The 57,671-nt window shown below is 64.4% G+C and carries 50 protein-coding genes, 1 tRNA gene and 1 pseudogene (2 of these 52 cut by a window edge); 27 read left to right on the top strand and 25 right to left on the bottom strand.

The window, feature by feature from the left end; genetic code table 11:
- Positions 1-209 carry the 3' portion of a hypothetical protein gene (locus tag D578_RS0105050; RefSeq protein ID WP_018948882.1) on the top strand. Its footprint begins 52 nt before the window's first position, so 209 of the gene's 261 nt are visible here — the last part of the coding sequence; its start codon lies off the left edge, out of view; its stop codon occupies positions 207-209.
- 99 nt (positions 210-308) lie between these two features.
- Here the strand turns inward: D578_RS0105050 and D578_RS0105045 are convergent, their stop codons facing one another.
- From D578_RS0105045 to ispB, 7 genes are all read right to left on the bottom strand, one after another.
- A complete protein-coding gene (locus D578_RS0105045; RefSeq protein WP_018948881.1) occupies positions 309-971 on the bottom strand; it encodes an O-methyltransferase in 663 nt (220 codons plus the stop codon).
- 1 nt (position 972) lies between these two features.
- Complete coding sequence (locus D578_RS0105040) at positions 973-2,049, bottom strand: SO_0444 family Cu/Zn efflux transporter (protein WP_018948880.1); 1,077 nt, start codon at positions 2,047-2,049, stop codon at positions 973-975.
- 69 nt (positions 2,050-2,118) lie between these two features.
- Positions 2,119-4,293, bottom strand: coding sequence for a bifunctional (p)ppGpp synthetase/guanosine-3',5'-bis(diphosphate) 3'-pyrophosphohydrolase (locus tag D578_RS0105035; RefSeq protein WP_018948879.1), 2,175 nt, complete (start codon positions 4,291-4,293; stop codon positions 2,119-2,121).
- Positions 4,294-4,305: 12 nt separating this feature from the next.
- A complete protein-coding gene (rpoZ, locus tag D578_RS0105030) occupies positions 4,306-4,581 on the bottom strand; it encodes a DNA-directed RNA polymerase subunit omega (protein ID WP_018948878.1) in 276 nt (91 codons plus the stop codon).
- 37 nt (positions 4,582-4,618) lie between these two features.
- On the bottom strand, positions 4,619-5,269 hold the full coding sequence (gene gmk, locus D578_RS0105025) for a guanylate kinase (RefSeq protein ID WP_018948877.1): 651 nt from the start codon (positions 5,267-5,269) through the stop codon (positions 4,619-4,621).
- Positions 5,270-5,372: 103 nt separating this feature from the next.
- Positions 5,373-5,449, bottom strand: a tRNA-Pro gene (locus tag D578_RS0105020).
- 107 nt (positions 5,450-5,556) lie between these two features.
- Positions 5,557-6,525 (bottom strand): octaprenyl diphosphate synthase, encoded by a 969-nt coding sequence (gene ispB, locus D578_RS0105015; protein ID WP_018948876.1) that lies wholly within the window; start codon positions 6,523-6,525, stop codon positions 5,557-5,559.
- A gap of 297 nt (positions 6,526-6,822) precedes the next feature.
- On the opposite strand from ispB, the gene rplU reads away from it, so the two are divergent.
- From rplU to proB, 4 genes are all read left to right on the top strand, one after another.
- Positions 6,823-7,134, top strand: coding sequence for a 50S ribosomal protein L21 (gene rplU, locus D578_RS0105010; protein WP_018146302.1), 312 nt, complete (start codon positions 6,823-6,825; stop codon positions 7,132-7,134).
- A gap of 29 nt (positions 7,135-7,163) precedes the next feature.
- Positions 7,164-7,424, top strand: coding sequence for a 50S ribosomal protein L27 (gene rpmA, locus D578_RS0105005; RefSeq protein ID WP_017941884.1), 261 nt, complete (start codon positions 7,164-7,166; stop codon positions 7,422-7,424).
- 78 nt (positions 7,425-7,502) lie between these two features.
- Positions 7,503-8,585, top strand: a complete 1,083-nt coding sequence (cgtA, locus tag D578_RS0105000; RefSeq protein ID WP_018948875.1) for an Obg family GTPase CgtA — start codon at positions 7,503-7,505, stop codon at positions 8,583-8,585.
- Entirely contained in the window at positions 8,582-9,715 is a 1,134-nt protein-coding gene (gene proB, locus D578_RS0104995; RefSeq protein WP_018948874.1) for a glutamate 5-kinase, read from the top strand. Before cgtA ends, proB begins: the two co-directional genes overlap by 4 nt.
- Positions 9,716-10,076: 361 nt before the next feature.
- Here the strand turns inward: proB and xseA are convergent, their stop codons facing one another.
- Positions 10,077-11,486: an exodeoxyribonuclease VII large subunit gene (gene xseA, locus D578_RS0104990; protein WP_018948873.1), complete on the bottom strand. Its 1,410-nt coding sequence runs from the start codon at positions 11,484-11,486 to the stop codon at positions 10,077-10,079.
- Between the two features lie 14 nt (positions 11,487-11,500).
- Entirely contained in the window at positions 11,501-12,274 is a 774-nt protein-coding gene (locus D578_RS0104985) for a DUF4197 domain-containing protein (protein ID WP_018948872.1), read from the bottom strand.
- A 190-nt stretch (positions 12,275-12,464) separates the two neighbouring features.
- Between D578_RS0104985 and guaB the strand changes: the two genes are divergently transcribed.
- From guaB to D578_RS0104930, 10 genes and pseudogenes are all read left to right on the top strand, one after another.
- Positions 12,465-13,925, top strand: coding sequence for an IMP dehydrogenase (guaB, locus tag D578_RS0104980; RefSeq protein WP_018948871.1), 1,461 nt, complete (start codon positions 12,465-12,467; stop codon positions 13,923-13,925).
- A gap of 70 nt (positions 13,926-13,995) precedes the next feature.
- Positions 13,996-15,573, top strand: a complete 1,578-nt coding sequence (guaA, locus tag D578_RS0104975; RefSeq protein WP_018948870.1) for a glutamine-hydrolyzing GMP synthase — start codon at positions 13,996-13,998, stop codon at positions 15,571-15,573.
- A 210-nt stretch (positions 15,574-15,783) separates the two neighbouring features.
- Positions 15,784-17,082 carry a ferric reductase-like transmembrane domain-containing protein gene (locus tag D578_RS0104970; protein ID WP_018948869.1) on the top strand — a complete coding sequence of 433 codons (1,299 nt, stop codon included), beginning with the start codon at positions 15,784-15,786 and terminating at the stop codon, positions 17,080-17,082.
- On the top strand, positions 17,079-17,888 hold the full coding sequence (locus D578_RS0104965) for a cytochrome b5-like heme/steroid binding domain-containing protein (RefSeq protein WP_018948868.1): 810 nt from the start codon (positions 17,079-17,081) through the stop codon (positions 17,886-17,888). Before D578_RS0104970 ends, D578_RS0104965 begins: the two co-directional genes overlap by 4 nt.
- Positions 17,889-17,934: 46 nt before the next feature.
- Positions 17,935-18,341 (top strand): annotated as a pseudogene (locus tag D578_RS0104960) (GMP synthase (glutamine-hydrolyzing)); the annotation flags it as partial.
- 196 nt (positions 18,342-18,537) lie between these two features.
- Positions 18,538-21,876, top strand: coding sequence for a PAS domain S-box protein (locus tag D578_RS0104950; protein ID WP_255349547.1), 3,339 nt, complete (start codon positions 18,538-18,540; stop codon positions 21,874-21,876).
- Positions 21,876-25,106: a PAS domain S-box protein gene (locus tag D578_RS0104945; protein WP_018948865.1), complete on the top strand. Its 3,231-nt coding sequence runs from the start codon at positions 21,876-21,878 to the stop codon at positions 25,104-25,106. The genes D578_RS0104950 and D578_RS0104945 overlap by 1 nt, the downstream gene beginning before the upstream one ends.
- 58 nt (positions 25,107-25,164) lie before the next feature.
- On the top strand, positions 25,165-25,548 hold the full coding sequence (locus D578_RS0104940; RefSeq protein ID WP_018650426.1) for a response regulator: 384 nt from the start codon (positions 25,165-25,167) through the stop codon (positions 25,546-25,548).
- Complete coding sequence (locus D578_RS0104935; protein WP_018948864.1) at positions 25,545-27,245, top strand: diguanylate cyclase; 1,701 nt, start codon at positions 25,545-25,547, stop codon at positions 27,243-27,245. Before D578_RS0104940 ends, D578_RS0104935 begins: the two co-directional genes overlap by 4 nt.
- A gap of 661 nt (positions 27,246-27,906) precedes the next feature.
- Positions 27,907-28,191, top strand: a complete 285-nt coding sequence (locus D578_RS0104930; protein WP_018948863.1) for a YqjD family protein — start codon at positions 27,907-27,909, stop codon at positions 28,189-28,191.
- Positions 28,192-28,473: 282 nt separating this feature from the next.
- On the opposite strand, the gene D578_RS0104920 is transcribed toward D578_RS0104930, so the two are convergent.
- The 9 genes from D578_RS0104920 to D578_RS0104880 all read right to left on the bottom strand — a co-directional run bounded on the left by D578_RS0104920 (position 28,474) and on the right by D578_RS0104880 (position 37,194).
- Positions 28,474-28,923: a phage holin family protein gene (locus D578_RS0104920; RefSeq protein ID WP_018948861.1), complete on the bottom strand. Its 450-nt coding sequence runs from the start codon at positions 28,921-28,923 to the stop codon at positions 28,474-28,476.
- Positions 28,920-30,101, bottom strand: a complete 1,182-nt coding sequence (locus tag D578_RS0104915) for an AI-2E family transporter (RefSeq protein ID WP_018948860.1) — start codon at positions 30,099-30,101, stop codon at positions 28,920-28,922. The genes D578_RS0104920 and D578_RS0104915 overlap by 4 nt, the downstream gene beginning before the upstream one ends.
- Positions 30,102-30,115: 14 nt before the next feature.
- Positions 30,116-30,349, bottom strand: coding sequence for a DUF3185 family protein (locus D578_RS0104910; protein ID WP_018948859.1), 234 nt, complete (start codon positions 30,347-30,349; stop codon positions 30,116-30,118).
- Positions 30,350-30,504: 155 nt separating this feature from the next.
- A complete protein-coding gene (locus D578_RS0104905; RefSeq protein WP_018948858.1) occupies positions 30,505-30,912 on the bottom strand; it encodes a PRC-barrel domain-containing protein in 408 nt (135 codons plus the stop codon).
- Positions 30,909-31,088, bottom strand: coding sequence for a CsbD family protein (locus tag D578_RS0104900; protein WP_018948857.1), 180 nt, complete (start codon positions 31,086-31,088; stop codon positions 30,909-30,911). Before D578_RS0104900 ends, D578_RS0104905 begins: the two co-directional genes overlap by 4 nt.
- A gap of 295 nt (positions 31,089-31,383) precedes the next feature.
- Positions 31,384-32,676: a phosphatidylserine/phosphatidylglycerophosphate/cardiolipin synthase family protein gene (locus D578_RS0104895; RefSeq protein ID WP_231364068.1), complete on the bottom strand. Its 1,293-nt coding sequence runs from the start codon at positions 32,674-32,676 to the stop codon at positions 31,384-31,386.
- Positions 32,677-33,042: 366 nt separating this feature from the next.
- Entirely contained in the window at positions 33,043-34,374 is a 1,332-nt protein-coding gene (locus D578_RS0104890) for a GGDEF domain-containing protein (protein ID WP_018948855.1), read from the bottom strand.
- A 221-nt stretch (positions 34,375-34,595) separates the two neighbouring features.
- The gene (locus tag D578_RS0104885; RefSeq protein ID WP_018948854.1) at positions 34,596-35,807 is read right to left on the bottom strand and encodes an FAD-binding oxidoreductase; all 1,212 of its coding nucleotides are present in this window, start codon (positions 35,805-35,807) and stop codon (positions 34,596-34,598) included.
- A 118-nt stretch (positions 35,808-35,925) separates the two neighbouring features.
- Positions 35,926-37,194: a DUF2254 family protein gene (locus tag D578_RS0104880; RefSeq protein WP_026289179.1), complete on the bottom strand. Its 1,269-nt coding sequence runs from the start codon at positions 37,192-37,194 to the stop codon at positions 35,926-35,928.
- Positions 37,195-37,510: 316 nt separating this feature from the next.
- On the opposite strand from D578_RS0104880, the gene D578_RS0104875 reads away from it, so the two are divergent.
- The 9 genes from D578_RS0104875 to D578_RS0104835 all read left to right on the top strand — a co-directional run bounded on the left by D578_RS0104875 (position 37,511) and on the right by D578_RS0104835 (position 46,797).
- Positions 37,511-38,665 (top strand): hypothetical protein, encoded by a 1,155-nt coding sequence (locus tag D578_RS0104875; RefSeq protein ID WP_018948852.1) that lies wholly within the window; start codon positions 37,511-37,513, stop codon positions 38,663-38,665.
- A 10-nt stretch (positions 38,666-38,675) separates the two neighbouring features.
- Positions 38,676-38,993, top strand: a complete 318-nt coding sequence (locus D578_RS0104870; protein ID WP_018167959.1) for an HPF/RaiA family ribosome-associated protein — start codon at positions 38,676-38,678, stop codon at positions 38,991-38,993.
- Between the two features lie 54 nt (positions 38,994-39,047).
- A complete protein-coding gene (gene gntA / locus D578_RS0104865; RefSeq protein WP_018948851.1) occupies positions 39,048-39,764 on the top strand; it encodes a guanitoxin biosynthesis heme-dependent pre-guanitoxin N-hydroxylase GntA in 717 nt (238 codons plus the stop codon).
- Positions 39,761-40,387, top strand: a complete 627-nt coding sequence (locus D578_RS0104860; protein ID WP_018948850.1) for a DUF1989 domain-containing protein — start codon at positions 39,761-39,763, stop codon at positions 40,385-40,387. The genes gntA and D578_RS0104860 overlap by 4 nt, the downstream gene beginning before the upstream one ends.
- Positions 40,372-40,824, top strand: coding sequence for an MgtC/SapB family protein (locus tag D578_RS0104855; RefSeq protein WP_018948849.1), 453 nt, complete (start codon positions 40,372-40,374; stop codon positions 40,822-40,824). The genes D578_RS0104860 and D578_RS0104855 overlap by 16 nt, the downstream gene beginning before the upstream one ends.
- A 92-nt stretch (positions 40,825-40,916) precedes the next feature.
- Positions 40,917-42,203, top strand: a complete 1,287-nt coding sequence (locus D578_RS0104850) for a mechanosensitive ion channel family protein (RefSeq protein ID WP_026289177.1) — start codon at positions 40,917-40,919, stop codon at positions 42,201-42,203.
- A 129-nt stretch (positions 42,204-42,332) separates the two neighbouring features.
- The gene (locus D578_RS0104845; RefSeq protein ID WP_231364061.1) at positions 42,333-44,720 is read left to right on the top strand and encodes a catalase; all 2,388 of its coding nucleotides are present in this window, start codon (positions 42,333-42,335) and stop codon (positions 44,718-44,720) included.
- A gap of 30 nt (positions 44,721-44,750) precedes the next feature.
- Complete coding sequence (locus D578_RS0104840) at positions 44,751-45,287, top strand: DUF421 domain-containing protein (RefSeq protein ID WP_018948846.1); 537 nt, start codon at positions 44,751-44,753, stop codon at positions 45,285-45,287.
- 235 nt (positions 45,288-45,522) lie between these two features.
- Positions 45,523-46,797 (top strand): DUF2254 domain-containing protein, encoded by a 1,275-nt coding sequence (locus tag D578_RS0104835; RefSeq protein ID WP_018948845.1) that lies wholly within the window; start codon positions 45,523-45,525, stop codon positions 46,795-46,797.
- A gap of 254 nt (positions 46,798-47,051) precedes the next feature.
- On the opposite strand, the gene D578_RS0104830 is transcribed toward D578_RS0104835, so the two are convergent.
- The 4 genes from D578_RS0104830 to D578_RS0104815 all read right to left on the bottom strand — a co-directional run bounded on the left by D578_RS0104830 (position 47,052) and on the right by D578_RS0104815 (position 50,666).
- Complete coding sequence (locus D578_RS0104830; protein WP_018948844.1) at positions 47,052-47,621, bottom strand: PRC-barrel domain-containing protein; 570 nt, start codon at positions 47,619-47,621, stop codon at positions 47,052-47,054.
- A 536-nt stretch (positions 47,622-48,157) separates the two neighbouring features.
- Positions 48,158-48,727: a PRC-barrel domain-containing protein gene (locus D578_RS0104825; RefSeq protein ID WP_018948843.1), complete on the bottom strand. Its 570-nt coding sequence runs from the start codon at positions 48,725-48,727 to the stop codon at positions 48,158-48,160.
- 436 nt (positions 48,728-49,163) lie between these two features.
- Positions 49,164-49,745 (bottom strand): BLUF domain-containing protein, encoded by a 582-nt coding sequence (locus D578_RS0104820; protein ID WP_018948842.1) that lies wholly within the window; start codon positions 49,743-49,745, stop codon positions 49,164-49,166.
- Between the two features lie 69 nt (positions 49,746-49,814).
- Positions 49,815-50,666 (bottom strand): HDOD domain-containing protein, encoded by an 852-nt coding sequence (locus D578_RS0104815; protein ID WP_018948841.1) that lies wholly within the window; start codon positions 50,664-50,666, stop codon positions 49,815-49,817.
- Positions 50,667-50,797: 131 nt separating this feature from the next.
- Between D578_RS0104815 and D578_RS0104810 the strand changes: the two genes are divergently transcribed.
- Complete coding sequence (locus D578_RS0104810) at positions 50,798-51,394, top strand: RNA ligase partner protein (protein WP_018948840.1); 597 nt, start codon at positions 50,798-50,800, stop codon at positions 51,392-51,394.
- Positions 51,395-51,409: 15 nt separating this feature from the next.
- On the opposite strand, the gene D578_RS0104805 is transcribed toward D578_RS0104810, so the two are convergent.
- The 3 genes from D578_RS0104805 to D578_RS0104795 are packed head-to-tail and all read right to left on the bottom strand — an operon-like array spanning position 51,410 to position 55,587.
- Complete coding sequence (locus D578_RS0104805; RefSeq protein ID WP_018948839.1) at positions 51,410-52,510, bottom strand: RNA ligase; 1,101 nt, start codon at positions 52,508-52,510, stop codon at positions 51,410-51,412.
- Positions 52,507-54,177, bottom strand: a complete 1,671-nt coding sequence (locus tag D578_RS0104800) for a Na/Pi cotransporter family protein (RefSeq protein WP_018948838.1) — start codon at positions 54,175-54,177, stop codon at positions 52,507-52,509. The genes D578_RS0104805 and D578_RS0104800 overlap by 4 nt, the downstream gene beginning before the upstream one ends.
- A gap of 9 nt (positions 54,178-54,186) precedes the next feature.
- Positions 54,187-55,587, bottom strand: a complete 1,401-nt coding sequence (locus D578_RS0104795; protein WP_018948837.1) for an MBL fold metallo-hydrolase RNA specificity domain-containing protein — start codon at positions 55,585-55,587, stop codon at positions 54,187-54,189.
- 151 nt (positions 55,588-55,738) lie between these two features.
- Here D578_RS0104795 and D578_RS0104790 point away from each other — a divergent pair, with 151 nt between their 5' ends.
- Both D578_RS0104790 and D578_RS0104785 read left to right on the top strand, forming a co-directional pair.
- The gene (locus D578_RS0104790; protein ID WP_018948836.1) at positions 55,739-56,203 is read left to right on the top strand and encodes a YbhB/YbcL family Raf kinase inhibitor-like protein; all 465 of its coding nucleotides are present in this window, start codon (positions 55,739-55,741) and stop codon (positions 56,201-56,203) included.
- 36 nt (positions 56,204-56,239) lie between these two features.
- Positions 56,240-57,671, top strand: the 5' portion of a protein-coding gene (locus D578_RS0104785; RefSeq protein ID WP_018948835.1) for a BCCT family transporter. It continues 113 nt past the right edge of the window; only the first 1,432 of its 1,545 coding nucleotides appear in the window; the start codon lies at positions 56,240-56,242; its stop codon lies beyond the right edge, outside the window.

The following is a 57,671-nucleotide window of genomic DNA, read 5'->3' as shown; positions in this document are numbered from 1 at the left end:
GCCTGGCGGTCGACTACGCCGGGCTGGAGATCGACCAGCCGCGTCCGGAGCGCGCTGAGGTTCGCCTGACCGGGTTGCGTGACGATGCCGTCAGCGCCTACGAGTTCCGCCTGGAGCTGGACGAGGTCGAGGCGGGCTGGGTGGTGCAGTCGGTGGAGCGCCGTGCCATCTGCCGCCGCGGCCTCGGTGACAGCGGTCTTTGCCTGTGAAGCTTCATGGTCGATTAACAGGCCATGGATTTCTCTGCCTTCACAGCTTTTCTCCGAGTGGTCTGTGGCCTTTGTGGTGAATGCGGGGGAGCGAGCGGTTCAGCGGCGGCGGGCGAGGGTCAGGCCGTCGCCGATGGGGACCAGCGAGAGGTCGATGCGCTCGTCGTGGTGCAGGGCGTCGTTGAAGGCGCGGATCGCACAAGTATCGTCGCGGGCGTCGTCCGGGTCGGCGACGGTGCCGTGCCACAGGGTGTTGTCGACCAGGATCAGGCCGCCCGGGCGTACCAGCCGCAGGCAGTGTTCGAAGTAGTCGTGGTAGCCGGTCTTGTCGGCGTCGATGAATGCCAGATCGAACGTGTCCATCTCGCCGGTGGCTTCCAACGCCCGCAGGGAGTCGCGCGCCTCGCCCAGCTCGAGCCGGATGCGTCCATCGACCCCCGCGCGCTCCCAGTAGCTCTGGGCCGTGGCGGTCCATTCCGCGCTCTGGTCCAGGGTGACGATCTCGCCGTCCTCCGGCAGGGCGAGGGCGATGGCCAGCGCGCTGTAGCCGGTGAAGGTGCCGATCTCCAGGTAGCGCTTGGCGCCCATCAGGCGGGCCAGCAGCGCCATGAACTGCCCCTGCTCCGGGGCGATCTGCATGTTCGCCTCGGGCAGAACCGCGGTCTCCGCGCGTAGTTCGGCGAGCAGATCCGGCTCGCGCAGCGAGTGGTCCAGCAGGTAACGATAAAGGGGTTCGTCGAGTCCGATCGAACGGTTGGACATGTCAGTCTCTCCCGGGTGTCGGGCGTGTGATCAGCTGCGCCAGCGGATTGCGCAGGATGGGTGTGGCCAGCACGACTAGAACGATCAAGGTCGTCCACTCGAGCCAGGCGGGCAGCAGCTCGCCGGCCGCGCCCATCTGGGTGGTGACGTCCACCCCGGTGCGCGCCAGCCCGGCATCCAGGGCCAGGCCCAGCGCGATGGTGGTGACGCCGATGCCGGCCAGATAGAGGCTTAGCGCCGGGGTGCCGAGTTCACGGCGGAATACGCCCAGGGTCGCCAGGCTGGTGATCGGCGCGGCTAGAAGGAAGACCAGCACGGTGCCGGGCGAGACCCCGGTCGCGATCAGGCCCACGGCGATGGGCGTGGCGGCAGTTGCGCAGAGATACATCGGGATGCCGATGACGGTCATCACGAGCATTGCGGGCAGGCCCGAGCCCCAGGCCGCCAGGGTGGCCGGCGGGACCAGGGCGAGCAGGGCGCCGGCGACCAGCAGGCCGATCACCAGCCACAGGCGGATATCGTCGAGGACGTCGCGAAAGGCGTAGCGCTGTCCGGCGGCCAGGCGTGCGGCGAGGTGGTCCGGTGCCGGGGGCGCGGCGCAGCTGTCGCCGGTCCCGCAGCAACGATCGCAACTGTCCGTCTCGTCTTCGATAGTGTCGTTGGCGTCGGTCCGGGCGCGCGTGCGCCCGACCAGCAGACCCGTGGTAATGGCGGTAACGATAGCGCCCAGCGCGCGGGCCACGGCCATCAGGGGGCCCAGCAAGGCATAACTGATGGCGAGCGAGTCCACGCCCACGCCAGGGGTGCCGATCAGGAAAGCGGTGGTGGGCCCGCGTCCGGCGCCGCCGCGGTGCAGGGCCAGCGCGGTGGGAATGGCGCCGCAGGAGCAAAGCGGCAACGGCGCACCCACCACGGCGGCGCGCGCGGTGGCGGCCAGGCCGGAACCGCCCAGCCAGCGCTGTAGGGCGGCCTCCGGGATCAGGGCCTTGACCGCGCCGGCGGCGAGCAGGCCCAGCAACAGCCAGGGCGCCGCCGTGAGCGCAACGCCCAGCGTTTGCTTGAGGATGTCGAGGATCATGCCCCGATCATCCGTTGCGCGCGGGGGGCCTGCAAGAAGGCCGCGCGCGAGGGCGGGTCGGCCCGGGCGTCAGCCGCGCTGGCGCGAGATGCGCAGGACGTCGGACTGGCGGCGCAGGCCGCGCATGATCTGCGCGAGGTGCTGGCGGTCACGTACGGTCAGCAGGAAGGTCATCGCGGTGGAGTGGCCGTCCTGCTCGTTGAACGAGATGTGTTCGATGTTGGAGCCGTGATCCGCGATTATCGCGGCCATGTCGGCCAGCGCCCCGCGGCGGTTGGCGGTGCGCGTGCGTACGGCGGCGGTGAATTGCAGCTGCGGCTCGTGCGACCACTCCAGCGCAATGGTGCGGTCAGTCCGGTCGCGAGTCTCGTGCAGGACGTTGCGGCAGTTCTCGCGGTGGACTACCAGGCCGCGCCCGGCGCTCAACTGGCCAATGATCGGATCGCCCGGGATCGGGTGGCAGCAACGGGCGTAATTCAGCACCAGGCCCTCGGTGCCGTTGACTGCCAGGCTCGAGGCGGGCACGTCGGCGGCCGAGTCGGGGCTTTCCTTGCCCACCATCTGGCGGGCAACCAGCGAGGCCATGCGATTGCCCAGGCCGATATCGATCAGCAGCGCATCCAGGTCTTCCAGCTGCATCGTGTCCAGCATATGGTCCAGGCGTGCCGGCGAGATGCGGGGCAGGCTGGTATCCAGGGATTCCAGCGCCTTTTCCAGCATGCGCTCGCCGAGGGTGCGGGCCTCTTCGGATTGCATGGACTTGAGGCAGTGGCGGATACCAGTGCGCGCCTTGCCGGTGACCACGAAGGACAGCCAGGCCGGGTTGGGGCGGGCGCCCGGCGAGGTGACGATCTCCACCGTCTGGCCGCTTTGCAGGCGTACCGACAGCGGGGCGAGCTGGCGATCGATCTTGGCCGCCACGCAGCGGTTGCCGACGTCCGAGTGCACGGAGTAGGCGAAGTCGATCGGGGTGGCGTCGCGCGGGAGCACGAGGATGTCGCCCTCGGGGGTGAAGGTGTAGACCTCGTCGGGGAACAGGTCGACCTTCACGTTCTCCAGGAACTCGATGGAGTTGCCGACGCTGTTCTGGATCTCGAGAACATCCTTCAGCCATTCGCGTGCCCGGCTCTGGGCGGTGCGGCTGGATTCGCTGCCGGCCTTGTACTGCCAGTGCGCGGCAATCCCGCTCTCGGCCACGCGATCCATCTCGGTGGAACGGATCTGAATCTCGATCGGGGCGCCCTGCGGGCCGAACAGGATGGTGTGCAGCGACTGGTAGCCGTTGGACTTGGGGATCGCGATGTAGTCCTTGAAGCGTCCAGGCACCGGCTTGTAGAGGTTGTGCACCACGCCCAGGGAGCGGTAGCAGGTGTCCACGTCGTCGACGATGATGCGGATGGCGAAGACGTCGAACACCTCCTCGAACGAGTGGTGCTTGTCGCGCATCTTGCGGTAGATGCTGTACAGGCTCTTCTCGCGCCCGGAGATGCGCCCGACGATCCCGGAGGCCTCCATGCGCGAGCAGATCGCCTGCTCGATGTTCTTCATCGGTTCGCGGCGGTTGCCGCCGGCGCGGTGCACCGCGCGCTCCAGCATCGCGGCGCGCCACGGGTGCTTGGCCGAGAAACCGAGTTCCTCCAGTTCGCGGCGCATGGCATTCATGCCCAGGCGCTGCGCGATCGGGGCGTAGATCTCCAGGGTTTCCTTGGCGATGCGGCGGCGCTTGTCCGGGCGCATTACGCCCAGGGTGCGCATGTTGTGCAGGCGGTCGGCCAGTTTGATCAGGATCACCCGGATGTCGCGGGTGATCGCCAGCATCATCTTGCGGAAGTTCTCCGCCTGCGCCTCGGCCTTGGACTGGAATTGCAGGTGGGTCAGCTTGGATACGCCGTCGACCAGCTCCGCGACCTCCTCGCCGAACTCGGCGCGGATACGGTCCTTGCTGGTGGCGGTGTCCTCCATCACGTCATGCAGGATGGCGGCGCTGATCGCCTGGTGGTCCATCCGCATCTCGGCCATGGTGCGAGCCACGGCGAGCGGGTGATAGATGTAGGGTTCCCCGGTCTTGCGGGTCTGGCCTTCGTGCGATTCCGCGCCCAGGAGATAGGCGCGATAGACCTCCTCGACCTCTTCCGGCTCGAGGTAGGCCTCGAGCTCGGAACATAAATCGCTGATCAGGAATCGGGTCGAGTCGCCCGGTACCGAGGAGGGGGCCCCGGGCGAAGCTGGCTGCCCAGCGGCCATTCAGAAAATCTCCTAGCGCTCGTCGGCTTCCAGCTGTTCCAGATGACGGATGGTGCTGAAGTCCAGCATCTGGTTCTGGGGCCGTTCGTCGTGTTCGTCGAACACCTCGATACCGACCACGCCGGCGGCGATTTCGCGCAGGGCGATTACCGTGGGCTTGTCGTTGTCCTCGGGTACGCGGGCTTCCTTCCCGTGGGCAATGTGGCGAGCCCGGCGCGAAGCCATCAGCACCAGTTGGAAGCGGTTTTCGACATTTTCGAGGCAGTCCTCGACGGTGACGCGTGCCATCGGATACTCCGGTCAGTAAATTCTTGAATCTTGCATGTTACGCCGACCCATGCGCGCCCGCCAACAGATTCTCGATCGTGGATGCGGATCGGATCTCCTGTTCCACGGTGCGCAGGCGGTTGGCGCGGAAGATACAGGCCAGATCGCGCACGGCCTGGTCGAAGTCGGCATTGACCACGGTGTAGTCGTATTCGCGGAAATGCGTGCAGTCGGACTCGGCATCCCGCAGACGGCGCTGGATTACCGCTTCTTCGTCCTGCCCGCGGCCGCGCAGGCGGCGCTCCAGCTCGTCGCGCGAGGGCGGCAGGATGAAGATGGAATGCGCATCCGGCACGGCGGCGCGCACCTGGCGCGCGCCCTGCCAGTCGATCTCCAGGATCACGTCCACGCCGGCGTCCAGGCGTTCGGTGACGCTGGCGAGTGCGGTCCCGTAGAAATTGTCGAAGACCTTGGCGTGTTCCAGCAACTGGCCGTCCTCGATCATCCCGAGGAAGGTCTCGGCGCTGACGAAGTGGTAGTGCTGCCCGTCGACCTCGCTGGCGCGCGGCGTGCGCGTGGTATGCGAAACCGAGACCTCCACCGCCGTCACCGATTCAAGCAGGGCGGCGACCAGGCTGGTCTTGCCGGCACCCGAGGGCGCGGAAACGATATAGAGGGTGCCGCGAACGGCCGGGGTATTGGCGGTCATGGACGTGTCCGCAGGGCCTGAACGTGATCGGGATCTGGTCGCTTCCGGGGATGGGCCGTTTGAATCGGGCCACAGGCCGGAAGACCAGGGTCAAGAAGAAGGTTGGTCGGAGTGAAAGGATTCGAACCTTCGACCCCTGCCTCCCGAAGGCAGTGCTCTACCAAGCTGAGCTACACTCCGAACCGAGCCCGCTATTATGCCGAGCCTCCCAGGGCGTGTCCATGCCCCGGGCGCTGAAAATCGTATCGGTAACGGTCGACCCGCCATGCGGCGTGGGTCGCGCCGCGTCAGTGGTTGCGCCCGACGGCGAAACGGGCGAGGTCGATCAGGGCCTGACGGTGGGGCGAATCGGGCAGGGTGGAGATCGCCTCGATGGCGGCGTCGGTTTCGGCCTCGGCGCGGGAGCGGGTGTAGGCCAGGCCATCCGTCGCGTGCACGACCTGCAGCACGGCGTCGACCTGATTGCGGCCGCCCTCTTCGATGGCCCCGCGCACGACCGTCTGCTGATCGGGTGTGCCGACGCGCAGCGCATGGATCAGCGGCAGGGTGGGCTTGCCCTCGGCGAGGTCGTCGCCCATGCGCTTGCCGGTCACCTCGTCATCGGAGGAGTAGTCCAGGACGTCGTCGATCAGCTGGAAGGCGGTACCCAGGTGCATGCCGTAGCGGGCCAGGGCCAGCTCGTCGGCCTCCGAGCGCTCGCTCAGGATGGCGCCCAATTGGCAGGCGGCCTCGAACAGCTTGGCGGTCTTCGACTGGATTACGTGCATGTAGCGCTGTTCGTCGACGTCGGCGTCGTGGCAGTTCATTAGCTGCATCACCTCGCCCTCGGCGATCACGTTGGTCGCGTGGGAGAGGATCTCCATGACCCGCATGGAGCCGACCTCGACCATCATTTCGAACGCGCGCGAGTAGAGGAAGTCGCCCACCAGGACGGCGGCCTCGTTGCCGAAGATGTGGTTGGCGGTCTCGTTGCCGCGGCGCAGCTCCGAGGCATCCACCACGTCGTCGTGCAGCAGGGTCGCGGTATGGATGAACTCCACCACCGCCGCCAGCGTCACCGGGTCCTGGCCCTGCACATGGCAGGCCCGCGCCGACAGGGTGGCCAGCAGGGGCCGCAGGCGCTTGCCGCCCGAATGGATGATGTAGTGTCCGAGCTGGTTGATCAGCACCACCGGCGAGCTCAGGCGCTCGCGGATGCACTGGTCGACGGCCTGCATGTCGTCGGCCGCCAGTTCTCGGATTGCGTCAATGGGCATGGGGGTAGGCAAGCCGGGTCGTGAGGGGCGAAGGCATGCTAGGGAAACGCTGCCTAATGTACAAGTTCGCGCGCGGGCCGGAGCGGTTCGCTGGCAGGATGGGCCAAGGGTCGTTACCGGGCGCCCCGGATCGGAAAAACGGGGTGCCAGCGCGTACCGGTCCACGCGCGTTCCCACGGCTTGGCGGCTTCCCGGCATTGACCCGAGCGAGAAGCGCTGCTAGCATTTCCGCCCTTTCGCGAGACCAGCTCCCAGTCGGCTGGTCCACACAAGGTATCGCAACGGAGTCCCAGGGAAATGTACGCGATCATCGCAACAGGTGGTAAACAGTACCGCGTCGCCGAAGGCGACGTGATTCGCATCGAGAAACTCGAGGCCGAGGCCGGTTCCGAGGTCGAGTTCGACCAGGTGCTGATGGTCGGTGCGGGTGACGATGTCCGCGTCGGGGCCCCGCTGGTGGACGGTGGCAAGGTCACCGCCAAGGTCGAAGACCATGGCCGCGCCAAGAAGATCCACATCATGAAATTCCGGCGGCGCAAGCACTCCCAGAAGCAGATGGGACACCGCCAGCATTACACCACCGTGCGCATCACCGGCATCGCCGGCTGATCGCCGCAGGCATTCAGGAGAGCTGAACCATGGCACATAAAAAGGCAGGCGGCAGTACCCGCAACGGGCGCGATTCCGAGAGCAAACGCCTGGGCGTGAAGCGCTTTGGCGGTCAGGTTGTGCGCGCCGGCAATATCCTCGTTCGTCAGCGCGGGACGCAGTATCATCCCGGTGAGGGCGTGGGTTGCGGCAAGGATCATACGCTGTTCGCCAAGGTCGACGGCCAGGTCGTCTTCAAGGTGGGCGGTCCGCACAACCGTCGTTTCGTGAGCATCCAGCCGCAGCAGTAAGCCGGCCGGACAGCGAAGCGTTCGCGAAAAGCCCCGTTCGACGGGGCTTTTTTTGTTCTGTACTTCGGGAAGCAAGCAATGAAGTTCATCGACGAGGCCACCATTACCGTAAAGGCCGGCGACGGCGGGAATGGCTGTGTCAGCTTCCGCCGCGAGAAATACATCCCCTTTGGCGGACCCGACGGGGGTGACGGCGGGGATGGCGGCTCCGTATGGCTGGTGGGCGACGAAGGCCTTAACACCCTGGCCGATTTCCGCTACCAGCGACGGTTTGATGCCGAGCGCGGCGAGAACGGCAAGGGGCGCAATCGCACCGGGTCTTCTGGCGAGAATCTGGAGATCGCGGTGCCGATCGGTACCCAGGTGCGCGATGCCGAGACCGACGAGATCCTGGGTGATGTGACCCATGAGGGTCAGCGCCTGCTGGTCGCTCAGGGCGGCTTCCACGGACTCGGCAACACCCGGTACAAGTCCTCCACGAATCAGGCCCCGCGGCAGAGCAAGCCGGGCACGCCGGGCGACCTGCGCAAGTTGTCGCTGGAGCTGATGGTGCTGGCCGACGTCGGTCTGCTGGGCCTGCCGAATGCCGGCAAGTCCACACTGCTGGCGCGGGCCTCGGCCGCGCGCCCGAAGATCGCCGACTACCCGTTCACCACCCTGATTCCGCAACTGGGCGTGGTGCGCATCGGGGTCAACCAGAGCTTCGTGATCGCCGACATCCCCGGGCTGATCGAGGGCGCGGCCGAGGGCGCGGGGCTGGGTACCCGTTTCCTCAAGCATCTGGCCCGCACCCGCTTGCTGCTGCACGTGGTGGACGTGTCACCGCCGGACCCGGAGGCCGATCCGCTGGTGGACCTGCGCACCGCGATCACCGAACTGGAGCACCACAGCGACAAGCTGGCGGCCCTCCCGCGCTGGATCGTGCTGAACAAGAAGGAACTGCTGGATGCCGAGGAACTCGCGGCCCTGGTCGAGCGCGTGCGTGCGGACCAGGGCGAGGCGCATCCGGTGTTTACGATCTCCGCGGTGACCGGCGAGGGCGTGGACGCCCTGCTGCAGGCGGTGATGCGCCATGTCGAGGAGGCCGCGCAGGCGGCCGCCGAGGCCGATCGGCGGGGTGCGATGGGGACGCCGGAGGACAAGCCGGAGGACCCGGCGTGACAGCGGCCGCCACACGGGCGCTCCCGGCCATTCGCCGGGTGGTCGTCAAGATTGGCAGCGCATTGATTACTGCCGATGGCGCCGGGCTCGACCGCCCGGCGCTGGAGTCCTGGGCGCACCAGATCGCGGCGCTGCGCCGGCGCGGGCTGGAGGTGATCCTGGTCTCCAGTGGGGCGGTGGCCGAAGGCATGCGCCGACTGGGCATGACCGAGCGCCCGCACCAGTTGCACCACGTGCAGGCCGCCGCCGCGGTCGGGCAGATGGGCCTGGTTCAGGCCTACGAGCGCGAATTCGCCAGCCACGATCTGCATGCGGCGCAGGTCCTGCTGACCCACGACGACCTCGCCGACCGCTCGCGCTACCTGAATGCCCGCAGCACTATGCTGGCCCTGCTCGAGATGGGCACGATCCCGGTGGTCAACGAGAATGACACGGTGGCCTACGAGGAGATCCGCCTCGGCGACAACGATACCCTGGCCGCGCTGGTGGCCAACCTGGTGGTGGCCGACCTGCTGCTGATCCTGACCGACCAGGACGGTCTGTTCGATCGCGATCCGCGCAAGCATGCGGATGCCCGCTTGATCCAGGAGGGGCGGGCCTCGGATGCCGAGCTGCACCGCTACGTGGCGGCCGATTTCGGGCGCCTGGGCCGGGGTGGGATGGCGACCAAGCTGCTGGCGGCCGAACGCGCGGCGCGTTCCGGCACGCATACCGTGATCGCCTCCGGCCGCGAGGCGCAGGTGATGGGGCGGGTGCTGAAGGGCGAGCCGCTGGGCACCTGGCTGAAGCCGGATCGCGAACCCCTGGCGGCGCGCAAGCGCTGGCTGGCGGATCAGCTGCACTCGCGCGGGCAGCTCCAGCTGGATGCCGGGGCCGCGCGCGTGCTGCGCGAGTCGGGCAGCAGTCTGCTGCCGGTAGGCGTGGTCGCTGTCGAGGGGGATTTTCGCCGCGGCGAGGTCGTGACCTGCGTGGATCCGGACGGGACGGCCGTGGCGCGCGGGCTCACCAACTACGCGGCCAGCGAGATTCAGCGCATCCAGGGGCAGCGTGCCGATCGCATCGAGGCGGAGCTCGGCTATCTGCTCGAGCCGGAACTGATCCACCGGGACAATCTCGTCCTGCTTTCCTGACCGCCACCGGATGCTGCTGTCCTGCGTGGGTTTGTGAAACGACAGTTGTGGGAGCGTGCTTGCACGCGAAGCCCCTGCCAGAGTCTGACGCGGGCAGGGGCTTCGCGTGCAAGCACGCTCCTACGGGATTTGGGGTGTGCTGACCAGGTATCCGGGTTCCTGGCGGTGGGGGCGGGCACGTTGGTGGGGGTGTGCGTGACGGAGGCCATCCCGGCTCTCCGCCGCGCTGCGGCCGGGATGGCCTTGCAGGTGCTGACCCCAGGCTACCCACTTCCTTCTTACCCCTTCGCGCGCTTCCCGTCTTCCTGTTACACGCGATTGTCTGTGTGCCGTCGGTGGTTAAAGGCCGGGAGACCGCGGCTCAGTTGTCGCCGTGTGTGCCGGTGACTTCCAGGTCCAGGCGCCCGCGCGCCAGCCGCGCATGCACACGCTCGCCGCTGGCGGTCTGATCCGCGGAGCGCAGGACTTCGCCCTCTGTGGTCTGCAGGATCGCGTAGCCGCGTTCCAGCACCGCCTCCGGACCCAGTGAGCGCAGCTGGCGCGCGGTGGCGTCCAGCTGCCGCTGGCGGGCGACGAGGGCCTGGTGGGTGGCGGTTTGCAGTTGGCGTTGCAGGCGCGCCAGGGCCTCGCGCCGTTGCAGGATGTCGTGGTCCGGACGCACCCGCGCCAGGCGCTGGTGCAGGTGATCCAGGCGCATGCGGGCGGAGGCCAGGCGGTTGCCGGGCGAGGCACCGGCCAGGCGTAGTTGGGCGCGTTGCAAGCGCGCCCGGGCGCGTTCCTCGAGGCGCGACCAGGCGCGGTTCATGCGCTCGCGCTGGTCGTCCAGGCGCTGGGCGTTGCGCTCCAGCATTTGCCGCGGGTGGCGACGCTCCAGGCGGGTGTGCAGGGCAGTCAGGGTCTGCTGGTGACGTGCCACGCGCTGGCCCAGCAGTCCGGTCAGGCGTTCGCGGGCCCGCGCCAGCTGGTGGCGCAGGGTCGCGGCATCCGGGCTGACGGCCTCCGCCGCGGCGGTGGGTGTGGAGGCGCGCAGGTCGGCGACGAAGTCGGCGATGGTGGTGTCGGTCTCGTGCCCCACACCGCTGACCACTGGGATCGGGCAGGCGGCGATGGCGCGCGCGACGCTCTCGTCGTTGAAGGCCTGCAAGTCCTCCAGGGAGCCGCCGCCGCGGGCGAGGATGAGCACGTCGACCCGGCCCTCGGCCGCGGCCTGTTCCAGTGCCGCGACGATCTGGCCGGCGGCCTGGGCGCCCTGCACCGCGGTGGGGTAGAGCGTGACTGGCAGCAACAGCGGGAAGCGCCGGGCCAGGGTGCGCTCGATGTCGTGGCGCACATCGCCCTGGGTGGAGGTGATGACGCCGAGACGGTGGGTCCAGGCGGGCAGCGGCTGCTTGCGTTCGGCGTCGAACAGTCCCTCGGCGGCGAGCTTTTCCTTCAGGCGCTGGAAGGCGGCCAGCAGGCGGCCTTCGCCGGCCGGTTGCAGGGCCTCGACGATCAGCTGGAACTGTCCGCGGGCGCCGTAGATTCCGGCGCGCCCCTGGATCTGTACCGCGTCGCCGTCGGCAAAGCGGGCGGCCTGGCGGGACCGGCCGCGGAACAGCACGCAGCTCACCGAGGCGTTCTCGTCCTTCAACGAAAAGTACTGGTGCCCGGATGCGTATTGACGCAGGTTGGATACCTCGCCCTCCACGCGCACGAGGCCCAGCCCGTCACGCAGCAGGCCGTCGGCACACTGGTTGAGTTCGGTTACGGAAAAGACGGGGGCGTCGCTCATGGGGGGCTCGATGGTTACAGACGGGTGAAGACGCGCTGGAAGACATCGGTGCCGCGCCCGACCGGGTCGACGCGCAGGCGAGCCTCTTCCTCCGCGAGGGCGTGGAACAGGCCGTCCATGGTGTGGTCCAGCACATGCCCGGCCAGGTCCAGGCGGACGTTCGCCAGGAACGGGATGTCGCGCATGCGCGACTCCAGCTCGCGGTGGGTCGTCATGGCCTCCACGGCGTCCAGGCTGTCCTTGATCGCGGGACGCATGGCCTCGGCCAGGCGCGGGCGCATCTGCGTCTCCAGATGGTGGGTGGCGGCATCCTCGGCCCCCAGCAGGATGCCGCGAGCGTCGTCGAGATCGAGTGCGAAGATCGCCCGGATGAAGGGTTCCCGGGCCTGCCATACCGCATCCTCGGCCGCGCGGTTCATGCGCTCCTCCAGGGTGTCCAGCGGTGCGGCCATGCCGAGCCGACCCAGCGAGCGCCGTGTGGTGGCGAGCACCTCGGGCAGGGGGATGCGCACGTCCGGGTTGCCGTAGAAGCCGTTGCGCCGGCTGAGGGTCTCGGAGGCGGCGTGGGTCGCGATGACCAGGGCCTCATGCACCGCCTCGATCAACTCCGCGGTCGACAGCCCGGAGAATTCCGGTGGCCGGGTGATCAGCGAGCGGAACATGTCCTGACCGAAGCGCCACCAGTCGGCGTGGGCGCTGGACGCAGTGGCCAGGCCGAGGCCGGGGGCCAGCAACAGGGCCAGCGCGGTGCGTCGGGTGATGCGGGCCGTAGGCGCGCGCTCGGGCATGGGTCTCGCCTGGCAGGGGGCTCGGGATGGATTCGCATCCTATCAGGGTGATGTCCGGGCGTCTGCGCACGGCCCTCGCATGTGTGTCTGTGCTTGTCCCGGAAGGGCCCGAATTCTATACTGAACGGCTATTTATCCGCCCCCGGGGTTTTCTCCCTTGCGTCCCGGCGGGCCTGGCCTGGAGTGGTGCATGCGGATACTCGGTGAAGCCCTTACCTTTGATGATGTACTGCTGATCCCGGGGCATTCGAATGTCGTTCCGCGTGATGTCGATCTGAGCACCCGGATTACCCGCGAGATCACGCTGTCCGCCCCGCTGGTGTCGGCGGCGATGGATACCGTCACCGAGGCCAATCTGGCGATCGCGATGGCCCAGGAGGGCGGGCTCGGGATCGTGCACAAGAATATGTCGGCAGAGGCCCAGGCCGCCGAGGTCCGGCAGGTCAAGAAATACGAAAGCGGTGTGATCAGCGAGCCGATCACCATCGGCCCGGATGCGAGCATCGGCGACGTGGTCGCGCTGACCGACGCCAATCACATCTCCGGCGTGCCGATCGTCTCCGGCAACGACCTGATGGGCATCGTGACCTCCCGCGATCTGCGTTTCGAGACCCGCATGAACGCCCCGGTCTCCGAGATCATGACCCCGCGCGAGCGGCTGGTGACGGTGCCCGAGGGCGCCGACCGCGCCCACGTGCTGGAACTGCTGCACAAGCATCGCATCGAGAAGGTGCTGGTGGTGAACGACGATTTCCAGCTGCGCGGGATGATCACGGTCAAGGACATCCAGAAGTCCACCGAGCACCCGCATGCCTCCAAGGACGAGCGTGGCCGCCTGCGCGTGGGTGCCGCGGTGGGTGTGGGTGACGGCACCGACGAGCGCGTGGCCGCGCTGGTCGAGGCCGGAGTGGACGTGCTGGTGGTGGATACCGCGCACGGGCATTCCCAGGGCGTGCTGGATCGCGTCGCCTGGGTGAAGAAGCACTACCCGGACGTACAGGTGATCGGTGGCAACATCGCCACCGCCGATGCCGCGAAGGCCCTGGTCGCGGCCGGGGCCGACGGTGTGAAGGTCGGCATCGGGCCGGGCTCGATCTGCACCACCCGCATTGTGGCCGGCGTGGGCGTGCCGCAGATCACTGCGATCTCGGATGTATCGGAGGCGCTGAAGGGTACCGGCGTGCCGATGATCGCCGACGGTGGCGTGCGCTTTTCCGGGGACCTGGCCAAGGCGATCGCCGCGGGCGCCGATTGCGTGATGCTGGGCTCGATGTTCGCCGGGACCGAGGAGGCCCCGGGCGAGGTCGAGTTGTACCAGGGCCGCTCCTACAAGATCTATCGCGGCATGGGCTCGCTGGGCGCGATGCAGCAGGGCTCGTCGGATCGCTACTTCCAGGACCCGAATAGCTCGCCCGACAAGTTCGTGCCCGAGGGCATCGAGGGCCGGGTGCCGTACAAGGGCTCGATCGTCGCGATCATCTACCAGCTGATGGGCGGGCTGCGCTCGTCCATGGGCTATGTCGGCGCACACAATATCGAGGAGATGCGGACCAAGCCGCATTTCGTCCGCGTGACCGCCGCCGGCATGCGCGAGAGCCATGTGCACGACGTGGCGATCACCAAGGAAGCCCCGAACTACCGCATGGACTGACCCGGCCACGATGGCCGGGTATCCCCTCTGACAGCCTCCCGGCCCACAGGCCGGGATACCGGATGACCACATGACCCAGGATCTTCACGCCCACCGCATTCTGGTGCTGGACTTCGGTTCCCAGTACACCCAGCTGATCGCCCGCCGCGTGCGCGAGGCCAGGGTCTACTCCGAGGTGCATCCCTGGGATATGCCGGCGGCCGACATCCGTGCGTTCAATCCCACTGCGATCATCCTCTCCGGCGGCCCCGAGTCGGTGAATGTCGACCAGCCCCCGCGCGCCGAGGATGCGGTGTTCGAGCTGGGGGTTCCGGTGCTGGGCATCTGCTACGGCATGCAGACCATGGCCGCGCAGCTGGGTGGTCGGGTCGAGCCGTCGGAGCGCCGCGAGTTTGGCTACGCCCAGGTGCGCGCCCGTGGCCATACGCCGCTGCTGCGCGACATCGAGGATCACACTACGCCGGAGGGCTATGGTCTGTTGGACGTGTGGATGTCGCACGGCGACCACGTGACCGAGCTGCCGGAGGGCTTCCGCCTGATGGCCTCCACCGACTCCGCACCCATCGCCGGCATGGCCGACCCGGATCGCGGCTTCTACGGCGTGCAGTTCCACCCCGAGGTGACCCACACCACCCAGGGCCAGCGCATCATCGAGCGCTTCCTGCACGACATCTGTGGCTGCGAGGCGCTGTGGACCGCGGACAACATCATCGACGACATGGCCGCGCGGGTGCGCGAGCAGGTCGGGGACCATCACGTCGTACTGGGCCTGTCCGGCGGGGTGGACTCCTCGGTGGTCGGCGCGCTGCTGCACAAGGCGATCGGTGACCAGCTGACCTGCGTGTTCGTGGACACGGGCCTGCTACGCGAGGGCGAGGGTGACCAGGTAATGGCGACCTTCGCCCGCCACATGGGTGTGCAGGTGATCCGCGTGGATGCCGAGGAGCGCTTCATGAGCGCCCTGGCCGGCGTCCAGGACCCGGAGGCCAAGCGCAAGATCATTGGCGGGTTGTTCATCGACGTGTTCGACGAACAGGCCGCGAAGCTCAACAACGTGCAGTGGCTGGCCCAGGGCACGATCTACCCGGACGTGATCGAGTCGGCCGACTCCAAGACCGGCAAGGCCCACGTGATCAAGTCGCACCATAATGTGGGCGGCCTGCCGGAGAACATGAAGCTGGGCCTGGTCGAGCCGCTGCGCGAGCTGTTCAAGGACGAGGTGCGCAAGATCGGCGTCGAGCTGGGCCTGCCTACCGAGATGGTCCATCGCCACCCGTTCCCCGGGCCGGGCCTGGGCGTGCGCATCCTCGGCGAGGTCAAGAAGGAATACGCCGACCTGCTGCGCCGGGCGGATGCGATCTTCATCGAGGAGCTGCGCAAGGCGGATCTCTACGACAAGACCTCGCAGGCCTTCGCGGTCTTCCTGCCGGTGAAGTCGGTAGGCGTGATGGGCGACGGTCGGCGCTACGACTACGTGGTCGCACTGCGCGCGGTGGAGACCATCGACTTCATGACCGCGCGCTGGGCCCACCTGCCGTACGACTTCCTCGACCACGTCTCGCGCCGCATCATCAACGAGATCCCCGGCATCTCCCGCGTCACCTACGACATCTCCGGCAAGCCCCCCGCCACCATCGAGTGGGAGTGACTGGAAAGACCCGCAATGTCGGGTGCTGACCGGCGTCACAGCTGAGACTTCAGGATCCTGCGTTGCGTCACTTGCCGGTAGAATCCCTACCGGCAAGCGCGCCGCGCCTCGTCTCGGAAAACAGCGGCCGCCAACGCGGACGTGCGAATTGATCAGTGTCTGCCTAGACTGAACTGAGACGGGGCGGATTTCCCGGAATATGCGGATTCCATGTTCAGACGCTTCAGAACGGGTGACTTGATTATCGCGGTGTTGCTGCTGCTGCCGGCGCTGGTGGCATGGCCGCGTTGGTGGCCGCGGCCGGGCGCCGGTCCGGCGGAGGTGCTGTCGACACTCGGTCATCTGGCCGGGGTGCTAGGTCTGAGCGCGCTGCTGGTCGGTGCAATGCTGAGCGTGCGCCTGCCGGGCCTCGACGGCTGGTTCGGCGGTTTGCCGCGCATCTGGACCCTGCACCGGATGCTGGGTTTCTCGGCCTTCATCCTGATCATGCTGCACGTGGTACTGCTGGCCTTCGGGGCGCTGCCAGTCTCTCCGGGAATGGCGGTACAGGTGCTCTTTCCGCCCCTTGAATACGGGGCGGTGTGGATGGGCTGGGGCGCACTGGTGCTGATGGTGATTTTTCTCGCGCCCACCTTTCAGTTTTTCGGCAGGCCGCATTACCAGCGCTGGAAGCGCCTGCACCTGTTGTCGGTACCCGCGTTCCTGCTCGCGTTCACGCACGCCGTCATGCTCGTGGAGCATGCGCTGCTCTGGTGGGGGCTCGCGGCCCTGGCGGTCGCCGCGGTGTTCTGGCGCAAGGTGCTTTCCCCCCGGCTGGGGCGCCATGACTATACCGTCGAGGCCGTGACCGCCCTTGCGTCCAACGTGGTGGAGATCACCCTCGCTCCGAGGGGCCGGGCCATGTCGTACACCGCGGGACAGTTCATGTACCTCACCCCCTACGACCCGGAACTGGAAGCCGGCCGGGGGGAAGAGCACCCCTACACCATCTCATCGGCGCCGAGCGAGGACGTTGTCCGGGTGGGCATCAAGGCCCTGGGCGATGCCAGCCGGGCATTGCAGACGGTGAAACCGGGTACCGCCGTGCAGATCGAGGGCCCCTACGGCCAGTTTTTCGAGCGATGCGACCCGCAACGCAAGCAACTCTGGTTCGGCGGTGGCATCGGCATTACGCCCTTCGTGTCCGGTGCCCGGACGCTCCAGCGGCAGCCGGGGTCCGGGCCGGATGTCACCCTGATCTACCTGGCCAACCGGCTGGAGCGCGCCTACTACATGGACGAGCTTCGGGAGATCGCGGAGGGGCATCCGCATTTCGATGCTCAGATCCATTATTTCCAGGATCGCGGCCCCGTGGACGAAGCGTTCATCCGCTCGCATTGCCCGGACCTGGAGGAACGGGAGATCTACATCTGCGGACCGCCCGGCATGGTGCAACACCTGATGGGTCTGCTGAGCCGCGCCGGTGTACCCAAGGGCCGCATTCATACGGAGGCGTTTGATTTCCTATGACCGTGAACAAGATTGCCTACACCGCGTTCGTGGCCTTCTGCACCGTGATCGTCACCCTTTGGGCCGTCAGCGCGCTGGTCGCGGAGACTCGTGAGGCCGACGACGATCAGGGCCTTGTTACGGAGGAGGAACTCGCTGCCCACGACAGTGGCGAGAGCTGCTGGAAGGCCATCGATGGCCAGGTGTACGACGTGACGGAATACATTCCGCGTCATCCCACTTCCGCGGACGTCATGCTGGAGTGGTGCGGCCGTGATGCCACGGAGGCCTGGTACAACAAGACGCCCGGGCGTCCGCACAGCTCCAGGGCCGCCGCCATGCTGGAGCAGTACCGGGTAGGGGAACTTGCCGATGCGCCGGCGCCCCCGGCACGGCCCGAGCCACCGGCGCCCGCACAGGAACCCGCCGCCCATCCGCCGGGCAGGGTGCTACTCGGCCTGTCACCCGGGAGCTACCTGGATGGCCGCTACCGCGGCGTGTTCTCGGACCGAGGCGCCATGCAGGTCAATATCCAGTTCGATCTGCGGGACCATCATTTCCACAACGTCAGCTTTCGGTACCTGAGCTACCGGGGGGTGGATTATCTGGCGCTGGAGGAACACGAGGAACTGCATGCCGTGATGCGCCAGCACCGACAGGCCATCGATTACCTCGAGGGCCGGCCCCTGTCGGCCATGTTCGATCTCTACGCGCCGGAGGACGTGGTGGACGACATCGACGCCTTTACCGGCGCGACCCTGCGCGGAAACAAGCTGATCTCGGCCATTCGTGATGCGCTCAACCGGGGCGTCTATCAGTGGCCGTGACATGGCCGCGCGGGTGCGCGAGCAGGGCGGCGATGGCCCTGTGGTGCTGGGCCTGCCCACCGGGAGGGTCCATCGCCACCCGTTCCCCGGGCCGGGCCTGGGCGTGCGCATCCGCGGCGAGGTCAAGAAGGCATACCCCGACCTGCTGCGCTGGGCGGATGTGGTCTTCATCGAGGAGCTGCGCAAGGCGGATCTCTACGACAAGACCTCGCAGGCCTTCGCGGTCTTCCTGCCGGTGAAGGCGGTGGGCGTGATGGGCGATGGCCGGCGCTACGACTACGTGGTCGCACTGCGTGCGTCGAGACCATCGACTTCATGACCGCGCGCTGGGCCCACCTGCCGTACGACTTCCTCGACCACGTTTCGCGCCGCGTCATCAACAAGATCCCCGGCATCTCGCGCGTCACCTACGACACCTCCGGCAAGCCCCCCGCCACCATCGAGTGGGGTTAGCATCCGCCTGGACACGAATGCAGTGTTTCCCTGGAAGTACCCAATAGGGTGGCGCACTACTCCAGTTGGGATGGGGGGGGTAGACGTGGCAGTATCGTGGTCTATCGACCCCTTACCACGGAAAACCCGGTTGAAAACGCCTCCCTGCCCCGGAAACGAACAGGAACGGTTGCGAGCGCTGTGGGCAAAGGGGCTCCTGGATACCCCGGACGAGGAGCGGTTCGACCGGTTGACCCGTCTGGCCAGGCGGATGTTTGGGGTGTCGGTCGCGCTGGTTTCGCTGGTCGACGAGAACCGGCAATGGTTCAAGTCACGGCAGGGACTTGAAGCCCCGGAGACGGGGCGCGATATCTCCTTTTGCGGTCACGCGATCCTCGGCGACGCCATTTTCGAGATCAGCGATGCGCGCGCGGATCCGCGATTTTCCGATAACCCCCTGGTAACGGATGAGCCGCATATCCGGTTTTACGCCGGCGCGCCGCTGACCACGGCCGATGGTTATCGTATTGGAACGCTTTGCCTGATTGACGGCCAACCGCGGCAGCTGAGCGACGACGAACGGCGAGCCCTGCGGGATCTGGCCGATGTCGTCGAAGCGGAGATCAACTCCAGTGAGCTGCACTCGCTCAGCGGTGCCCTCGACGACCTGCGGCGGCTCGGTGAGGTCATTACCCGTGCCCAGTCGGAGTTCATTCGCGATGCGGATCACGACCGGCGCCGTGCCTTCGACGAACTGCTCACGGATATCCTCGACCTGACCGACAGTGAATACGGATTCATTGGCGAGGTGCTGAACACCCCGGAAGGGCTGCCCTACCTCAAGACCTACGCCATTACCGATATCGCCTGGAGCGCCGAGACCCGTGCCTTCTACGCGGCCAATGCGCCCCAGGGGATGGAGTTCCATAACCTGGAGACCCTGTTCGGCGCGGCCCTTACCAGCGGCGAGCCAGTGATCGCGAATGACCCTGTCCACGATCCGCGCAGCGGCGGCTTGCCCGAGGGTCACCCGGCGCTCAATGCCTTTCTCGGCATCCCGATCCATCATGGTGGCGAGTGGATCGCCATGCTGGGGATTGCCAACCGCCCGGGCGGCTACGACCAGAAGCTGGTGGATTTCCTGCAGCCGCTGCTGGTGACGCTGGGGCAGTTGACCGATGCGGCGCGCACCCAGCGCCGGTACCGCGCCGATCAGGCGGAGCTGGCGCGCCTGTCGCGCGTGGCGAGCGAGACCACCAACGGCGTGATCATTACCGATGCCGAGGGCCGGGTCGAGTGGATCAACGACGGCTTTACCCGGCTGAGCGGGTACACCCTGGACGAACTGCGCGGACGCAAACCCGGCAAGCTGCTGCAGGGCGAGGGGACGGATCCGCAGGCGGCGGCGAGGATCGGGGCGGCGGTGGCACGGGGCGAGCCGTTTCAGGTCGACATGGTGAACTACAGTCGGGACGGTCGGGCGTACTGGGTCCGCATCCAGGGCAATCCGCTGCGCGATGATCGTGGGGCATTGCAGGGTTTCATGGCCATCGAGTCCGACGTCACGCGTGAAAAGCAGGATGCCGAGCGCATCCGGGAAAGCGAGCAACAGTTTCGCTCGCTGGTCGACAACATTCCCGGCATCACCTATCGCTGCCTGCCAGACGAACACTGGACCATGGTCTACATGAGCGACCAGGTGGACCCGTTGTCGGGCTATCCCGCGAGCGAGTTCATCGATAACGCGGTGCGCAGCTACGCCAGCGTGATCCATCGCGAGGATGCGGCGGCCGCCGAGGAAGCAGTCGACCAGGCGCTGCGCGCCGGGACCGACTGGCTCGTCGAGTATCGCATCCGGCATCGCGATGGCGGCATCCGCTGGGCGCAGGAGCGGGGTTCGGCGGTTCGCGACGGGGATGGTCGGGTGCGCTACCTCGATGGTTTTATTCTGGATGTGACCCGGGACCGGGAGAACCGCGAACAGCGCCAACACCAGTTGGAGGCCTTTGCGGCACTCAACGAAATTGCGTCGATGACGTCGCTGGGGCTCGATGAACAGCTCGAACGGGCATTGCAGCTCGGGACTGACTTCCTGGGACTGGAACTGGGCATCGTCAGCCGCATTCGCGGCGACGATTACGAGGTGCGCGCCTTTGTCGCACCATCCGCTTCGCTCCTGGAGCGTGGTCAGCGCTTTCCCCTGGGCCGCACTTACTGTGACCTGACCCTGGCGGCCGGCGACCTGGTGGCCATCGATCATATGGCAGCCTCCGAGAACCGTGGGCATCCGTGTTACGGGGACTTCGGACTGGAGGCCTACATCGGCGTGATGCTGGAAGTGCAGGGCGAACGTTATGGCACCCTGAGTTTTTCCTCGGTGCAGCCGCGTCCGGTTCCGTTTGGCGAAGGCGAACGCATGTTCGTGCGGCTGCTCGCGCGCTGGATCGGTTCGGCCATCGAGCGCGATGAGGCCGCGCGAGCCGTGAAGCTCAGCGAGGCCCGCCTGCGCGGGCTGTTCGAGCTATCGCCGGTCGGCATTGCCCTGAACGATTATGAGACCGGGGCGTTTGTGGACCTCAACGAGGCCCTGTTGCGACCGACCGGTTATACCCGCGAGGAATTCACCGCCCTGAGCTACTGGGATGTCACCCCAAGGGAGTATGAACCGGCGGAGCGGCAGCAACTGGAGAGCATGGAGGCGACCGGTCGTTACGGTCCGTTCGAGAAGGAATACATCCGCAAGGATGGCAGCCGCTATTCGGTGGTCCTCAACGGGATGGTGGTCTACGACAACACCGGGCGCAAACTGATCTGGTCGATCATCGAGGATATCTCGGAGCGCAAGCGCATCGAGCGCATGAAAAACGAGTTCATCTCCACGGTCAGCCATGAGTTGCGCACGCCGCTCACCTCGATCTCCGGTTCCCTGGGGCTGGTGGCCGGTGGCGCGACGGGGGCGTTGCCGGAGCGGATGCGGGAGATGCTGGAGATCGCCCACAAGAACAGCCAGCGCCTGGAGTTGCTGATCAACGATCTGCTGGACATGGAAAAGCTGGTGGCTGGCAAGATGCGCTTCGAGATGCGGGAACAGGCGCTACATCCGTTGCTGGAGCAGGCAGTCCGGGGCAATCAGGGCTACGCCGGTCGCTACGGGGTCAGCCTGGTCCTGGAGGCGGTGGGCGACGGGATCCGGGTCGAAGTGGACGCTGACCGCCTGCAGCAGGTTCTGGCCAATCTGCTCTCCAACGCGGCCAAGTTCTCGCCGGAAGGCGGCGAGGTTACGGTTGCGGTGGACAGTGGCGAAGAGCGGGTGCGCGTCTCGGTCAGCGATCACGGCCCCGGTGTCCCCGAGGAGTTCCGCGAACGCATCTTTCAGCAGTTCTCCCAGGCCGATGCGTCGGATACCCGTCAGAAGGGCGGCAGTGGGCTGGGGCTGGCGATCACCCGCGAACTGGTGGAGCGCATGGGCGGCGAGGTTGGTTTCGAATCGGTGCCCGGTGAGGGTACGACCTTCTGGTTCCAGCTAGCGTGCGTCCGCGAGGAGGGCACGGCGTGATGCTGCGCTTGCCGGATCCAGGGCATCGCGGGCTCGCGACGGTCGTGCTTGCTCTGCTGGCGGTCGCCGGCAATTACTTCCACCTGCCGCTGCTGTTTGGCCTGGACTTCATCTTCGGGTCCATTGCGGTGATGCTGGCGGTGTTGCTCCTGGGGACCCTGCCCGCAGTCATCGTCGCGATCGCCGGCGGGCTCTACACCCTGGTCCTGTGGGGCGTCCCCTACCCGATGGTGGTCTTCGTGATCGAGGCGCTGGTGGTGGGGCTCCTTTACCGGCGTTGGCTGCGCAACGTGGTGCTGGCAGACCTGCTGTACTGGCTGGTCATCGGCGTTCCGCTGGTCCTGTTGTTCTATCGCGGCATGGTCGGCATGGACTGGGAGCCCACCACCATGATTGCCCTGAAACAGGGGGTCAATGCGCTCTTCAATGCGCTGATCGCCAGTCTGCTGGTGCTGTTGTGGCGGTTGTCGGGACGCGGCGAGGTGGGCTCCCGGAGGGAGCGGCCTTCCCTGGCCAGCCTGTTGTTCCATGCAATGCTTCCCGTGACCCTGCTGGCGGGCCTCGCACCCATCCTGCACGAGAGCTATAGCCAGCGGGGCGAGCAGGAGGCCTTCATGGCGGAGCGCCTGCAGGGTCACGTCGAAAACCTGGCCGGCCGGCTCGAATCCGATTTCCGCGCGGGCCGGGAGCGCTACGACTACCACCTGGAACGGGTGCAAACTCGTGACGATCTGGGGCTTGCCATTGTTGCATCGGATGGCCGAATACTGGCCAGTCGGGGCGAGGTGCGGAGCGTGCAGGAGGCACTGGAAGGCTGGGTCGAGGACCGGGGCCACGGCCTCTCGATCTGGCTGCCGGACGGCGCGATGTCGGCCGTGGGTCGCTGGGGGCAGGGCTCCTATTTCTTCGCCGAGCCGCTGGGTGCTGCGCCGGAAATTGGCCAGGTGTACGCGCAGATTCCGGCGGCCCCAGTGGTCAGGGCGCTCGAGGAGCAGCGCGTCGAGCTGTTTGCACTCCTGACCGTGATCGTGGCCCTGGCCGTAATGGTCTCTGCCGGACTGAGTCACGCGATCAGCCGTCCGTTGCGCAAACTGGATGCGGTGAGCGCGGGGCTGGGAACGGACATCGCCGCGGGGCGTTTACCGGTACTGCCAGCTAGCCAGATCTTGGAGTACGACGGCCTGGCGGGGACTCTCCGCGAGATGTCCCGGCAGCTGGGGGCCAGTTTTCGCCAGCAGGCGCAGGCTCGCTCCGAGCTCGAGTCCCAGGTTCGCGAACGTACCTCGGAACTCGCGCACACCGCGGATCAGTTGCAGGCTGTTCTGGTGGCCGCGTCGGAGTTCGCGATTGTGGTGACGGATTGCAATGGCCTGATCACCCTGTTCAACCCAGGTGCGGAGAAGATGACGGGCTATGCCGCCGACGACCTGGTCGGCAAGCAATCACCCGCCCTGTTCCATCTCTCCGAGGAGATTGCAACACGCTCGGCCGAACTGAGCGCCGCCTATGGACGGTCTGTCGAGGGCTTCCGGGCCTTTACCGAGGTAGCGGATCGCGAGGGTGCGGAAACGAGGGAGTGGACTTTTGTGCGCAAGGACGGTGTGCGCATCCCCGTCTCCCTGACGGTGACACCCAAGACCGACCAAAAGGGAAATATCACCGGCTACCTGGGTATCGCCGAGGATATCACCGAGCGCAAGGCCGCTGAACAAGCCCTGCGCGAGAGCGAACAGCGCTTCCGGGATACCGCCAAGCAGCTGACACTGGCTGCCGAGGCGGCACAACTGGGCGTATGGGATCTGGATCTGGCCAATGGTCGGCTTGACTGGGATGCAGGGATGTTCCGGATCTACGGTATGGCGGAGCAGGATTTCGGCCATGTCCCGGAAGACTGGATCCACGCTTTGTTGCCGGAATCCCAGGAGCAGGCTACGGCGGACTTCGAGCATGGACTGGCCCACCCTGAAACCCCCTATGAGTCCGAATTCCGCATTCGTCGGGGTGACGGCGAGATCCGCCATATACGCGCCATAGCCCAGGCCATATCCGGCCCGGGAGGGCGCGCAGAACGGGTGATCGGCATCAATGAAGACATCACCGAGCGCAAGGCGGCCGAAACGGCGGTAGTGGAACACGCCCAGCACACACAGGCCATTCTCGACAACATGGTGGACGGCATCATCACCATTGATGTGAACGGGATCATGCAGTCATTCAACCCCGCCGCGAAGCGCATCTTCGGTTATGCGGCCGACGAAGTGCTGGGCCGCAACGTCCGCATGCTCATGCCCAGTCCTCACCGCGAGGCCCATGACAGTTACCTGCGCAACTACCAGAGAACCGGAGTGGCACGCATCATCGGCATTGGTCGCGAGGTGGAGGGCCAGCGCAAGGATGGCAGTCTGTTCCCCATGGAACTGGCGGTGTCGGAGATTACCCAGCATGGTCACCCCCTTTACGTGGGGATGGTGCGCGACATCACCGAGCGCAAGCGGGTGGAACGCATGAAGAACGAATTTGTCTCCACCGTCAGCCACGAACTCCGGACGCCCCTCACGTCGATCTCGGGGGCCCTTGGCATGGTGGCCAGTGGGACCCTCGGCGAATTGCCGGGAAAGGCGGGGGAAATGGTTGCGATTGCCCAGCGCAACAGTGAGCGTCTGACGCTGTTGATCAACGATCTGCTGGATATGGAGAAGATCGCGGCGGGCAAGCTGCACTTCGAGATGCGGCCGCAACCGCTGAAGCCCCTGCTCGAGCAGGCACTGGAGAGCCATCAGAGCTATGGCGAGCAACACCGGGTGGAACTGGTGCTCGAAGCCGCCGCGCCCGGAATCGTGGTGCGGGCCGACGGCCGGCGCCTGATGCAGGTGATGGGCAATCTGCTGTCGAACGCCGTGAAGTTCTCGGTCCCCGGCGGCTCGGTTCGGGTCTCAGCGCAGGCCCTGTCCGCGCCGGACGCCTGCGTCCGGGTGAGCGTCGCGGATGATGGTCCAGGGGTTCCCGAAGACTTTCGCGAGCGCATCTTCGAGAAATTCGCACAGGCCGATGCCTCTGACACGCGGCAGAAGGGTGGCACGGGTCTGGGCCTGGCGATCACCCGGGAACTGGTGGAACATATGGGTGGGCGCATAGGGTTCGACTCGGTAGAAGGCGCGGGGGCCACCTTCTGGTTCGAACTGCCCCTTGCCCTGGACTCGGGGTCCTTTGCATCAACCGCAGGACGGTAGCTGCGCGCGGGCCGAGACGCGCACAGCACTGGAGCCATCCAACCCGAAGGAGCCGAACGTGGCCGAGCTGCAACGCATTCTCTATGTCGAAGACGAACCGGATATTCAGGCGGTCGCCGAACTGGCCCTGGAGACGGTCGGCGGCTTTACCGTCAAGATCTGCGCCTCGGGCGAGGAGGCGGTGCGCGATGCGGAGGCCTTCGCGCCCGACCTGATCCTGCTGGATGTGATGATGCCGGGTATGGACGGACCGTCGACCCTGGAGGCGCTGCGCGGGATTCCGGCGCTGGCCGAAGTGCCGGTGGCCTTTATGACGGCCAAGGTTCAGCCCTCCGAGATCGAGCACTACAAGTCGCTGGGGGCCCGTGACGTGATTGCCAAGCCTTTCGATCCCATGGCGCTCTCGGATCAGGTACGGCGTATCTGGCAGGGGGCCGCATGACGCCGACCGATGCCGAGCAGGCCCTGACCACACGGCTGGAAGAACTGCGATCCCGGTATCTGGAGCGGCTCCCGGACGAGTTCGCCGAATTGAGCGCGCTCCAGGGCAGACTGTCCGGCCAGGAACAGGATCGCGACGTGCTCGATGAGCTGCAGCAGCGTCTGCACAAGCTGGCCGGATCCGGCGGCAGTTTTGGGTGCGCGTCGCTGAGTATCGCGGCGCGCTCTCTGGAGCAGCGGATCGGAGCCTGGCTGGAGGCGAAGGAGTTGTCGCTGGATGCGCCGACGCGCCGGTCTCTGATGGACGAGATCGAGGCTCTCTCTCGTACTGTGCCCGAACGCCCGGAGCGCCCGGAGCGCCCGGAGCGCCCGGCTTTCCGGGTGGCTCCGGAAGCCCGGACAACCTCGGACAGTACGCTCGAAGTCTGGTTGGTAGAGGACAACGCGGAGCTGTGCCGGCAACTGCAGCAACAGCTCGAGTCCTTCAACTACGAGGTTCGCGTGTTCCGGAGCATCGATGAGCTCAAGGGGGCGATGGAATCCCGGGAGCCGGACTTGTTGCTCGTTGACGTAATGCTGGAACAGGGGCGCGAAAACGCGACCGAGCGACTGATGGACTCCCCGCAGGTCCAGGCGCTGGAGTGCCCGCTGATCTTCCTCTCCGCGAATGACGACTTCCCGTCGCGCGTGCGGGCGGTTCAATTGGGGGCGGAAGGCTATTTCCTGAAACCGCTGGATGTGCCCCGCTTGGTGAACCGGATCACGCAGATCTTCGAGGAGCGCCGTGCACCGCCGCAACGTGTGCTGATCGTGGACGACGATGCCGATCTTGCCGAGCACATGCGGCTGGTACTGACCGCGGTCGGGATGGAGGCCAGAGTGCTGGCGTCGCCGAATGACGTCATGGACACGATCGCTACGTTCCGGCCGGAACTGGTGCTGATGGATCTGTACATGCCCGAATACGCGGGCACCGACTTGGCGGGGGTGATTCGCCAGCACGAGGCCTACACGCATCTGCCGATTGTCTATCTTTCCGCGGAAACCGATATCGAGCGACAGATCGACGCCATGGGTCGAGGTGCGGACGACTTTCTGACCAAGCCGATCTCCGACCTGCAACTGGTGGCGGCCGCGCGCTCGCGGATCGTGCGGGCCCGCCAGCTGGAGGACCGAATCAACAAGGACAGCCTGACCGGGTTGCTCAAGCACGCCAGTATCAAGGAGGCCGCCAACCGGGAGGCGCTGCGCGCCCGCCGGATCGGTCGGCCGGTCACGCTGGCGATGCTCGATATCGACCACTTCAAGGTGGTTAACGACACATACGGGCACGCCGTGGGGGACGTGGTGATCAGCTCGATCGCAACCTTGCTGCGTCAGCGCCTGCGTCAGTCCGATATCATCGGCCGCTACGGTGGGGAGGAGTTCGTTGCGGTGCTGCCGGAATGCGAAGCGGAACATGCCCAGGGCGTGCTGGAGGATATCCGCCGGAACTTTGCGTCACTGGATTTCGGCCGCAAGGGCGAGCGCTTTGGTTGCACCATCTCCATCGGCATGGTGTGTTCGGCCGCCTACCCTGACCAGGACGGCCCCGGACTGCTGGTCGCCGCCGACGAGGCGCTCTACAAGGCCAAGCGCGGTGGTCGTAATCAGGTCCAGCAGGGGTTCCCGGCTCACACGCGCGAGGTCACGGACTAAACAGGGTGCGATGTGGCGCCTTGTGCGACGTGCTGCATTTCAACCCTACCCCGCTAGCAACCGGTGGGCCGCAGCCCCGATCACGCGGATCACGATCGCGGCTGGGACCCGCCCAACGCCGAACAGCCGTCGATTGGTGCCGCGGGCGGCGTCTTCCGGGGGGCGCACTCGCCCACTCGGGTTCGGCATAGGCGGTATCCCGCCCGTGGCGCAGCAGGTCCAGCATCGTGTCGATGAAGTCGTCGTCGAAGGCGAAGGGGTCCAACCCGGCGCTAGCCGAAGCGTTGTAGCAGCCAGCGAACGTCCATGGCTGCAGCGACTATTTCATCGACCACTTGCCTGATCCCAGGCCCACCAGTGACTGCGCAGGCAGCACCCGGACCCCCTCGTGGCGGTCAATACACGTTCACATGGCGCGGGCTGGACGTCGCATCTTCCTCGTGGGCGTATTCCCACAGTCTATATACCGATTCCCACATGATACTGATGCCCACATGGCTAGGCGGCTGAGTGTGCCTGTCCGTTAGGGTGGTGGATTTCGCGCCTCTGTTCGCTACCGCGCAGACGAGTGGTTGCCGGTGCGAGAAACTTTCCGTTGCTTGTCAGTGGAAGCCGATTGGCGGCTTCCACCCATGTCCCACCACAGCAACGGGAAATAACCATGAATACACCAGGAACTAGCGACCACTCCACTACAGATCGCATCTCTGAGCGCGCGCACGAGACCGTAGATCAGGCCGCCAGGGGCGCGGGAAAGGCCGAAGAACGGATCCGCCGAGAGGCAGCGAGTGCGGAGGACAAAGCCAAGGAGGCCGGGGCGAAGGTCAAGGAGCACTCCGAAGAGGCCCTGCAATCGGTCAGTGGCTTCGTGCGGGAAAATCCTTTGCTTTCCCTGGGTCTCGCATTCGCCGCGGGGACCTTGGTGTCTGCTTTACGACGCCGTTGATCGTGTTCCGTGGCAACCAGCTAAGGAAGGAGGCCGCGCACTTGCGCGGCCAAATTGATCATGGTTCCGGGCTTGTTCGCCGGAGGGTCGGCCGCTTGCTGCACCGGGCACGGGCCTTGGCCCGCCGGCCTGTTGTGCTGGCCATTGCCTTTGGGTGTGGCTTGTTGGCCGGTCGCCTGGATGTGCCCGGCATCAAATATACCTATGGGATCCTGGCAGGCCAGGTGAAACTCTGGCGGATTGCCTCCAGTCTGATCGGCTTGCCGCTCCGCTGACCCCGACTCATTTCTCGGGGGGCTGCGGCTCTGCTTCCGCGGGTTGCTGCTCTGCAGCGTCAACGAGCGATCGCGCCTGGACGAGCAAGCTGTTAACGCTAGCCCGGCTTTCACGGAACGTGAGGTCCCGGGTAATGTGCCGCAGACGCCAGAAGGCCAGGGCCGCCAGCACCAGGTGTGTCAGCGTGACCGTCAGCAGCGCGCCCGTCAGGCTGAAGGCCTGAAGGCTGGCCAGGGCGACCACCAGCGTCGCCCCGGCAAACAGCCAGCCGCCGACCAACAGAAGCGCGATCATCACGGTGAGCCCGATCATCATCAGCACCGTGTGTCCGAACAGCCGCGCCTCCACCGCCAGAAGGCGAACGATGTCCGCCGCCAGGGTCTTCAGGATTTGCGTGATGTCCTGGCTGCGGTCGCGACCGCCGTCCTCGTCCTGGGTGGGATCCGTTTCTTTCATGGTCGTGCGTTCTCCCGGCTGCTCAGTGCGTGCTTCAGGCTGGTCTTGATCTCGCCCCAGATGGCCACAAAGAACGCAGTCAAAGGAATCGCGAGTACCATCCCGATAATACCGTTCAGGGCTGTCCCCCAGAAGAACAGGGAAATAATGACGAGTGCGGGGTGCAGGCCAGAGCGGTTGGACATGATTTTCGGCGTCAGCCACCAGCTTTCGATCAGTTGTACCACCGCGAACGCCAGTGCTGTCAGCATCAATAACTCAATGCCGCCTTCCGGCTGAAGATAGGCCAAGGGAAGGATCACCAATAGCCCGATCAGGGTGCCCAGGAAGGGAACGATATTCAGAAGCCCGAGCACGAGCCCGGCAAGCAAGCCGTACTGCAGGCCGATTAGTGTAAAGCTGAGCGAGTACAGGGCTCCCATGATCATCGCAATCATCAGTTGGCCCTGAAAGAAGGCGGTGATATATCCCACGAACACATCCATGAAATACAACACTTTCTTCTGGGTGCGCTCTTCGAAGATGGATAACAGTTCGGATGCTTTTCCCCGAAGCAAGTCACCGGAGAGTAGGGCGAAGAAGAGGAATAGAGGCACAAAACTGATAGCTGCCAATATCCCCAAATAGGACATAACGGTCGTTCCGGTGCCTTCCAGAGAAGACTTGGACTCCTCCCCATTGCCGCCTTCCAGGCGTTCCTCAATCATGGAGGTGATTTCCGGAAAGTAAAATGTAACATGATCCTGCCAGCGCGCCAGTGCATCGGGTAAAGCGGTCAACAACTGGACGATCTGCTCGGTCAGGGTGGGGACAAAAAAGAACATCAGGCCGCCGACCCCAAGAAAAAAGATCGCCATCAACAGCATGATGGCCAGCCATCGGGGTAAGCGAAGCCGGTTCTCGAGAAAATCCACCACAGGATAAAGCACTAGCGCGAGGATACCTGCGACGGCAAGCGACAGGAGGAGGTTGTAGAACGTGCTCAGTATCCAGCCTAATGCCCACGCAACAATTGCGATCAGCGCGGCCAGCGCCACCAAGGACAGCAACACCGCCGTATAGCGGAACAAGCGAAGCTGAACCGCGTTGAACAATCGTTTATCCGGGACTAACCCGGCCCGGTCCTGAGCAGCCTTCCTGCCCCCGCCATCGAGGGGTTCCTCCGAGTCGTGGGGCATTGCGGGCGCCTGGGTTAGGCCCTTGCCGATTTGCCGAAGAAAAACAAGCCAACACCGGCCACCGAGGATGCTGCCCCAAGGATCAGAAACCACATGGTCGAGTCAGTGAAGCTCCCGGTAACCGCCTCGGTCACCTGATCACCCAGGCTTTGGGATGAACGATACGCAAAGAACAGCAGGATCAGACCGACAATAATCAGAACCACGGCCAGAATTTTGTTTAGCGCCAGACTGTCACTCGTTGCCATTTTTAATTGCCTTTTTGAATAGTGGGGATTGGCTCCGTAGTCGGGGCTGGTGCGCGACGGCGATTCGCAAGACAGGAATTTAATATGTCTCGCGATGCATCGGCCGCGTCGGAATGGTCGACCGGGGCGCGCTGTAATGATCGCATCTCGCGTCTTCAGCCTTCGGAGTGATCCCGGGCGTAGTAAGAGTCGCCGGATAAATGCCACGTAAAGTCGGCCATATTCGGCCTTTGATCCTTGGTGAACCCCGGTGCCCTCCTTAACCGATCAAGATTGACGTCAAGCATGAATCGCTTGTGTTCCTTGTCGTGCTTCAAGGCCGTCCGCGCGATAGCGAATAACCGATCACCCATACCCAGAAAGCCGCCTGATGTCAGGACCACGTAACGTATTTTTCCCCCGCTCGTATCCAGCATCACGTCGAGAATGTCGCCCAGCTTTTCTTCCCGCATATTGCAGACTTCGTCGCCGGTGATTGTCTTTGCGCTCAACAGCGTGGGCCCGTCATGCGCATCTTCGGGAGCGTTCTCGCCGATTCTCGAGAATGCGGCGGCACCGATCATTTCGTTTTCTTCTTGGCGTCGCTCTTGACGTCTCCGTAGGTTTCTTGAGCCTTGCCGGCATGCTTTTCGGCTTTACCCTTGACCTCGGTGCTCTTGTCGCCGGTAGCCTTGCCAGCAACTTCCTTTACCTTCCCTTTTGCTTCTTTTCCTTGACCTTTCGCTTGATCCTTGTTCATAAGACAATCTCCAGTTAGCGGTACCACTCGGGGGCTGCCGCTTCCACGGATTCAGGTAGAGGCAGCTTGAGGCTTCCAAGCTAGTGCAAGCCCGGGGTTGGGTCTGTGCGCTGCCCAACATATGCGCAACCCCTGGCCGGCCTCAGCAAGAGGAGCCCGGGTGCTCGACGCTGGAGCTGAAGTGGGATCGTGACCGGGGGCTGGAAGTGGGGCGCAGGGCACATTCGAGGGCTTTGTCACGAGCAGGGCGTGTTTCGATCAAGAGGCATGCTGTCCGATGGAATAGATCGCTGGATCAGAGCTGGGATTTGATCGGTAGAAGAATCTTCTCGGAGAGCTTTGCCCGCAGCGGGCGGTTATTCCAGTGGTCAAGGGAATACCGCTCTGCGGCCAACAGGTCCGTCTCGAACACCGCGGTCATATCGCTGGCGAATCCGCGGTTGTAGATGTTCAGACTCGCTTCGTCGTTGAGCCGAAGCGATCGCATGTCGAAATTGGTCGAGCCGACCGAGACAAACTCGGTATCGATGACCAGGAGCTTGGTATGCAGCATGGTCGGCTGATAGACGTGGATCTCGACCCCCGCACGCAGCAGCTCGCCCCAGTCGGCCTTGGAGGCGATCTTGACGGTAAGCGCATCGATGTGTGGCCCGGGCAACAGGATACGGACGCGGACGTCGCGACCGCGCGCAGCCACCAAGGCTTCGATCAACAGCTTGTCGGGCACAAAATAGGACGCGGCCAGGTCGATCGTCGCCTCGGCCGCCGCGATGGCAAGCAGGTACATCAGATGCATGCTCTCGCTCCCGCCGGATGGCGACGCGATAAACACGTGCGCGTCCATCTCGCCCTGCTCCCGCAGGGCCGGGAAGTAGCTCGGGCCGTTTCGCACCTCGCCGGTGCTCTTGATCCAGTTGTCGTTGAAGGCTGCCTGCAACTGCGCCACTACGGGCCCCTCAATCCGAAAGTGCGTATCACGCCATTGCTCGGGATCCCCTCCATCGCCAGTCCACTGATCCGCGATGCCGACCCCGCCGGTAAAGCCAATACGACCATCGACCACCAGAAGCTTGCGATGGGTCCGGTTGTTCATGCGGCCAAGGTTGTACCAGTTCAAAGGCCGATATCGATGCAGCTGCACCCCGGCGGCCTGCATGGAATCCAGCAGCGACTGGTCCATCTTGGCGCTGCCGACCCAGTCGATGATGACACTCACCTGCACGCCCTCGCGCGCACGCTCGGAAAGGGCTTGCGAGAACTCTGCGCCAATCTCGCCTGACCAGTAGATGAACGTCTCGAAGGTGATTGAGGTTTCTGCCGAGCGAATGGCCAGCAACATTGCCGGGAAAATCTCGTTGCCGTTTTGCAGCGCGGTCACTTGATTGCCGCGCACGATGGCGGGGCCCAGCATGACGGACATCTCGCGCCGAAATTGCGGGTCGGAGACCGCGTAGCGATGTTCGATCTTGCGGTCGACCACCTCCCCGGATGTCGAGAAGTTTTGCAACAGCACCAGGGTCAGGGTGGTGGCCAGCACAGTGATGCCAATAACCCAGAGCATCGATCGTCGGCTCCCAGCCAGAGACATTGCAGAGGCACTCCAATCGGGTGTAGCGGCCAGGCATTGATCAGTGGCTCCCTGGCGCTAGCGCTCAAAGCGCCACGGAGGGGTGCACCTACATGGTCGGTCGACGATGCGAGGGGTGATCGAGCTCAAGTGGTCACCATGCGAACGGCCCAAGCCTGATGGTGCGACGTCTGGAGACGCCGGTCCGTGCGAAACCGCACGAAGCGCGTGCAGGGGGGGGCATCCCGGTGGCGCGAAGGCCACGGATGGAAGGAGTGACGTTCGATGATCAGTGTTTCCCTAGCGAGCGGGAAGTGGCAGTCAGGCGCCGTTCTCGGCTACCGCACCTTCCCCGGCGAGCGCAGGTGTCTCCGGAAAGCGAGGTGCCTACCTCCCCGGATCAGCGTCTCCAGAAACACCCATCCAGCGCGAACCGCTTTTTTTGGCTTGATACATGGCCTTGTCGGCGGCTTCTAGCAGAGCGACCGGAGAGGACGCGTCCGTGGGGTAGAGCGAGACGCCAATGCTCACGGAAATTTTGACAGCGGTTTGTCCGATCTCGATGGGCCTGGCGAGTTCATGAATAATTGTATCGGCCACACGCTCAACATCCTTGATCTGCTTGACGCCCGTCACCAGGACGGTAAATTCGTCGCCGCCCAGGCGGCTAACCGTATCCTCCTCCCGGACACAATTCGTGAGGCGTTCAGCGACCTCTGACAGTAAACGGTCGCCCGCTTCATGCCCAAACGAGTCGTTGATCTCCTTGAAGCCATCAAGGTCCATAAAAAGGACCGCAAGTGACTGTCCGTTGCGTTTCGCATGGTTGACGCCCTGTTTCAGGCGATCAAGAAAAAGACGTCGATTCGGAAGCCCGGTTAACTGGTCATGATGGGCGTGGTGCCATATTTTTTCTTCGGCGACCGCTTGTTTTGTAATGTCCCGCGAGGTGCAGACAATCGCTTCGGTGTTGCGATGCTCGTCGAGTACGGGCGCAAGCACGTACTCGAATCGATCACCCTGGCCAGATGGAAACGTGTGGACAAACTTCCCTCGCTGTGTGCATTGGTCAGCAACGACTTTATCGATGCTGTGCTGGAAGGCCGGGGCGAACGGGAATCCGAGGTCAAAGCTGGATTTTCCGATGATTGCCTCGGGCGCGAGAGCGAAAAGCTTGGCTGTGGCCTTGTTTGCGTAAACAAACCGCCCTGCGGGGTCCAGCACATAAATTGGGTCAGGCGATGCGACTAGAATGGCGCCGAACAGTCGGGTTTCCATCTCCTTGACGGTCGCATATTGTTCCAGCGATTCGGCGACGGCCTGGTCTATCGCTTCATGAAACCGGGTGAGATCTTCAAGCTGTTGGCCAGCGATCGTTGGGAAATCTTTCGTCCAGTGTGAGACCACGCTCGCGCGCAGGGCGCGAAATTCGGAAACGGTCTCAATGACGCTGAAGCCGCTGGTCTGGCGATCACCGCCGTGTACTTCTGCCCAGGACTCGTCCCCCGTCTTCGGTTCGCAGCCTTTCGATTTGTCGGCCTGTTCGGACTCGCTCTGGTGGGACTCGAGGTCGTCGGCAATCGTAAGCAGCATGTCCCTGGCGTGGTCGCGCAGGCTGGTCGTCCCCATCTGGCTGGCATGAAGAAGGGTCCCGGCAAATTCTTCCCAGTCCTGAAGAATTGGCTCCATTTCTGTCCTGATAAATTCAGCGAGACGCATAGGGGTATTCATTTTAGGGGCTGGCTATAATAACAAAAGGGGGTGATAGGACAGTTCGTGTTAAATGACGTTCGTCGAACTTTTACAGTTATGCCATTGCTTCGGATTATATTCCCCCGAAAGTGTGATCTAGAGCGCGTTTTAAATGACGAGTTTCGGACTTTTGTTAGGGCGATTCTTTTCGTTTTAGTGGATTCCACGGGATCGCCTGTTAACCAGCGTCACTCTAACCGCGCAAAGGAAAAAAGATCGGTCAGTGGGTGTGGGCGGCGTTCGATCTGCGCGCGCAGCAAACCTGCGCCGATCATGCTGTAGGTGATGCCGTTTCCGCCGTAGGCCAGGGCGAACAGCACGCGCGGCCCGTGCTGGGCGTGGGGTCCGAAAAACGGCAGCCCGTCGGCGGTTTCGGCGAAGGTGCCTGCCCAGGCGAACGCCGGTTGCGCCTGAATGTGAGGGAGTAAGCGCGCGACCTTGCGCTGCAGGATGGCCGCCTTGCGGTCGACCAGGCGATCCCGGCGCGCCGGGATGTCGCGGTCGTCATCTTCGCCACCCACCAAGAGGCGTCCGTCCCCGGTGCTGCGCAGATAGAGATACGGCCGCGAGGACTCCCACAACAGGGTGCCGGCCAGCCAGCCCAGTTCGGCACGATCGACGGGATCGCTGATGTACGCGTAGCTGCTTCGGTTCTGCGCCACGCGCTGGCGCAACCAGCATTGCGCCTCGTAGCCACTGGCAATCACCGCGTGCTTCGCCCTGATCGACACGCCACTGTCGGTGGTGAGGTGTACCGAACGTGCGGTGGACGTGATCGATTTAACCTCCGTGCGATCGAAGATGCGCGTTCCTTTTTGTTGCATCCTGCGCAGGAGTCGCGAGGCGAGGCGGTAGGGATCAACCCGCGCGGCCACCGAACTGAGGATGGCGGCTGGGGAAGTCAGCCCGTATTGATCCTTGAGTGCGGAGCGGCCCAGCCAGCGAACCGGAAAGCTGTGCTGGCGCCGCCAGGCAAACTCGTCGGTCAAGCGCGCGTGATCAGCGCGATTGCTGGCGTAGTACAGGCTTTTACAGGTCGCGAAATCGACGTCGCCGACCGCTTGAGCTAGCGTGCCGACGTCGTGGACTGCGGCCAGGCAGGCTTGATACGCCAGCAGCGCCGAGGCCTGGTCGTAGCGTTTGGCGAGATCGGTTGCGTGGGTGTCGATTTCATACTGGAGCAAGGCGGTGCTGGCCGCGGTGCTGCCCCAGCAGACGTCGCGCTGATCGAGCACGACGACATCGTGACCGTGGCCAGCCAGCTCATCCGCGATCAGTGCGCCGGTGATGCCCGCGCCCACCACCGCCACGTCGCAATTCAGGTCGGCATCGAGCCGCGGGAACGCGTACATCAGGCCATTCTTGACCGCCCAGTACGGATATCCGCTTTTCAAATCCACCCGGCGACTCCTGACGAATCACGTCTGGTGTGTGTGGTCGGTAGAGTCACCCGGCGGCGGCGGCGGCGGCCGCGTCGCTGCGCGGCCATACCGTGTGCGAATCCGCGCCCGTGTTACGTCACTCACGGTCGACCTCGGCCTTTGGCTCAAGCCGCTGGCGATCGCGAGACAGCATGCCGCTGGCGTCCGCCAGAGCCAGTACCATCTCCATCTGAGAGTTGACCTCCGCGACGACCGCGAACGCCCCGTGTTCCTCGGCGGCCTTGCGGATCCGTTCGAGCATGTGCATCAGGTGCCGGGCCGTTTCCGGGTCGCGGGCGGCGGGCTCGCGCAGTCGTTCGATGCACAGCTGGATGAGGTCGACCGTGTCCCATCCGAACTCGTCGTAGATACAGCGGCCATCCTTGTCCTTGTCGTGCAGCCGCGGCAGCCCGCGCTCGACGATCTCCACGAGTACCGCTTCGAGGTGGACCAGCACCTCGTGGGCGGTCGCGGTGTCCGTGTGGGCCTGCAGCGCGAACGTCCCGACGTCGACCAGCTGGCTCACGGCGAATGCGAGGTCCATGTCAGGGCTGCGGGTGCGGGCGAGGGTGATCGCTTCGGCCACGCTGTCGAGGTTGGCCTCGGCGTGGGAGACGAGCGCGACCGGGCAGCGGGGGGTGACAAACTCGCCGACCCGGCAGCGTAGATGTACAACCCCGCCGGCCGGCAGCGCCTTGCGCATCCGGTCGATCTCGATGGCGGTAACCCATCCGGTCCCCGGGGCCAGGACCGTCCGCGCTTCGGACGCGGACGGTGGCACCTCGGTGATCTCGACCCGCGCCTCGGTGTAGCGATCGAGCACCTTGAGGGTGTCATCGGCGAGGCGGGCGACCAGTTCGGGCAGCGACAGACTGCGCGTGGCGTGCTGGATCGCCAGCAGCACGCCCGCCATCGCGGCAAGCGCGATGATCACCGCCAGCACCGTACTCACAAGGGGGGCGGGTGCCTGTTCGTCGGTGGGCATTCTTACCAGGATGACCAGGACGGCCACGACGCCCGCCGAATTGAACGCGAGCAGATTGCGCTGGAAGCGGTCGTCCAGAAAGGTCAGCAGCGTCCGGGGCGAGAAGTGCGCGGCCATCAGGCCCACCACGACGGTGCGCATCCAAAGGCCGAACACCGCGACCGTGATCAGGCCACCGGTCACTGACCCCAGCAGGACTCGTGCGCTACCCACGGTGCCTAGCTCGACGGGCGGAGGCCACAGCCATGCGGCGTCCACGGCCAACGCCGCCAGGCCCACGCCCAGGCCGCCCACCATCGCCATGCCCATCGCTACCGTGATTTCGCCCAGGCGGAGGGTAGCCCAGCGGGGCCGGGGCCTGCCGCGGTTCGTCTCCCCCATGCTGTCACCTCCAAGTGGTGACCGAGTGGCGTGTGGAGGCCCCCTCGGTGACTCCTGACGAATCAGTTCTGGCGGATGTTCCCCGCAGAGTCACCGGGCGGGACCGTCGTGTCGGTGCGTTGCCACACTGATCGGCGCACCACTCTGATCATTTGGACCAGCGAACAGAAGTCCGCGGCAGCCATGTCGGCATGAGCTGGAATGGGGATGCGGTTTCGCCATCGGCCGCGTGGAGTTAAGCGCGACGCCGCACATAAATGGACGTGCCGGCGTGCTATACGGATCGTGTGCCTTGTTGGAGCCATTCAGAATGTCAATGAACCGTGTCGACCAGGATGCCGCGGCGGGCCTCTGGGAAGAATGTGATCCGCCGTGCCTTTCGCTTTACCAACCGACTCATCGGGATCACCCGGACAATGAGCAGGATCCAATACGCTTCAAGAATCTGGTGAAAGCGCTGGAGGACTCGTTGCGACAAAAATTTGCGAGCGACGAGATCCAGCCCTTGCTCGAACCCTTGCTGGCCCTCGCGGACGATCGCGAGTTCTGGAACTGCACCTTCGACGGCCTGGCCGTGTTGCGGGACAGGAACCGGTTTCGGGTCTACAAGCTCCAGCGCCCGGTCCCCGAATTGGCGATTGTGGCGGACAGCTTTCACACCAAGCCCTTGCTGCGCATCCTGCAATCGGCGGATCGATACCAGGTCCTCGCATTGAACCGGAACGAGATGAAGGTGTTCGAAGGGAACCGTGACGCCCTGGACGAGATCACGCCCGCCGATGGCGTGCCGCAGACACTCACCGAGGCACTCGGTGACGAACTCACGGATTCCCGCCAGACGGTCTCGGCCTATGGCGGCAGCGGCGGTGGCCAGGCCCCCATGCACCACGGCCATGGGGGCAGGAAAGCCGAACTGGACGATGACGCGGAGCGATTTTTTCGCGTGGTCGATCGCGCGGTCCTTGAACACCATTCCAAGCCCTCCGGCCTGCCGCTGCTTCTTGCGGCCCTGCCGGAGCACCACCACATGTTTCACGCGCTCAGCCACAACCCTTTCCTGATTTCCGAGAGCCTGGACGTGCATCCGGATGCGCTTGCGTCGAGCGACGACTTTCGCGAGCGGGTATGGCAAACCATCGAGCCTCGCTACCTCGAGCGACTGGCTGGGCTGGTGGATGCCTTCGGCAGTAACAAGGCCAAGGGCCACGGCTCCGACGACCTGGCCGAGGTGGCCCGGGCCGCCGTGGGCGGGCGCGTGGCGACCCTGCTGATCGAAGCGCGCCGGGAAATTCCCGGTCGGGTCGATGCGGCGACCGGCGAGCTTGAGTTCGATGATCTCTCCCACCCCGAAACGGACGACGTGCTCGATGACCTGGGGGCCCTGGTGCTCAAGATGGGAGGCGAGGTGGTCGTGGTGCCGAAGGAACGGATGCCGACCGATACGGGAATCGCCGCAACCTACCGCTACTGAGGCAAGTGACATGCAAATTCAGATCAACACGGATGACAACATCGACCAGTCCGGTGCGCAGCCGGAACAGACCGAAGCCACCATCAGAAACGTCCTGGAGCGCTTTGCGGATCAGGTGACGCGCGTTGAAGTTCACCTCAGCGACGAGAACAGCGACAAGAAATCCGGCAACGCCGACATACGCTGTCTGTTGGAAGTCAGGGTCGAAGGTCTTCAGCCCGTAGCCGTGACCGATGAAGCGGCGACCGTGGGACAGGCGGTCGACGGCGCAGCACGCAAGATGAGGCGTTCCCTGGACAGCACGCTTGGAAAGCGGAAAAACCACTGACGTTGCCTGCCAGCACCTATCGCTGTTGGCTATTCGTGACCCGAACAAAAGCGCATGAAACACACTGCAGATCCTGGCGCTAATGAAGTGGACCTCAAGCCCGTTGCGGACGTGGGCGAGCGCTTTCTGGCGTTGCTGGCTGAGGCTACGTATCCCTGTGTGGGGGCCAAGTCCGCGTTGGCCCGTGGCTCGATCGAAACTCATGAGTTCGGCGCACTAGGGGACCTCGGCAATGACCGGGCGCTCCTGGCTGGTCTTTCTCGATTCGTTGCCCTGATCGAAGCCAGTGCTTGCAACGAGGACATCGTGCACTCTTACGTCGCCATATTCCGAGGACCAGACGATATGAGCGAGCTTCGTTTCGAGTCCTTGATGTGGGCGCAGTTGTGGCGAATCCACAAGCTTGACGTTTTAGCGGGCAATCCTCCCGCCGACGATGTCAGCAGCGACAGTGACAGCCCGCTGTTCAGCCTGAGCATAGCAGGGCATCCATTCTTTGCCATTGGGCTTCACGCGAACGCTTCGCGGCTCGCCAGGCGGTTTTCCAAACCGGTATTAGTGTTTAATTCCCACCGCCAGTTCGAGAAGCTAAGAAAGGACGGACGTTTCAGGAAGATGCAAGCGGCCACCCGGGCACGCGATATCGCGTTGCAAGGATCCCGGAATCCGAATCTGGCAGAGTTTGGAGAAGCGAGTGAGGCCAGGCAGTACAGTGGCCGAGAGGTCGAAGCCGACTGGCAGTGCCCATTTCATTTCAAGGAGAAGCCGTGAACACGGACGTACCGACGGTGAGAATATCGCCTTGCTCCGCGCAGACGGTCGAGCTTGGCCCTGGAGACGAACTGGTGGTTATCGATCCCGAAGGCCAGCAGGTAAGCGATGTGGTCGCATTTGGACACCCGGATCATGGGGAGTATCTGTCTTCAGGCCGTTCTCTTGACTATGCCTCACGCCTTTGGCTCACGACGGGCGACGTACTTTACTCGAACCGTAGCCGGCCAATGTTCACCATCATGGAGGATACCTGTGGCCGACATGACTTCACTTTGACGCCTTGTTCGAAAGACACCTTCAGGATCATATATGGGGAGAGCGAGGGTCGTCCGGGTTGCGAAGGCAATCTGGCGGCGGCACTGGCCCCTTACGACATCGGTGTCGATCAAATTCCCATCGCATTCAATGCGTTTATGCATGTGTCGATCGATGCCGCAACGGGGGAGTTCGGCGTTCTTCCTCCGCTCAGCAAAGCCGGGGATTTCGTTCGCTTGCGAGCCGAGATGCCACTCGTGGTGGCGATGTCCGCATGTTCCGCGGGGCAGTCGAATAATTTCTCCTTCAAGCCAATCGATTTTCAAGTTGTGCGCAGCAATCAACCGTCATGCTCGAATGGCTGACACCGGAATTCGATGGGTCCCTCATGCTCCGTCACCTCCGGGACCTGGTGCTGGCCTACCTGCTCGCGATCCCGAGTGCCTGGGACCGGGAAGTTCGCGATCGCGCTATCGGACTGCGGACGTTCCCGTTGGTCGCCGTTGCCGCCTGTGGCTACGCGCTGATCGGCTTCTCGGTACTGGAGTCGCCCGACGCTCAGGCCCGAATCATGCAGGGCCTGATCACCGGCATTGGGTTCATCGGTGGCGGAGCAATTCTCAAAAGCGGAGGTAGCGTGGAAGGTACCGCCACGGCGGCCAGCCTTTGGGCCACGGGCGCGATCGGCCTGGCAGTCGCGGCTCATCCCCTCGAAATCGCGATCCTCATCAGCCTCGCGACGTTCTTGACGCTGCGCTATCTCAAGCCGCTGATGCATGCATCCGAGAAATCGGAGGAATGACAGGCTGGTTCGATATCGCACGGAATGGTTCTGGGTCGGCTGGATACCGTCTCGGGATGATTCGGATTGCCGTTGTTCTGGCTGTAATTGGCATGGCCCTGCCGGGAGGGGTGATCGCGGCCGAGCCACCGTTCGTCCTGATGCCCCCGGACTCGGAGGAACGCCCGGAGCCCCCGGGTAGTGTCGACATAGTGCCGGCAGCGTCCGACGAGGCCATCGCGGCCCGGCTAGAGCGCATTCTGCTTGCAACGGGCTGGTACGAGCAGCCGGCGGTCACGGTCGATGAAGGGGTTGCATTCCTGTATGGCCAGGTCCGCCGCCAGAACCACCGGCAGTGGGCCGGCGATCTGGCGCGCAGCACCCAGGACGTGGTCGCGGTGGTCAATCATCTCGAATTGATCGAGCCGTCGATCTGGGACCTGAGTCCGGCGCTAAGTGGCTTGAACGAGCTCGGCAGAACAGTGCTCAGAAGCCTGCCTTACGTGCTGTTCAGCCTGTTGCTTCTCGCGCTGGCCTGGTCCCTGGGCGTGCTCGTCACGCGGTTACTGCGCTGGGCCACAAAGACCAGTAAAAAGCACAATCTGCTGAAGGATGTGGTCGCCCGGGGCGGGGGTGTCCTGGTGTTCGTTGCCGGCTTGTACAGCGTGTTTCATGTGGCCGGGTTGACCAACGTCGCGCTGGCTGTTCTGGGTGGTACGGGTCTTGCCGGCATCGCGCTGGGTATCGCCTTTCGGGATATTACCGAGAATTTTCTGGCGAGCATTTTTCTGAGTGCCCAAAACCCCTTCCGGACCGGTGATCTGATCGAGGTCGGGAGTACCCGCGGGTTCGTGCAAAGCATGACGATTCGGGCCACCGTGCTGATGACCCTGGACGGTAACCATGTGCAGGTACCCAACGCGACCATCTACAAGAGCGACATCACCAACTTCTCGGCAAACCCCAATGATCGAATGGAGTTTGGCGTCATGATCGGTCTCAACGACTCCATCACCCACACCCAGGAGATTGGCCTGGCGGTGCTCGCGGGTCACCCGGCGGTCCTGGAGAACCCCGAGCCATGGGTTGTCGCCGAGGAGATTCGTAATGCGGCCGTGCTGATCAAACTATCGTTCTGGTTTGATTCACGAAAAACCAATGGCCAGCAGTTGCGCTCGGCCCTGATTCGGCTGACCAAGCGCGCGCTGCTGGAGGCCGGCATGACGATTCAGGTCGAACAACGTCAGTACGTGGAACCGATTGCGGTCGGTCCCGCGGAAGAATCGGCGGAGGCCATGACCGTGTCCGAAGCCGAGACCCGCCCGGAAGGCGAAGTCATTCGCAACCAGGCCGCGCTCGCGCCGATGCCGGAAAAGGGAGAAAACCTGCTCGACCAATGATCCTGTTGACCCGCAATCGACGGGTCGCGGCGTTTCTTGCCACTCCGTTTGTTGCCGCACAGAGCGTTCTCGTCCCCCGTGTTATCGATGCCAGGGTGCGTCCATCCCTCACCTCCCTGGAGAAGAATCATGGCAACGAAAAAACCTGGTCGGTCATCGCAGGCTCCAAGCAAAGGCGGTCAATCTGCCACAGCCGCGCAGGGTGCCGACGGCGTACTCAGAACCAACGACATCGTTGCGGAGCAAGCCGCGGCCAGCGACGATTTCGTCGCCGCGATGCCCTACAACACCATCAAGGAGCTCGAGCACGGTCACGACAACGCTGTGGCGCCGCCGGCCGGTCCTACTACGGAGCCGGGCTCCAGTGCGTTGACTGCGAGCACGATGACCGAGGAACCCGGTACGCCGAAAACCGGCGGGCCGGCTCGGCTCGGAACGAACGCGACGGTCGCCCCGCTCGACCGGGTCCGGGTCGATCCCAGCGATCAACCGTTGACCACCAACCAGGGCGTTCGGATTGGCGACAATCAGAACACCTTGAAAGCGGGGCTGCGCGGGCCGTCGTTACTCGAAGATTTCATCCTGCGGGAAAAGATCACGCATTTCGATCACGAACGTATCCCGGAGCGGATCGTCCATGCACGCGGCTCCGGGGCGCATGGATACTTCGAAGCCTACGACGCGCTGACCCAGTACACCCGCGCGGCGCCGTTCGCCGAGAAGGGCAAGATCACGCCGGTGTTCGCGCGATTTTCCACGGTGGCGGGTGAACGTGGTTCGAAGGACACCGCGCGCGACGCCCGTGGCTTCGCGGTGAAGTTCTATACCGATGAAGGCAACTGGGACCTGGTGGGTAACAACATCCCGGTGTTCTTTATTCAGGACGCGATGAAGTTCCCCGATCTGGTCCACGCCCTCAAGCCGGAACCGCATCATGGCATGCCTCAAGCGGGGTCCGCGCATGACACGTTCTGGGACTTCGTCTCGCTGTCGCCGGAGTCCACTCACATGCTGATGTGGGCTATGTCGGATCGCGCGATACCGCGCAGCTACCGGATGATGCAGGGCTTTGGCGTGCACACCTTTCGTCTGGTCAACGAGCAGGGCGAGTCCGTGTTCTGCAAGTTCCACTGGACGCCGCTCCAGGGAACCCACTCGCTTGTCTGGGACGAAGCCGTGAAGATCGCGGGCGCCGACGCCGATTTTCATCGGCGTGACTTGTGGGAGGCCATCGAATCGGGTGAATTCCCGGAATGGGAACTGGCCGTGCAGATATTCACCGAGGAACAGGCCGACGGCTTCAGCTTCGACGTGCTCGACTCGACCAAGATCGTGCCGGAAGAACTGGTCCCGCTCACGCCCGTCGGGCGCATGGTTCTCAACCGCAACCCGGACAACTTCTTCGCGGAAACCGAGCAGGTTGCGTTCTGCACGGCGCATGTCGTCCCCGGCATCGACTTTTCCAATGATCCGTTGCTCGCCGGTCGGATCCATTCCTATGCGGATACGCAGATCACGCGACTCGGGGGGCCCAATTTCCACGAGATCCCGATCAATTCGCCGCTTGCCCCGGTTCAGAACAACCAGCGCGACGGCATGCACCGCCAGGCCGTGCATCGCGGGCGCGTCGCCTACGAGCCGAACTCACTGGCGGGTGGCTGCCCGTTTCAGGCCGGAACCGCCGGCTTCGTGTCGTTCCCGGATGCCCATGCGGAGGACAAAGTCCGTGGCAAGCCGGAGAAGTTTGCCGAGCACTATGCGCAAGCCACGTTGTTCTTCGAGAGTCAGACGGATGTCGAGAAAGCGCACATTGCAGCCGCATTCCGCTTCGAGCTGAGCAAGGTCGACGTCCGCGCGATCCGTGAACGGATGGTGTCCTCGCTGGTGAATGTTTCACGGGAATTGGCCGCAGAGGTCGCCACTGGCTTGGGCATGGAGGTGCCCGATGCCATGCCGAAGGCCATCAGCGATCCGGAGCCGCCGGAGGTCACCGAGTCGCCCGCGTTGTCGTTGATGGCGCGGCCCGGTGAAACCGGAATCCGCACACGCCAGATTGCCGTATTGGTCGAGGATGGCGTCCATCGTGCCTCGCTCGTCGACCTTCATGGCGCGCTGACGGGCGCGGGTGGCATCGTTCATTTTGTGGGGTCACGAGTGGGCATGTTCGTCGGTGACTCCGGCGACAAGATAGAAGCCAACAAGTCCATGGAGAACTCTCCGGCCGTCCTGTTCGATGCATTGGTGCTGCCTGATGGGAGCGAGGCGGTCCAGTCGCTCGCAATCGACGGACACACAATGGAATTCATCAAGGACCAGTTCAGGCACTGCAAGACGATTCTGGCTTTGGGGGCCGGCCGCGAGCTTCTGGAAATGGCGGGCATTGGCCCAGCCATGCAGGAAGATCCAGGCATCCTGCTGGCGGACGGTGGTGCCGCGACCGAGGTCGCATCAAAATTCATCGACGCGATCGCCGCCCATCGCCATCTATCCCGCGACAGCGACCCACCGGCCAAATGACCCGGGCCTGCGGTCGGTAGGGTTAGCCCGATGTTTTTTGGTGGGTGGGACGGTCTGCTGCGCACTTTGGTCGTCGGCGTACTCGCATACGTAGCGCTCATCGTGTTCCTTCGCTTGTCGGGGAAGCGAACACTTTCCAAGATGAACGCCTTTGACCTGGTCGTGACTGTCGCCCTTGGCTCAACGCTGGCGACCGTCTTGCTGGCCAAGGATGTCGCCCTGGCCGAAGGGGTAGCGGCTTTCGCTCTGCTCATTGGGCTGCAGTTCGCCGTCACGTGGTCCAGCGTCCGGCTCCGCTGGGTGCGACGGTTGGCGACGGGCGAGGCGCTGATGCTGCTTTACCGCGGCAAGTTTCTGCCAGCGGCCCTGCGGCAGGCGCGGGTGACCGAAGACGAAGTACGGGCCGCGGTCCGCTCGGCCGGGATCGACTCGTTGGACCAAGTGCGCGCGGTTGTCCTGGAGACCGACGGTTCGTTCAGCGTTGTCCGCCTGGGCGAGGGCGGGAACGGTTCCAGTCTCGTTGGCGTCGACGGAATCCCGGAGTTCCGGGAGCCCACAGAACGGTGATCCACCCGCCCGTGGTTGCTGTGCGAAGCCGTTCCACGAAGTCTTGGCAAGAAGGTGATGAGGGCGAGCCCGCCTTGCGTTCGGGTTTGCGCATGGCGTCGTGGCTTGGTTGTGGAGAACGATTGTACGGCGGTCACCGCGCCTTTCCGCACGCAAAATCGACTCGAGCGCGAACGGGTGCATTGAGCAGTGTTTTCTTAAGCGCACCGGAGATTGAAAGGCGGAGGATTCAATTATGGCCCAATTACGTCGGTTGGCCTCTGGCCGGCTGCGGGTTTTTCTAAGTCGGCTCAAAGATCGTTTATGGGTCAGGCCACTGCTCCTTGGCGTGCTCGCTGTTGGGGGTACGTTCATCGCCCGGCTAGCTGACGGTACGGGTCTTGCCGATGTGTTGCCCCGCATTAACCTGGAATCCGTCGAATCCTTGTTAACCATCATGGCATCCAGCATGTTGGTTATCGCAACTTTCTCGGTAGGTGCCATGGTCGCCGCTTACGCATCCGCCAGTGTCGGGGCGACACCTCGATCCATACCGCTTGTAATTTCTGATGATGTTACCCAGAACGCATTGTCCGCGTTTATAGGGGCCTTCATCTTCAGTATCGTTTCCCTGATATCCGTTCAGAATCAACTATTCGATTCTGCGGGCCTGTTTGCTATTTTTTCGCTTACTCTTCTGGTGTTTGCCGTTGTCATCATCACATTCGTCCGCTGGGTCGACAGAATTGCCCGCCTGGGTCGTGTAGTGAACACCATCGAGAAAGTCGAAAAGGCCGCCACCGACACACTCGATCGTCGCCGCCATTCGCCCTCGCTAGGCGCGGTGGCCGTTCCCTTGCATCAGGCCAATAAAAATGGCGCGCCCGTCTTCTCTCCGACGGTTGGTTATGTACAGAATATTGATATGGAGACGCTGCAGTCCGCCGCTGAAGAGGCCAATTGCCGCGTGATGGTGACAGCGCTGCCTGGTACATTCGTCAGCGCACGTCGTCCTCTGCTTCGTATTGAGGGATGTGAGGCGTTTGACCCAGACGCCTTTGCTAGCGCCTTCACGATTTGTCCGAACCGTGCCTTTGAAGATGACCCCCGATTTGCGCTGCTTGCGTTGTCCGAGATCGCCGACAAGGCGTTGTCGCCTGGCATGAATGATCCGGGAACCGCGATTAACGTAATCGGCGCAATGGTTCGTCTGTTTACGCTTTGGGTCTCGCCGCTTGAAAAGGACAGAGTAGCGGAGATCACCTACGACCGTGTATCGGTTCCGACGCTGGCGATCGACGACTTGTTCGACGATGCATTTACCGCTGTAGCCCGTGACGGAGCGGGTTTCGTCGAAGTTTCTATCCGACTTCAGAAAGCGTTTCGCGCGTTGGCGGAAACAGATGACCATTTGATGGTGGCGGCAGCTAAAAGGCATTCGCGGATGGCACTGGCCCGTTCGGAGCGCGCCATGTCATTTCAGGACGATATCGATGCGGTGCGTAAAGCGGCTGCGTTTTCGGCCGTATAAGCGCAGGACGAATGGAGGCTGAGAGGCATAGGTTTCGAAGCCCGGTACCGAGGGGATGGAGAAGGTTGGAATCGTGATCGGGGTCGTGGGCGGGAAGAATAAAATCTAAACTCGACGAGAGGGTCCAATCGCAGCAACGAGCGATTCCGCGTGGTGGCATCGGGTCCGGGAGGTGTTTTCGACAAGCATAAAAAAGGCAGAGGCTTGCGCCCCTGCCGTCTATTCATTCCACTATAAGTGGTTGGTACTGAAATTCAGTCCCGGCGTTCAAACTTCGGTGCATCGCGCAGCTGTTCACGGGTTACGTCAACTCGCAGTTCCCGATCGTCAGCAGTGCCAGATGTGGTGACGTGACCCCAGCCAATGGCTACGTCTTTCTGGCCCATGCCCAGGAATCCGCCGACGCCGACGATAATCGCCACGACCTGACCGTCCTGATCGAGAACCAGATCATCGATCGATCCCAGATCCTCATCACCCGCGGTCTTGACATCGGTACCCATCAGCTCGCTTACCTGCATGCCGCTGGCTGGTACGGATTCCAGGTAGCCCTTGCGCTCCGCAAGTTCGTCGCCTGCGTCGCGGCGATCTTCGGCAGTCTTCGCGTCATCCTGCCCGGCGCGTTCGCTGCGCTGGTCACGTTCCATGTCCCCGGGAGCACGGTCGCGGTCATTATATTGCGTGGCGCCCTGGTCACGTTCGGAGCTCTGCGCGCCGCGATCTTCACCCTGGTCAGTATGCTGCTGCGCCAGGACGGAACCTGCGCCCAAGGTGATGGCTGGGGTGACCAATGCATAGAATGCGAATGAATGTAGCTTGTTCATAATGAATCTCCTTCGAATCGGACATTTTGGTTGGACAGAATGTCCGGTTTAGTGGCGTCATCAAAGCATGCCCTCCCCGGCCTCATCACCGGGATCGGGACTGAATCGCCAAGAGACATGCGATTCAGGATGAGAGCCCAAAGTACGCCGGGGGATGTGGTCAGTCTGTTCGCTGACGCACTAAGAACGGGAGTTCTTTTCCGTACGTGCGATCTTGTGACAACGAACGCATTGGGGATCGGACTATCCGAAGCCCCGTCATGACCAGCAGAAGTTGAGATGCGGTGGTACGGAGGGAGCGGATGGTCGACGGATAAGAGAGTTGGAAGAAGCGCAAAGCCAGCTTGAGCGCGAGCGGGAGTAATCAGCGTTTCCCGGGGCTGGGAATCAAGCCGAGGACAGGTTGCAATCGCCGCAACGAACGGTTCCGCGGGGTGGCATCAGGTACAGGAAGTTTTTGGGACAAGCACAAGAAAAGGCAGGGGCTTGCGCCCCTGCCTTCTATTCATGCCGCTATAAGTGGGTGGTGCTTGAGATCAATCGCGGCGTTCAAACTCCGGCGCATCGCGCAGCTCTTCACGGGTTACGTCAACGCGCAGTTCCCGGTCATCAGCAGTGCCGGAGGTGGTCACGTGACCCCAGCCAATGGCTACGTCTTTCTCGCCGATGCCCAGGAATCCGCCGACCCCGACGACAATAGCTACGACCTGACCGTTCTCGTCGATGATCAGATCATCAACGGAGCCGAGATTTTCATCGCCTGCGGTTTTGACATCGGTACCCATGATGTCGCTCGCCTGCATGCCATCAGCCGGTGCAGATTCCAGGTAGCCCTTGCGCTCGGCAAGTTCGTCGCCTGCGTCGCGGCGATCTTCGGCGCGGCCTTCCATGCCGAAGTCTTTGTCGCCCTTGTCACGCTGAGCGCCGCGTTCACGGTCGCGGTCATTATATTGCGTGGCGCCCTGGTCACGCTCCATGCTCTGTGCGCCGCGATCAGCATCCTGGTCAGTACGTTCCTGCTGATCCTGAGCCAGGACAGAACTGGCACCCAGCGTCATTGCCGGGGCGACCAATGCATAAAGGGCAAAGGAATATAGCTTTTTCATAATGAATCTCCTTTGAATCGGACATTTTGGTTGGACAAAATGACCGGTTTAGTGGCGTCATCAAAGCATGCCCTTCCCGGCCTCATCACCGGGATCGGGACTGAATCGCCAAAAGACATGCGATTCAGGATGAGATTCCAAGGTACGCCGGGGGAGGTGGGCAGTCTGTTCGTTGACGCACTAAAAACGGGAGTTCTTCTCCGTACGTGCGATCTTGTGACAACGAACGCATTTTGGGGGTTTTAAGGAAGTCATTTGGGGAGCGGGGTAACCAAAGCTGCCTACTAACACTGGAAGGTGGGGTACAGCCGTAGGGCAGCAGTGGGGGTTCGGCTGCGAAGCCCGCTGGAGGAGAAGAACAGCTTGCTCAAGCGGATGGTTTGCAAGCGGCGACTGGATCGATCTGGGGCGCAAGTGCCCATTGATCAGCGTCTCTCTAACCCACGAGCACCAGGTAGGCCGCGGCGCCGATGACGCCGACCGCCACGGCGGCCGCAACCAGCCCGACCCCGAACAGCAGACGGCTGGTGCCATGGGCGACGTCTTCCGGGCGAACCGCCGTCGAGCTCTCGGGCCCGGTTTGCGCGGTATCCCGACCCTGGCGCAGCAGGTCCAGCATCGCGTCGATGCGGTTGTTGTCGAAGGCGAAGGGGTCGAACTGGCGCTGGCCGAAGCGTTGCAGCAGCTGGCGGACGTCCTTCGCCGCCGGGATGTATTTCATCGACCACTCGCCGAATCCCGGGCTATCCAGTGGCTGCTCGCGTAGTACCCGGACCTCCTCGTGGCGATGATCACGGCGGATGCGGTCGACGGTTTCGCGCACCGCATCCGGGTCACCCTCCAGGCACTGGAAGAAGTGCCCGTCGCCGTAGTAGAGCGCGCCGACAATCCCGCTGCGCGGGTTGTTCTGGCGCGACTGCATCAGGATGCGACTGACTTCGGGCTCGATGCCCTGGCTGGAGGGGTTTTCGGGAAATGTGGCGCGCGAGGCGTAGACGAGCTGGAGTATGGCGGGCATGGGGGCATCCTTCCCGGGGAACGGTGTTTCCCTCGGTGTAAGAAGAAGACCGCCCCCACCGCGCGGGGTTCATTCAATCATCTGGTTTACGTGTTCCAGCCCGATCGCGTCGTCTTCCCAGTTCAGCTGGGTGGTGCCGGGCTTGGCGGCCAGGCGGCGGATGGAGGCCACCGAACTACGGTCGATATAGGCCAAGCGATGCCGCGTGGCGTTGTGGCTCTCGATGTTGGCGGCCTGCAGGATGTCACTGTAGTTGACGGGTTCGCCTTCCTCCGGCTCGCGCTTGAGGTTCTCGTGTTCGGCCACCGCGCGGATGATCTCCGGCTCGAAATTCCAGTTTTTCAGCATCGCGCGGCCGATCGGGACGTGCGCGGCGTCGGCGGCGGCCTGCAGGGCGCGCGGGTCTTCGTAGATCTCGGGTGTCTTCTCCGCGCGGCGCAGGATCGGGATCATGCCGATGTCATGCACCAGCCCGGCGAGCAGTGCGGTATCGGGGTCCAGGTGCGGGTGCCGGCGGGCCAGCAGGTAGCTGATGATCGCCACCTCCAGGCTATGGTTCCACAGTTCTTCCATGCGTACGCGGATCATCTCGTTCCCGCTCTGGAAGACCTCCTTCATCGACAGCGCGATGATGGTCTGGCGCGCGCGTTCCATCCCCAGGCGCGTGACCGCCGAGCGAATGGTCGCGCAGCGCGTGAGTCCACGATAGGCAGGACTGTTGGCGTGCCGCACCAGGCGCGAGGCCAGGGCCGTGTCGCGCGAGATCAGATTGACCAGGTCAACAATGGAGCTGGATTCATCCTGGGTGATGAACAGCGCCTGCACCGAGACATCGGGCAGGGTCGGGATCTCGATCTGGTGACGTTCGAGATCCTCGCGCAGGCGTTCCAGAAACTTTTCGACTTCCGCTCGGGTGGCCAAGGGCAATCCATGTCCGGCTGGGAAATGACGCGTCGATTATGCCATACCGCGCCCTCGCGGACGGGTGATCCGCGCCGGTTGACGGGCCGCTGGCCCCTGCCGATGATGAAGGGAGCCGACAGGAGGTCGTGATGCGCCGATTCGTGCTGGATACCAGTGTCTTTACCAACCCGCATGTGGCCGGACAGTTCGGCGAGGATCCCGAGGATATCCTGCGGACATTCCTCATCCTGGCGCGCCATTGCCCCGCCGAGTTCTACATGCCGTTGTCGGTGTACGAGGAGTTTCGCGGCATGCGCGACCTCGAGGCCATGGCGGCCGATTTCGAGACAGTGGTCTGGGTGCGCTCGCCGCGGCGCTTCGCGCTGATGCTGCCGAGCGACATCCTCTACGAATTCATCGACGAGGTGCGTACGCGGATTGACCGCGGCCTGCGCATTGCCGAGGAACATACCCGCCAGGCGGGGGCGGCCGAATCGCTCAAGCCCGAGCTGATTACCCAGCTGCGCGAGCGTTTCCGCGAGGCGATGCGCAAGGGGCTGGTGGATTCGCGCGAGGACGTCGATGCCGTGCTGCTGGCGATGGAGCTGGACGCCGAGCTCGCCAGTGCCGACGAGGGCATGCGCAAGCTGGGCAACCGCATGGGCATCAAGCTGGTCACCGCCGACTATCTGCGCCGGGTCATGGAGAACCTCGCCGAGTCCGGCGGCGGCGCGCGCGAGCTCTGAAAGCGTTTCCCTGGTTCAGTCGTACTGCCGGTCGCCGGCCAGGGCGGAGGCCAGCGTGCCGGTGATGCGGTCGAACAGGCGCTCGAATTCCAGCACCCAGTACCCGTTCTCCTGCCGCGGCGTGTCCGGCAGGAAGCGTACGTGGCGACCGCCGGTGGCCTGCATGTGATCGATGAAGCGTTGGGCCCCGGCGCGCTCGCGGAAGCGACAGCGGTAGGTGTGGCCGACGCGTCCGTCGCGCCGGCTCTTGTCCACCGCAGTGGCCAGACCGGACAGCAGGGCCGCGCCCAGTTCGTGTTCCACGGCGGCGCGCTCCTCGGGCGGGTGTTCGGCGAGGAAGATGGCCAGGCGGGTCAGGCGGTTGGTGAAGTACTCCGGCGGCAGGTCCAGTAGCTGCTCGGAACACACGCGGATGTCGTTGATGCAGGAGCCCCCGGCCACGTACTTGGCGCGATGCTCGCCATCCGCGGTCTTCAGTACCAGGCCCTCGGCACCCTCGGCATCCAGTTGTCGGATCAGGCGACCCAGGGCCTTGGTGTCCTCGGGTGTGAACTGCCCGTGTAGCGGTGCCGGTGGCAGATGGTGGCGCTCCATCAGCGCAAATTTTTCATCCTGCGGCACAAAGCCCGGCTGGCCGAGCCGCATCAGGTCGAACACGAACAACCCGACATCGTGCGCCACCCTTGGCGTGGAGCCCTCCAGATAGGGTGTGTCCGGCCCGGCGATCTCCGTGCAGAGCACCAGATCGGGCTCCGCCTCGAACACCGCGAGGTCCACGAAATCCGGCACCCGGTCGGTACTGAATGCACAGACAAACCCGCCCCGGCTGAAGGCGACGACCCGGCCTTCCCAGCGCAGGATGCGCACGTTGAAGCCGTCGATCTTTTCCTCCGCCCAGAACGGCTGGTCGAACTGGCGCGGCAGCCCGGCCTCCAGCGACTGGATGCGCCCGATGGCCGGATAGCCGGGGACCACCGAGCCATCTGGCAGCACCACGGAACCGCGCGGGTAGTGGTGCACCGGCTCCAGCAGCCGGGCGTATTCCAGCCCGTCGAACGTCAGGGCCTCGGCCCGGTGGTTCGCGATGGCATCCTGCAGTGTTTCGCCGTCGATCATGCAGTCTCCGGTTCCAGGGTCTTGCGCAGCCCCTGGATCTGGTCCTCCAGGGCCTCGGTGTGGCGGCGGGCCTTGTCGGCCTGGGTGACCAGGCGCCGCGCCATGCTGATGATGCGCAGTTGGCGCTCCATCTCGGGCATGCTTAGCGAGCCGAAGGTGCCTTCACGCAGCAGCGCCGCCTTCAGCTCGGCGTAGGCCGTCTCCACGGTGCTCACGGCCTCGGCGGCCGCCAGGCCGCCGCCGTTTTCGCTTTCCAGGTTGGCCAGATCCAGGGCGCGGATGACCTGTTCCTGCCAGGCGCGGCGTTGTTCGTTGATGATCGGCCGTTCCTCGCCGGTAGAGTGGCGGCGCAGATCGGCGATCTGGTCGGCCAGCAGCGCGGTCTCCCGATGGTAGCGCGCGATGCGTACCGCCTCGGCGATGCCGTGCCCGACCGCCTCGGGCATCGGGTGGTTGGCAGTGCGGGTGGCAAAATCGCTGATCGCCGTGGTCAGCTGTTCCACGGCGGCGCGCCGGGTGTCCAGGGTGCCCGCGGCCGGCGGCTCCGGGCGCAGGGCCTCGCGCGCCATGGAGTGGCTGATGTCGGCCAGGCGAACGGTCTCCTGCAACAACGACTGCAGCGCGAGGTCGGGCACGCCGGCGCTGTGCTTGTCGAGAAAGCGCGGCTGGGCGATGTCTTCCTCCCTGGTACGGAAGCGCGTCTGCAGGAAGCGGATCATCGGCGGGGCGACCGGGACCATCAGCGCCACGCCCAGCAGGTTGAACGCGGTGTGGAACAGGGCCAGCAGCACCGCCGGGGCCGGGGCCTCGCCGGTGCTGCCCCAGATCCAGGCGATCACGGCCAGGAACCATGGCAGGATCAGCAGCGCAACGAGCGCGGTCAGGCCGTTGAAGATCACGTGCGCGGCGGCCACGCGCTTGGCGTTCGGGGTGGCGCCGATGACCACCAGCAGGGCCTTGACCGTGGTGCCGAGGTTGGCGCCGATCACTGCGGCGGCCGCGGCCTCCAGGGGCACCACGCCGCTCATCGCGGCAGTCAGGGCCATCGCCATCGACGCCGAAGAGCTCTGCATCAGCACGGTCAGCAGGGCGCCGATGCCGACCATGATCATGAGCCCGACAAAGCCCGGACGCGCCAGGGCGGAGAGGTCGAAGGTCGCGCTCAGGCCCTCGAAGGTCTCGCGCAGCACGTCGATCCCGAAGAACAGCAGGCCGAACCCGGCCAGGGCCAGACCCAGGTAGCGCGGGCGTGCGGCCTTCATGAACAGGTAGAGCAGGGCGCCGATGCCGATCGCCGGCAGGGCGAAGGCCTCGATCCGGATGTTGAAGCCCAGCAGGGCCACCAGCCAGCCGGTCATGGTGGTGCCGACGTTGGAGCCGAAGATCACCCAGACCGACTGGCCGAGGGTCAGAAGCCCCGCGTTGGCAAAGCCGATGGTGGCGACGGTGACCGCGCTGGAGGACTGGACCAGCGCGGTCACGCCCATGCCGGAGGCGAGCGCGCGCGGGCGGGTGCGGGTCCAGACGCCCAGGATGTGTTGCAGGGCCTTGCCGCCGGCGGTCTTCAGGCCGTCGGTCAGTAGCGTCATCCCGAGCAGGAACAGCCCGAGACCGCCGAGGAAGCCGGCGATCAGGGCGTAGGTGCTAACGGCTTCAGCCTCCGGCATGCGTGCGGGCTACAGCGTGATGGTCTCGCCGAAGGCCGGGACGTGGGCCTGTGCGCCCAGCTCGTCGCGCAGGCCCCGGGCCAGCGCCTCGCGCGCCTCCGGCTCGCCGTGGACCAGGTGGAACACCGGCTGGTCGCGGAATCCGCGCGCCCAGTCCAGTAGCTGAGTACGCCCGGCGTGGGCGGAGAAGCCGCCGAGAGTGTGGACCTTGGCTTTTACCGCGACCTCGTCGCCCAGCAGCTTGACCCGCTCGGCGCCATCGACCAGCCGCCGCCCCAGTGTGCCCGAGGCCTGGAAGCCGACGATGACCAGGTGTGCCTCGCGCCGCCACAGGTTGTACTTCATGTGGTGGCGGATGCGCCCGCCGTTGCACATGCCCGCGCCGGCAATGATGATCGCGCCGCCAGTGATGCGGTTGATCGCCATGGATTCCTCGACCGTGCGACAGACCTGCAGCCCGGGCAGGTAGCCACCCGGGTCGCCGTTCGCGGCCTGGTGCAGCCGCTCCATGTCCTCGCTTTTCAGGGACTTGTACAGCCGGGCGTAGAGCTCGGTCACCTTGATCGCCATTGGGCTGTCGAGGAACACCTTCTGCTGCGGCAGGCGCCCGGCGTGGTGCAGCATGCCCAGGTGGTAGAGGATCTCCTGGGTGCGCCCGACCGCGAACGCCGGGATCATTACGTTGCCGCCGCTGGCGGCGGCCTGCTCGAGGATCTGCGCGAATTCCTCGATGGTGTCGTCCATCGGGCGGTGGTCACGGTCGCCGTAGGTGCTTTCCAGCAGGACGTGGTCCGCGTGTTCCATCCGCGTGGGTTCGTGCATCAGCACGGCGTCGGGGTTACCGAGATCACCGGAGAAGACCAGGTGCCGGTCGCGTCCGCCGGAGGGCACGATCAAATCGACGATCGCGGAGCCGAGGATGTGGCCGGCGTCCCGGAAGGTTAGTCGGATGTCGCCGGCAATGGTCTGCGTGTTGCCGTAGGGCACGGCCTTGCAGAGCCCCAGGGTGGTTGCGACGTCGTCGATGTCGTAGACCGGCTCGACCAGGGGCTTGTCCGCACGTCGGCGCCACTTGTTCTCCCACTCGATGTCCTTGCTCATCACGAAGGCCGCGTCCTCGAGCATGATCTCGAGCAGCTCCTCGGTCCCCGGTGTGCAGTAGATGGGGCCGCGGTAGCCGTCGCGTACCAGCTTGGGGAGGAGCCCCGAGTGATCCAGATGGCCGTGGGACAGGACGACGGCGTCGAGCCGGCCGGCGAGTTCCGCCAGCGGTTCGCGGTTGGCCTCGTCGGCGTCATTGCCGCCCTGGTGCAGGCCGCATTCGAGCAGGATGCGGGCGTCGTCGGTCTCGAGGAGATAGCGCGATCCGGTGACCTCGCCGGTCGCGCCCTTGAAGGTGAGTTGTGCCATACCCGAAGTGTACGCACGGGGTGGGCTCTGCGTGCAACTGCTCCGGGGTTCGTTGACCGGGATCAATTCCGGTCGCGATCCGGTCTCCAGGCGGTTGACCCGCAGGCGGCGGCGGGGGAGGCTGAGCACAGTGGATAGAGGAGACGAGGGGATGCGACTGATCAGTCCGGCCTTCCGTGACGGCGAGGTGATGCCGATCGCGATGTCGGCCCGCGATGCCAACGAACTGCCACCATTGGAGATCCGTGAGGTGCCGGATGGCGCGCAGAGCCTCGCGCTGATCCTGGAGGATCTGGATTCGCCGCTGGGCGAGGTGACGCACTGGCTGGTCTGGAACCTGCCGCCGGACACGCATCGGGTGGATTCGCTGCATCTGCCGAGCCAGGGCCGCGTGGGCCTGGATGCCTTTGGCAAGGCCGGATATTTGGGCCCGGTTCCGCCGGAGGGCTGCCACCACTATTGCTTCCGACTGCTCGCGCTGGATGAGGTGCTGGAGCTGGCGGCGGGCGCGACGCGCACGCAGTTCGACGCCGCGGCCGAGGGGCATGTGCTGGCCGAGGCCGATCTGACCGGCGCGCTCTGCGCGGGCATCCCGGACCCCGACGCGTCGAACTGACGCCCATCCCCCCGGACTGAAACCAGGCCGTTCATCATGAGCCAGTACCGCCCGGAAGCCTTCTTCTCCACGGTCAATCCCACCGTGTTCACCGCCTCCGCGATCATGGTGGTGGTGTTCGTCGCCTTCGGAGTGGTCTTTCCGTCCACTGCCAGCATGGTGTTCGACGGCATCCACGAGTTCATCACCGAGTACCTGGGCTGGGGCTACCTGCTGGTGGTCACGTTCTTCCTCGGGTTCCTGGTCTGGCTGGGGTTCAGCCGTTACGGATCAATCCGGCTGGGGCAGCCGGACGATCGGCCCGAGTTCGGTTTTGCCTCCTGGTTCGCGATGCTGTTTTCCGCCGGTATGGGCATTGGCCTGGTGTTCTGGAGCGTGGCCGAGCCGGTCCTGCACTATCAGAACCCGCCGGTCGGGGATGGCGAGACCGCCGAGGCCGCGCGCCAGGCGATGGTCTACACCTTCTTCCACTGGGGGCTGCATGCCTGGGCGGTGTACGTGGTGCTGGGGCTGTCGGTGGCGTACTTCAGCTTTCGCCATCGTCTGCCGCTGACCATCCGTTCGATCTTTTACCCGCTGCTGGGGGATCGCATCTATGGCCCGATCGGACACGTGATCGACATCCTCGCGGTGTTCGGCACGCTGTTTGGGCTGGCCACCTCGCTGGGCTTCGGGGCGATGCAGCTCAACACCGGGCTCAACGTGCTCGTCGACATGCCGGTCTCGCACTGGTACCAGGTCGGCATCATCACCGCGATCACGGCCGTGGCCGTGCTGTCGGTGCTCTCCGGGCTGGATCGCGGGCTCAAGTGGGTCAGCGTGTTCAACCTGGTGCTGGCGATCAGCTTCATGCTGTTCGTGCTGTTCGCCGGCCCGACGCTGTTCATCCTGCGCTTCCTGCTCGACTCCACTGGCGGCTATTTCCAGCAGCTGATCCAGCTCAGCCTGCATACCGACGCGATCGGCGGCTCCGAGTGGCAGAAGGACTGGACCATGTTCTATTGGGCCTGGTGGATCGCCTGGTCGCCGTTCGTGGGCATCTTCATCGCACGCATCTCGCGCGGGCGCACCATCCGCGAGTTCATCGTCGGCGTGCTCGCGCTGCCCACGCTGTTCGTGTTTGCCTGGATGGCGATCTTCGGCGGCACCGCGCTGCACATGGAGCTGTTCGACGAGGGCGCGGGGATCGCCTCGGCGGTCGCCGAGGACACCACCGTGGCCCTGTACGCGACCCTGGCCCAGCTGCCGTGGACGACCTTCGCCTCCGCGATCGCCACGCTGCTGATCGCGACCTACTTCATCACCTCTTCGGCCTCCGGTACCTTCGTGGTGGATGCGCTGATCTCGCGCGGGTCGAAGCACTCGCCCAAGCGCCAGCGCGTGATCTGGGGCATCACCGAGGGGGCGGTGGCCGCCACGCTGCTGATCGTCGGCGGCGAACGCGCGCTGGACAGCCTGCAGACCGGCT

Origin of the sequence: Thioalkalivibrio sp. ALMg11, from assembly GCF_000377905.1 — a bacterium.
Classification (GTDB): domain Bacteria; phylum Pseudomonadota; class Gammaproteobacteria; order Ectothiorhodospirales; family Ectothiorhodospiraceae; genus Thioalkalivibrio.
Note: the sequence above shows the minus strand (reverse complement) of the source record. Positions and strands in the feature narration are given on the sequence as shown.

Bases quoted from the DNA above. Each gene is read 5' to 3' on its own strand.
- D578_RS0104935 (WP_018948864.1), top strand. From the start codon at position 25,545: ATGACGCCGACCGATGCCGAGCAGGCCCTGACCACACGGCTGGAAGAA.
- D578_RS0104915 (WP_018948860.1), bottom strand. From the start codon at position 30,101: ATGCCCCACGACTCGGAGGAACCCCTCGATGGCGGGGGCAGGAAGGCT.
- D578_RS0104945 (WP_018948865.1), top strand. From the start codon at position 21,876: ATGCTGCGCTTGCCGGATCCAGGGCATCGCGGGCTCGCGACGGTCGTG.
- D578_RS0104805 (WP_018948839.1), bottom strand. From the start codon at position 52,510: ATGATCGACGGCGAAACACTGCAGGATGCCATCGCGAACCACCGGGCC.
- D578_RS0104905 (WP_018948858.1), bottom strand. From the start codon at position 30,912: ATGATCGGTGCCGCCGCATTCTCGAGAATCGGCGAGAACGCTCCCGAA.
- D578_RS0105045 (WP_018948881.1), bottom strand. From the start codon at position 971: ATGTCCAACCGTTCGATCGGACTCGACGAACCCCTTTATCGTTACCTG.
- D578_RS0104900 (WP_018948857.1), bottom strand. From the start codon at position 31,088: ATGAACAAGGATCAAGCGAAAGGTCAAGGAAAAGAAGCAAAAGGGAAG.
- D578_RS0104800 (WP_018948838.1), bottom strand. From the start codon at position 54,177: ATGCCGGAGGCTGAAGCCGTTAGCACCTACGCCCTGATCGCCGGCTTC.
- D578_RS0104835 (WP_018948845.1), top strand. From the start codon at position 45,523: ATGGCCCAATTACGTCGGTTGGCCTCTGGCCGGCTGCGGGTTTTTCTA.
- cgtA (WP_018948875.1), top strand. From the start codon at position 7,503: ATGAAGTTCATCGACGAGGCCACCATTACCGTAAAGGCCGGCGACGGC.
- D578_RS0104830 (WP_018948844.1), bottom strand. From the start codon at position 47,621: ATGAACAAGCTACATTCATTCGCATTCTATGCATTGGTCACCCCAGCC.
- D578_RS0104890 (WP_018948855.1), bottom strand. From the start codon at position 34,374: ATGCGTCTCGCTGAATTTATCAGGACAGAAATGGAGCCAATTCTTCAG.
- D578_RS0104985 (WP_018948872.1), bottom strand. From the start codon at position 12,274: ATGCCCGAGCGCGCGCCTACGGCCCGCATCACCCGACGCACCGCGCTG.
- rpmA (WP_017941884.1), top strand. From the start codon at position 7,164: ATGGCACATAAAAAGGCAGGCGGCAGTACCCGCAACGGGCGCGATTCC.
- D578_RS0104850 (WP_026289177.1), top strand. From the start codon at position 40,917: ATGGCCCTGCCGGGAGGGGTGATCGCGGCCGAGCCACCGTTCGTCCTG.
- D578_RS0104875 (WP_018948852.1), top strand. From the start codon at position 37,511: ATGAACCGTGTCGACCAGGATGCCGCGGCGGGCCTCTGGGAAGAATGT.
- D578_RS0104810 (WP_018948840.1), top strand. From the start codon at position 50,798: ATGCGCCGATTCGTGCTGGATACCAGTGTCTTTACCAACCCGCATGTG.
- D578_RS0104965 (WP_018948868.1), top strand. From the start codon at position 17,079: ATGACCGTGAACAAGATTGCCTACACCGCGTTCGTGGCCTTCTGCACC.
- D578_RS0104870 (WP_018167959.1), top strand. From the start codon at position 38,676: ATGCAAATTCAGATCAACACGGATGACAACATCGACCAGTCCGGTGCG.
- D578_RS0104840 (WP_018948846.1), top strand. From the start codon at position 44,751: ATGTTTTTTGGTGGGTGGGACGGTCTGCTGCGCACTTTGGTCGTCGGC.
- gntA (WP_018948851.1), top strand. From the start codon at position 39,048: ATGAAACACACTGCAGATCCTGGCGCTAATGAAGTGGACCTCAAGCCC.
- D578_RS0105035 (WP_018948879.1), bottom strand. From the start codon at position 4,293: ATGGCCGCTGGGCAGCCAGCTTCGCCCGGGGCCCCCTCCTCGGTACCG.
- D578_RS0104920 (WP_018948861.1), bottom strand. From the start codon at position 28,923: ATGAAAGAAACGGATCCCACCCAGGACGAGGACGGCGGTCGCGACCGC.
- D578_RS0105040 (WP_018948880.1), bottom strand. From the start codon at position 2,049: ATGATCCTCGACATCCTCAAGCAAACGCTGGGCGTTGCGCTCACGGCG.
- ispB (WP_018948876.1), bottom strand. From the start codon at position 6,525: ATGCCCATTGACGCAATCCGAGAACTGGCGGCCGACGACATGCAGGCC.
- guaB (WP_018948871.1), top strand. From the start codon at position 12,465: ATGCGGATACTCGGTGAAGCCCTTACCTTTGATGATGTACTGCTGATC.
- D578_RS0104930 (WP_018948863.1), top strand. From the start codon at position 27,907: ATGAATACACCAGGAACTAGCGACCACTCCACTACAGATCGCATCTCT.
- D578_RS0104820 (WP_018948842.1), bottom strand. From the start codon at position 49,745: ATGCCCGCCATACTCCAGCTCGTCTACGCCTCGCGCGCCACATTTCCC.
- D578_RS0104910 (WP_018948859.1), bottom strand. From the start codon at position 30,349: ATGGCAACGAGTGACAGTCTGGCGCTAAACAAAATTCTGGCCGTGGTT.
- rplU (WP_018146302.1), top strand. From the start codon at position 6,823: ATGTACGCGATCATCGCAACAGGTGGTAAACAGTACCGCGTCGCCGAA.
- rpoZ (WP_018948878.1), bottom strand. From the start codon at position 4,581: ATGGCACGCGTCACCGTCGAGGACTGCCTCGAAAATGTCGAAAACCGC.
- D578_RS0104845 (WP_231364061.1), top strand. From the start codon at position 42,333: ATGGCAACGAAAAAACCTGGTCGGTCATCGCAGGCTCCAAGCAAAGGC.
- D578_RS0104825 (WP_018948843.1), bottom strand. From the start codon at position 48,727: ATGAAAAAGCTATATTCCTTTGCCCTTTATGCATTGGTCGCCCCGGCA.
- D578_RS0104970 (WP_018948869.1), top strand. From the start codon at position 15,784: ATGTTCAGACGCTTCAGAACGGGTGACTTGATTATCGCGGTGTTGCTG.
- D578_RS0104855 (WP_018948849.1), top strand. From the start codon at position 40,372: ATGCTCGAATGGCTGACACCGGAATTCGATGGGTCCCTCATGCTCCGT.
- D578_RS0104795 (WP_018948837.1), bottom strand. From the start codon at position 55,587: ATGGCACAACTCACCTTCAAGGGCGCGACCGGCGAGGTCACCGGATCG.
- D578_RS0104790 (WP_018948836.1), top strand. From the start codon at position 55,739: ATGCGACTGATCAGTCCGGCCTTCCGTGACGGCGAGGTGATGCCGATC.
- D578_RS0104895 (WP_231364068.1), bottom strand. From the start codon at position 32,676: ATGTCTCTGGCTGGGAGCCGACGATCGATGCTCTGGGTTATTGGCATC.
- guaA (WP_018948870.1), top strand. From the start codon at position 13,996: ATGACCCAGGATCTTCACGCCCACCGCATTCTGGTGCTGGACTTCGGT.
- gmk (WP_018948877.1), bottom strand. From the start codon at position 5,269: ATGACCGCCAATACCCCGGCCGTTCGCGGCACCCTCTATATCGTTTCC.
- D578_RS0104880 (WP_026289179.1), bottom strand. From the start codon at position 37,194: ATGGGGGAGACGAACCGCGGCAGGCCCCGGCCCCGCTGGGCTACCCTC.
- xseA (WP_018948873.1), bottom strand. From the start codon at position 11,486: ATGAGCGACGCCCCCGTCTTTTCCGTAACCGAACTCAACCAGTGTGCC.